This is a genomic window from Streptomyces sp. NPDC051987 (assembly GCF_040680735.1).
Classification (GTDB): domain Bacteria; phylum Actinomycetota; class Actinomycetes; order Streptomycetales; family Streptomycetaceae; genus Streptomyces.
In genome coordinates, this window is record NZ_JBFAXI010000045.1 from 1 (window position 1) to 57,671 (window position 57,671).

Genomic DNA, 57,671 nt, shown 5'->3' on the forward strand with positions numbered 1-57,671 from the left:
CCGTTCGGCCAGGCCGGCCGCGGTCCCCAGGGACGCCTCGTCGGCCAGGAGCAGCCAGCGGCCGGGGCCGACCGGACCACGGCCGTGCGGGCGGGCGCCGGGTCAGCCGGCGCCGGCCACGGCGGGGCACAGGGCCAGCAGGTCGGCCGGCTGACGGAGGGACGCGTCGGGGCCGCTGGCGAGCAGGTCGGCCGCATCGCTCTCGCCCCAGAGCGCGGCCACCGCGTCGACGCCCGCGGCGCGTGCCGCCCCGATGTCGGTGACCGCGTCGCCGATCATCATGGCTTCCTCTGGACGGACCCGGAGCAGTTCCAGCGCGCGCAGCACGATGTCCGGCGCCGGCTTGGCGTGGGCCACCTCGTCGGACCCGAGCACATGGTCGAAGTAGGGCAGCACCCCGAGTGTGTCCAGCAGGTGCCGGGCGCGGTCACCGGCCTTGCCGGTGGCGATCGCGGTACGGAAGCCGCGCTCGCGAAGTTCCCGAAGGAGAGGGGCGACTCCGGGGAAGAGCCTGACCTGGCCGGCGAGCCGGTAGCTCTCCCGGACGAAAGGCCCCTCCATTTCCAGGGGCAGTCCCATGATCCGCATGATGTCGGGGAAATATCGGCCGAGATGGCGTTCGTACTCCTCGAACGGGGCCGCCCCGTCGCCGACGATCTCGGCATAGGCGAGGCTGAAGGCCTCCCGCATGACCGCGAAGCTGTCCACGATCACTCCGTCTAGATCGAAGACGACCGCCCTCTTGGGGTGCGTGAACGGACTGCCGGTCAGGCCGGGAGCGAGGCTGATACCAGAGTGCATGGGGGTCTCCCTGACGTCGGTACGGGCGCACGCCGCAGGTCAGGTGCCGTGCGGGCGGCGCTGCGGTGCAGGCGGTGGGATGCGGTGTCGGCTCAGTGGGCGGCGGCCACCGCCGGCGCACGCCGGGCGCGGCCGGCCGAGTGGTAGAGCCGCTCGATGACGCCGATGGTCCGCCGGGCCTCGGCGACGGCCGTGCCCTGCGCGCCGTCGCGGGCCAGCAGGCCCGGCAGGGCGTCGAGTTGACGGTCGTACTCCGCGCCCACGGGTTCGGGATCGAACGGGACCGGCGTGGACTCGCCGGTCCGAGTGACGAACAGTGCGGGGCTGCGCACGCGGTTGGGGCTGAAGCCGAAGGTGCAGCGCAGTTGTACCGTCGCCGCGCTGCCTTCCACGCGGATGGTGGTGCTGTCGAGCGCCTCGTGCGAGGCCCAGCTGACCCGCAGCGCCACGGAGACCCCGCCGGACGTCACCAGGAGCCCGCGTGCGGTGTCCTCGACGTCACCGGCTCCTGCCGGGGTCGCATCGCCGTCGTGTCGCCAGGAGGTGCCGTGTCCTGCAGCGTTGACGAAGTCGCCGGAGACCGAGCCCAGCACCTGGGTGTACTCGACCGGACCGAGCAGCGGGGCAACCGTGTCCAGCAGGTGCCAGCCCAGGTCGACCAGGGCGCCGCCACCGGAGAGGTCCCCGCGGGTGAACCACCCGCCGGCGTCGGGCACGCCCTTGGCCCGTACCCACGACACATCGACGTGGCGGATCTGGCCGGCCTCCCGGACCACGGTGTCCCGCAGGGCCATGACGTCCGCGCGGTAGCGTGCCGCACTGCCCGCGAGCAGTACCGCACCGGCCGCGCGTTCGGCCGAGGCCAACTGTGCCGCCTCGGCGGAGGTCAGGCAGACGGGCTTCTCCAAGAAGACCGACACGCCCCGGCCGAGCAGCCCGCAAGCGACCGGTGCGTGCAGGTGGTTGGGTACGGCGACCACGGCGAGGTCCACGAGGTCCGGGGTCAGCTCCGTGGCGTCGGCCACGACCCGGACCTCGGGCAGGACACGGGCGGCGGCCTCCCTCGCGGCGGGGGACGCGTCTGCCACTGCGACGACGTCGTACGCCGGATGCCCGGTGAGCCGGGACAGCCAGATCTCCCGGCCCGCCCAGCCGAGCCCCACGACGGCCACGCGTACGGGCTCGCTCACAGCGTCGCCAGCGTCTCGGAGACGATCTCGGCGATCTGGTGCATCTGCTCCTCTGTGCCCAGCAGTGTGCGGTGGTGCAGCCAGATCGTGTCCTGGTACACCGCCTCGGCGTGGGGGCAGCGCGCGGCGATCGACTCCAGGGTCTCCTCCGGCGCGCCGGTCTCCCAGAAGCCGTCGGAGCGGTAGATCACGCGGAAGGCGGCGAAAGCAGGCAGCCCCCGCTCGATGAGCTCGTCCACAAGCTGGTTGCGGTGCTCGGCGCTGAGGCCCGGGACACGGAACATGGCCATGTAGTGGGGGTTGCGTGTGGCCCGCGAGTCGACGGTCTGCGGCTGGACGCCGTCGATCCCCGCCAGCAGGCCGGACAGTACCGGCCAGTTGCGCTCGCGCGTATCGATCTGCCCGGCGAGGCGGTTGAGCTGGGCGCGCAGCACGCTCGCGGAGAACTCGTTCATCCGGAAGTTGGAACCGGAGGTCTTGTGGTAGTAGTACCGGTCGCTGCTCGGGCGGCCGCAGCTGTGCCGCAGGAACGCCTCCTCGCGCTGCTCGGCGTCCACGAACGTGACAAGACCACCCTCACCGGCGGTCATCAGCTTGCCGTTCTGGAAGCTGAACGCGGCGATGCTGCCCAACTCGCCGACCTTCTTGCCGGCCCACTCGGCGCCATGCGCGTGGGCGGCGTCCTGGATCAGCGGTACACCGCTGTCGGCGGACAACTTGCCCAGCGCGTCCATGTCGCACATCTGGCCGGCCATGTGGACCGGCATGATGGCAGCGGTGCGGGGGGTGATGGCGTTCGCGGCGGCCGACGGGTCGATGTTGAGGGTGCCCGGGTCGATGTCCACCGGCACGGCCGTGGCGCCCAGTCGCTGGGCGGCCTGGGAGGAGGAGATGAACGTGAACGCCGGCACGATGACCTCGGTTCCGGGCCCCACGCCCAGAACCTGCAGAGCCAGTTCGAGAGCGTGGGTGCCGTTGGTGACCGCCAGCGCGTGGGAAGTGCCGTGGTACGCGCCGAACTCCTCCTCGAAGGTGTCGACCTCGCTGCCGCCCATGCGCCACCATTGGCCCTGTTCCAAAGCGCGTACAAGACCGGTGCGCTCCTCTTCTCCGAACTGTGGCCACGCCGGAAATTCGGGCTTGGGGCGAGAATTCTGAGCCATTCCCATTTCACCTCTCCGCGGTCAAGATCAGTGCCGTAAACATACCGAGGGCGAAGTGACCCGGTCATCCCCCTACGGCTCCCCTAACTCCCCCTTGTCAAGGGGTTTGGATATGAATTTCGACGGCGGCCGACGGCTCTGCCTTTCAGCGGTGCAATTGCCGGGGAGAGACCTTCGTGCAGCGCGATTGCCGAACGGGGAGAACCCCGGCATGAGCGGGGGACGGCTCGGCAGCGGTCCCGTGAGGAGCGGCGTACGTCCGCGTGCTGCGGCACGCCTGTGCCTCGACCATACTGGGGCGGGCGGAGTTGCTGTCATTTTTCGAACGACAGCTCGCCATGGAACGCAAGGTGAATGAGCGATGGGGCCTGGGAGATGCTGAGAGAGGTAGCCGCAACTCGGTACATTGCACCCCTGCGCTCCGGCGGCTCGGTCCCCGCCGTCGTCGAGGCCGACGACCTCGGCACCTACGTGGTGAAGTTCACCGGTTCCGCGCAGGGGCACAAGGCGCTGGTCGCCGAGGTGATCGTGGGGGAGCTGGCGCGGGCGCTGGGACTGCGCTTCCCCGAGCTGGTGCTGGTCCACTTCGATCCGGCGGTCGCCGACGCCGAGCCGCACCAGGAGGTCCGGGACCTGCACGCGGCCAGCCGCGGCCGCAACCTCGGGATGGACTTCCTGCCGGGGGCGGAGGACTTCACCCCGCAGCTCGCGAAGACCTTCCGGGTGGATCCGCTGGAGGCGGGCCGGATCGTCTGGCTCGACGCCCTGACCGTGAACGTCGACCGCACGGTCCACAGCTCCAACCTGATGGTCTGGCCGACCCTGGGCGTCGCACCCCCTCGGCTGTGGCTGATCGACCACGGCGCGGCCCTCGTCTTCCACCACCGCTGGGACGGGACCGACCCGGCGAAGTCCTACGACTTCAGGCACCACGCCCTCGGCCACTACGGGCCCGACGTGCGGGCGGCCGACGCCGAGCTGGCGCCGAAGGTGTCGCGGGAGCTGCTGCGCGGGATCGTCGCCGAGGTCCCCGACGCCTGGCTCACGGAGGACTTCGCCACGCCCGGCGAGGCGCGCGAGGCGTACGTCGAGTACCTGTACGCACGGGTCCGGGCCTCCGCGGCCTGGCTGCCCACCGACTTCCCCAGCCGGGAGGAACTCGCCGCCGAGGAGGCCCTCCGGGCGGCGCGCACGCAGCAAGGCCGGCCGAAGTGGCTGAAGCGGGTGCCCGACCTGCACGGGAAGCCGGCCGCGGAACAGGATTGGTCGGTACACCTCGGATGAGTGACACCCCGCCGCGTGACACCTTGCCGCGTGACACCTTGCCGCGCGACGCCCGGCCGGGCGACGGCCGGCGCGTCGAGATCGAGTACTGCACCCAGTGCCGCTGGCTGCCGCGGGCGGCCTGGCTGGCGCAGGAGCTGCTGACCACCTTCGAGACCGAGCTGACGGAGCTCGCGCTGAAACCGGGCACGGGCGGCGTCTTCGTCGTGCGGGTCGGGGACGAGACCGTGTGGGACCGGCGCGAGCAGGGCTTCCCCGAGCCCACGGCCGTGAAGCAGGCGGTACGCGACCGAGTGGCCCCGGGCCGGTCCCTGGGTCACTCGGACAAGCCGGCGTCCTGAGGGATCAGCCGCGGAGCTGCTGGTACGCGGGCAGCGTCAGGAAGTCCGCGTAGTCCTCGTCGAGGGCGACGGTGAGCAGCAGGTCGTGGGCCTGCTGCCAGTGGCCGGCCGCGAAGGCCTCCTCGCCGATCTCCGCCCGGATCGCGGCGAGTTCCTCGGCGGCCACCTTGCGGGCCAGCTCCGGAGTGGCCTTCTCGCCGTTCTCGAACTCGACGCCCGCATTGATCCACTGCCAGATCTGCGAGCGGGAGATCTCGGCGGTGGCCGCGTCCTCCATGAGGTTGAAGATGGCCACCGCGCCGAGCCCGCGCAGCCAGGCCTCGATGTAACGGATGCCCACCTGGACGGCGTTGACCAGACCCGGGTAGGTCGGCCTGGCCTCCAGCGAGTCGACCGCGATCAGGTCGGCCGCCTCGACGTGGACGTCCTCGCGCAGCCGGTCCTTCTGGTTCGGCCGGTCGCCGAGGACCCGGTCGAAGCACTCCATGGCGATCGGCACCAGGTCGGGGTGGGCGACCCAGGAGCCGTCGAAACCGTCGTTCGCCTCACGGTCCTTGTCCGCGCGGACCTTCTCGAAGGCGACCTTGTTGACCTCGGCGTCCCGGCGGGACGGGATGAAGGCCGCCATGCCGCCGATGGCGTGCGCGCCGCGCTTGTGGCAGGTGCGGACGAGGAGTTCGGTGTACGCCCGCATGAACGGGGCCGTCATGGTCACCGCATTGCGGTCCGGGAGGACGAACCTGGGCCCGCCGTCACGGAAGTTCTTCACGATGGAGAACAGGTAGTCCCAGCGCCCCGCGTTCAATCCCGAGGCGTGGTCGCGCAGTTCGTAGAGGATCTCCTCCATCTCGTACGCGGCCGTGATCGTCTCGATCAGCACGGTGGCACGGATGGTGCCCTGCGGGATGCCGACGTGGTCCTGCGCGAAGACGAACACGTCGTTCCAGAGCCGGGCTTCGAGGTGCGACTCGGTCTTCGGGAGGTAGAAGTACGGTCCCTTGCCGAGGTCGAGCAGCCGCCGCGCGTTGTGGAAGAAGTAGAGCCCGAAGTCGACGAAGGCGCCGGGCACCTGCTCGCCGTCGACCTCCAGGTGCCGCTCGTTCAGGTGCCAGCCGCGCGGCCGCATGACGACCGTCGCCAGTTCCTCGTTCGGACGCAGGGCGTACGACTTGCCGCTGGCCGGATCCGTGAAGTCGATGTTCCGGGTGTAGGCGTCGATCAGGTTCAGCTGGCCGAGGACGACGTTCTCCCAGGTCGGTGCGGAGGCGTCCTCGAAGTCCGCGAGCCAGACCTTGGCGCCCGAGTTGAGGGCGTTGACGGTCATCTTGCGGTCGGTGGGACCGGTGATCTCCACGCGCCGGTCGTCCAGGGCCGCGGGGGAGGGGGCCACCCGCCAGGAGTCGTCCGCGCGGACTGCGGCGGTCTCCGGGAGGAAGTCCAGGGTCGAGGTGCGGGCGATCTCGGCGCGGCGCTCGGCGCGGCGGGCGAGGAGTTCGCCGCGGCGCGGCGAGAACCGCCGGTGCAGCTCGGCGACGAAGGCGAGCGCTCCGTCGGTGAGCACCTCCTCCTGCCGCGGCAGGGGCTCGGCGTCGACGACGGCCGCCGGAGACGGCGCTGGTGCGGACATGAGCTGTCACTTCCTTCGGCGGTGGCACCAGGTGCCAGGCGTTCCGGGTCGAACGAAGCGCACTCCGTCACCGGGCAAGCGCTTCTGAAAAATGGATACTAGTTTCCTCATCGTGGAAGTTCAATGGTTTGTTGGCGTCGAGATTCTCCGCGTCGAGCCACTGTGGTGCTCGGTCCTGTCCCGTTCACTCCAGGCGGCTCAGGTCCGCCTCCGTGTCGATGTCGTACGGCTCGGCCACGTCTGCGCACTCGACGAGCGTGACCGCGTCCTCGTGGGCCCTGAGATAGGCGCGGGCGCCCCGGTCCCCGCTCGCGCTCGCCGCGATCCCCGCCCAGTGGGCCGAGCCGAACAGGACCGGATGGCCGCGCACCCCGTCGTAGGCGGCCGACACGAGCGAGAACTCGTCCCGGAAACCGTCGACGATCCGGGCGACCGCCGACGCGCCGATCCCCGGCTGATCCACCAGGCACACCAGGGCGGCCCGCACCCCCGCCCCGGCGAGCGACTCCAGCCCCACCCGCAGCGAGGACCCCATGCCCTCGGCCCAGTCCGGGTTCTCCACGACCACACAGCCGCCGAGCCCGGCGCGCTCCCGCACCTCCTCCGCACGGGCCCCGACGACCACGTGGACCGGCCCGCAGCCGCCCGCGCGCAGCGCCTCGGCCGCGTGCTCCACCAGCGGCCGCCCCCGGTGGGTCAGGAGTGCCTTGGGGCGCCCGCCGAGCCGTCTGCCGCCGCCGGCGGCGAGCAGCAGCCCGGCGATCCGGCCGTCCGTGTGTGTCATGGGTCCTGCATACCCGACGCCTGAGCGGACCGCCGGTTCCCAGGGCTGAATTTCGGTCCGCGCTGTAGCGCTCGCCGCACGGGAGGGCGTTTACTGACCCGCGTCCCCGGGCGCCCGGCCACCGTCCTGGGGTGCCCGGCGAGGGGGGAGTGCTGTGTTGCGGAGCTTGGGACAGAGAGCGGTGACCGGCAGAGACGAGGATCCGAGGGTGACGGAACTGCGTACGGCGGTCTCCCGCCTGCGCCGTGAACTGGCCGCGCATCCGGCCGAGTTCCCGGACCGTGCGATAGCCGAGGACGAACTCGCCGCCCTGGCGGCGATGGCCACGGGCGGCCTTCCGGAGATCCCGCGTCTGCGCCGGTCCCTGTTGCTGATCGCGGGCGCGATCGGCTCGGTGAGTGCCCTGTCCCGGAGCCTGACGGACGTCCGTCAGGCGGTGGACCTGTTCGGCGAGACGCCGCGGGCCTGAGCACCCCGAAGGGGGCGCTGGGCCGTGTCGGTGTGCGGCTCCGCCGCGCGGGCGGTACCGGCCGGACGCCACCCGCGGGCGGTACCGGCCGGACGCCACCCGCGGGCGCGACCGCCCGCACGCCGCCCCCGGGCGCCGGCGCTCCGGTCGGCCCCTGTTACCTCAGGATCCTGAACTGACCAGCGCCCGGGACAACTCGACGGCCACCTGCTGCAGCACCGGCACGATCTTCCCGACCGCCGCCTCCGTCACCCGGCCCGCGGGACCCGAGATCGAGATGGCGGCCGCGGTCGGCGAGTCCGGCACGGACACCGCCAGGCACCGCACCCCGACCTCCTGCTCGTTGTCGTCCACGGCGTACCCGAGCCGCCGCACCTCGGCCAGGGCGTCCAGGAACCCTTCCGGCGTGGTGATCGTCTTCTCGGTCGCCGCCGGCATCCCGGTCCGCCCCAGCAGCGCCCGCACCTCGGCGTCCGGCACATGCGCCAGCAGCGCCTTGCCCACCCCGGTGGAATGCGGCAGCACCCGCCGCCCCACCTCGGTGAACATCCTCATCGAGTGCTTCGAGGGCACCTGTGCCACGTACACGATCTCGTCCCCGTCGAGCAGTGCCATGTTCGCCGTCTCCCCGGTCTCCTCGACCAGCCGCGCCAGATACGGCCGTGCCCAGGTGCCGAGCAGCCGGGCCGCCGACTCGCCCAGCCGGATCAGCCGGGGCCCCAGCGCGTACCGCCGGTTGGGCTGCTGCCGCACATAGCCGCAGGCGACGAGCGTGCGCATCAGCCGGTGGATGGTCGGCAGCGGCAGCCCGCTGCTCGCGGACAGCTCGCTGAGCCCCACCTCGCCGCCCGCGTCCGCCATCCGCTCCAGCAGATCGAAGGCGCGCTCCAGGGACTGGACCCCGCCGCCGCTGGGCCTGGCGGAGTCGTTGGTGCTGGCGCTGGACGTCGGCACGGCGCGTTCCTTTCGGGGCGGGCGGAAGGGCAGAAGCCTACCCGGCGGTCGGTTGACTCCCCGGTCCCGCCTGGCTACCTTCTGTTCACCGGAATCATAATTCCGCTCTGTGGAAAGAGCCAGGGCAGGCGCCCGAGAGGGCCCCCGGGAGCAGTGTGCCCTTGACGGCGCGGAGGCGGGAGTGAAGACTCCTTCAACAGAACGTTGAAATCCGTTACGCGGGTGTAAATCCCGTTTCCCCGACGTGAACGGCGGCAGAGAGAGGGGTTCGGGTGCCCGACGCTGAACTGGTGCTGCGCTCGACGCGCGTCATCACCCCGGAAGGGACGCGGGCCGCCTCGGTCGCCGTGTCCGCCGGGACGATCACGGCCGTCCTGCCCCACGACTCTCCCGTCCCGGCGGACGCCCGCCTGGAGGATTTCGGCGACGACGCCCTGCTGCCCGGCCTCGTCGACACCCACGTGCACGTGAACGACCCGGGCCGCACCGAGTGGGAGGGCTTCTGGACCGCCACCCGCGCGGCGGCGGCCGGCGGCATCACCACCCTGGTCGACATGCCCCTCAACTCCCTCCCGCCGACCACGTCCGTCGAGCACCTCCGGGTCAAGCGCGAGGTCGCGGCCGACAAGGCGCACGTCGACGTCGGCTTCTGGGGCGGCGCGCTGCCGGACAACCTCAGGGACCTGCGCCCGCTGCACGAGGCCGGCGTCTTCGGTTTCAAGGCGTTCCTGTCACCCTCCGGCGTGGACGAGTTCCCGCACCTCGACCAGGAGCGGCTGGCCCGGTCGCTGGCGGAGATCGCCTCCTTCGACGGGCTGCTGATCGTGCACGCCGAGGACCCGCACCACCTGGAGGCCGCCCCGCAGCGCGGTGGCCCGAAGTACGCCGACTTCCTCGCCTCCCGCCCGCGCGGCGCGGAGGACACGGCGATCGCCCACCTGATCGACCAGGCGAAACGCCTGCACGCGCGCGTGCACGTCCTGCACCTGTCCTCGTCCGACGCGCTGCCGCTGATCGCGGCCGCCAAGGCGGACGGCGTCCGCCTCACCGTCGAGACCTGCCCGCACTACCTCACCCTCACCGCCGAGGAGGTCCCCGACGGCGCCAGTGAGTTCAAGTGCTGCCCGCCCATCCGGGAGGCCGCCAACCAGGACCTGCTCTGGCAGGCGCTGGCCGACGGCACCGTCGACTGCGTGGTCACCGACCACTCGCCCGCCACGACCGACCTGAAGACCGCCGACTTCGCGACCGCCTGGGGCGGCATCTCCGGCCTCCAGCTCAGCCTCGCCGCCGTGTGGACCGAAGCACGCAGGCGCGGCCACGGGCTTGAGGACGTGGTCCGCTGGATGTCGTCCCGCACGGCCGCGCTCGTCGGCCTCGACGACCGCAAGGGCGCGATCGCGGCCGGCCGGGACGCCGACTTCGCCGTCCTCGCGCCCGACGAGACCTTCACCGTGGACCCGGCCGGCCTCCAGCACCGCAACCCGGTCACCGCCTACGCCGGCAGGACCCTGCACGGCGTCGTGAAGTCCACCTGGCTGCGCGGCGAACGGATAGTCGACGGCGGCGAGTTCACCTCCCCGAGGGGCCGGCTGCTCACCCGCGCCCGCTGACCTCGGCGCCTTCCTCCCACACCCGCAGCGGCCCACCCCGAAAGGAAGACCCTTGACGGCGATCCCGACCTTCACCGGTGACGCGCGCCCCTACTCCGGCGGCGACCCGTACGCCGACTACCGCACCGCCGACTTCCCCTTCGCCCGGTACACCGACCTCGCCGACCGGCGGCTCGGGGCCGGGGTCATCGCCGCCAACGACGAGTTCTTCGCCCAGCGGGAGAACCTGCTGGTGCCGGGACGGGCCGAGTTCGACCCCGAGCACTTCGGCCACAAGGGCAAGATCATGGACGGCTGGGAGACGCGCCGCCGCCGCGGGGCCTCGGCCGGCCATCCGTGGCCCACCGCCGAGGACCACGACTGGGCACTGGTCCGGCTCGGCGCCCCCGGCGTCGTCCACGGGATCGTCGTCGACACGGCCCACTTCCGCGGCAACCACCCGCAGGCAGTCTCGGTCGAGGGCACCTCGGTCGCCGGCTCGCCGTCCCCCGGCGAACTGCTCGGCGACGACGTCAAGTGGACGACCCTCGTCCCGCGCACGCCCGTCGGCGGCCACGCGGCGAACGGCTTCGCGGTCACCGTCGAACAGCGCTTCACCCACCTGCGGGTCAACCAGCACCCCGACGGCGGCATCGCGCGCCTGCGCGTGTACGGCGAGGTGGTGCCCGACCCCGCATGGCTCGCCGTGCTCGGCACCTTCGACGTGGTCGCCCTGGAGAACGGCGGGCGGGTCGAGGACGCGTCCGACCTCTTCTACTCGCCGGCCACCCACACCATCCAGCCGGGCCGCTCCCGCAAGATGGACGACGGCTGGGAGACGCGCCGCCGCCGTGACCGGGGCAACGACTGGATCAGCTACCGGCTGGCCGCCCAGTCCCAGATCCGCGCGATCGAGATCGACACGGCGTACCTGAAGGGCAACAGCGCGGGCTGGGCGTCGGTGTCGGTGCGGGACGGCGACGGCGGCGACTGGCGCGAGGTCCTCCCGCGCACCCGTCTCCAGCCCGACACGAACCACCGCTTCGTCCTGGCTTCCCCCGCCGTCGGCACGCACGCCCGCGTGGACATCTTCCCGGACGGCGGCATCTCGCGTCTGCGGTTGTTCGGGTCGCCGACGGAGGCGGGCGCGGCGGCGCTGGCGACCAGGCACCGCGAACTGTCCTGACCCCTCGGGCGGGTGCGGGGAACCGGTGGGCCACCCGCTACGTTCTTTTCCCGTGACCCTTCAGCAAGAGATCGTCGGCAACGCCATGCAGATGGCGGTCGTCAACCTGCACCCCGGCCAGACCGTCTACTGCGAGGCCGGCAAGTTCCTGTTCAAGACGACGAACGTCACCATGGAGACCCGGCTGAGCGGCCCGTCGGGCAACGGCGGCCAGTCGCAGGGCGGCGGTGGCGGCATGGGCGGCATGCTCCGCCAGGCCATGGGCACCGCCATGCAGGTCGGCCAGCGCATGATCGCGGGCGAGTCGCTGGCGTTCCAGTACTTCACCTCCCAGGGCGGCGAGGGCACCGTCGGCTTCGCGGGCGTGCTACCCGGCGAGATGCGCGCGCTGGAGCTGAGCGGCACGCGCGCCTGGTTCGCGGAGAAGGACGCCTTCGTGGCCGCCGAGTCCACCGTCGAGTTCGGCATCGCCTTCCGGGGCGGCCGTACCGGCATGAGCGGCGGCGAGGGCTTCGTCCTGGAGAAGTTCACCGGTCACGGCACGGTGATCATCGCCGGCGCGGGCAACTTCATCGACCTCAACCCCGCCGACTTCGGCGGTCGGATAGAGGTCGACACGGGCTGCGTCGTCGCCTTCGAGGAGGGCATCCAGTACGGCGTCCAGCGCGTCGGCGGCCTCAACCGCCAGGGCATCATGAACGCGGTCTTCGGCGGCGAGGGCCTCTCCCTGGCCACCCTGGAGGGCAACGGCCGGGTGATCCTGCAGTCCCTCACCATCGAGAGCCTCGCCAACGCCCTGAAGAAGGCCCAGGGCGGCGACAAGCAGGGCCCGACGGGCGGACTGTTCTCGACGAACGCGGGGTGAGCGCGCGCAGGACACCGGCCGACCGATGAGTCGCGGGTCCCGCCGGGTCCGAGCCGACGGCAACCTCACAGGGCGCCGTGCCGACGAGAATCCGGCACGCCGGCGGTCGGCGTACCGAGGGCCGTCCGGCGCACCGGCGGCCGGGTCGCCGTGGCGGGCGTCTCCGTCCGGTCGTACGACGTCGTCGGCAGCCCCGCGTACGGCTCGCACCCCGCCGAGGCCGACGCCTGGCCGTGGGTGCGGTCGCCGTGTCGTCCGGACCGAGCGTGACGAGCTGTAGCAGCCGCGATAGGGTGCAACTCCCGCAAGGGTGGACGACGGCCGGAAGGGTCGGCGCCGCAGAGCCGGGCACCCCCGGCGTGAGCCGCAGGAGGACCGGTCATGGCAGCCCAGGCGCGCACTCCGCGTGAACGGTACCGGGAGCAGACCCGCTCGGAGATCAAGGAAGTCGCCGTGCGCCAGCTCGCCGCCGGCGGCATCGAGGGGGTGGCGCTGCTGCGGATCGCCAAGGAGATCGGGATGTCGGGCCCGGCGCTCTACCGCTACTACGCCAGCCGGGACGACCTGCTGGCGGAGCTGGTCCTGGACGCCTACGCCGCCGCGGCCGAGGCCGTCCAGGCGGTCGACACCGGCGGCGGGGGGCGCGCCGCCCTGTTCGCCCTGACCCGGGCCTACCGGGCGTGGTCGGTGGCGAGTCCGCACCTCTATCTGCTCCTTCAGGGCACCCCGGTGGCGGGCTTCGAGGCGCCGCCGGAGTCGGTGCTGAAGGCCAGGTCGGTCTTCGGGCCGTTCCTGTCCGTGTTCGCCGAAGGCCGACCGCTGGCCGGGCTGGACCCGCTGCTGGCGGAGTTCCAGGCGTGGCTGCGTGACGATCCGGGCGTGACCGAATGGGTCCGGCAGTGGACGGGCCTGTCCGCCGGCGATCCGGCGGCGGCGGTGGCGCTGACCGGTGCCGTCATGACCTGGCCGCAGCTGCACGGCACGGTGGGCCTGGAGGTCGCGGGCCACTTCACGGGGATGGGTCACCGCCCCGCCACGCTGCTCGACGTGCAGACGGCCCTGCTGGCCGACGCCTTCCAGCTCCGCTGACGCCCCTGGGGCGCGCCCAGCTCCCGCAAGTACCTCCAGCCCTGCCGGCGACCGCCGGCAGGGCTGTTTCGCGCGTGCGCCCCCTGTCCTCCCCGAAAGTCGTTCGCATTCTGTTAGACCCTGTCACGGTCGCTTGACCCCATCGCGCGGAGGGTGTCTAATCTCTGTTAGAGCATGTAACTGAAGCGATGGGCGCTAACCCATCCGCATGTCACGGAGGTCGTCATGAGCGCCGAGCAACTCACCCAGGTCGTTCTGCCCGGCAAGGTCGAGCCGGAGGGGCTGCTGATCCGCCACGGGGCGGTCCCGGTCCCCGGTCCCGGCCAGGTCGTGATCCGGATGGAGGCGACCGGTGTCTCCTTCGCGGAACAGCAGATGCGCCGCGGCAGGTACTTCGACCAGCCCCCGTTCCCCTTCTCGCCCGGCTACGACCTGGTGGGCACCGTCCATGCCACGGGCGCGGGCGTCGATCCGGGCCTGGCCGGAACCAGGGTCGCCGCACTGGTCAAGGTCGGCGGCTGGGCCAGTCACCTCGTCGTGGACGCGGCGGACGCGGTGCCGGTGCCGGACGGGGTCGGCGCGGCCGAGGCGGAGACCCTCGTCGTCAGCGGGATCACGGCCTGGCAGATGCTGCACCGCACGGCGCGCGTCCAGGCGGGCCGGACCGTCCTGGTGCACGGCGCCAACGGCGGAGTCGGCTCGGTCCTGGTCCAGCTCGCCCGGCTGGCGGACATGCGGGTCATCGGCACGGCATCCCCGCGCCACCACGCCGCCCTGGAGGAGCGGAGCGTGATCCCGGTCGACTACCGGTCCGACGTCCCCGCCCGCGTGCGCGAGATCGCGCCCGGCGGGGTGGACGCGGTCTTCGACCACGTCGGCGGACGGGGCATCGTCGACTCCTGGCGGCTGCTGGCCCCCGGCGGCACCCTCGTCTCGTACGGCTCCGCCGCCACCCGTGACGCCGAGGGCTCCAGGATGTGGCCGGTGCTCAAGCTGATCGGCCGGGTGGCGCTCTGGAACGCGCTGCCCAACGGCCGGCACGCCCGCTTCTACAACGTGTGGGCCGGGGCCAGGAAGAAGGACCGCTTCCGTGCCCGGCTCCACGCCGACCTCACCGAGGTCTTCGACGCGCTGCGGCGGGGCGACATCGACGCGCCGATCGCCGCCCGGCTGCCGCTGGCCCGGGCAGCGGAGGCGATGCGGCTCGCCGAGTCCGGCACGGTCGCCGGAAAGGTGATCCTCACGCCGTGACGCGCTCCGGTGGGGTTCCTCTCGTGGGTGAGGTTAACTCCCTGAAAATTCATGGGGCTTGACGGGAAATTCTGCAGGCTTGTCATTGACATGCCATCGTCTACGCGCGTCATCATGGGACTCATGAGATTCCCCCCACGCATCACTCGCATCGGCGCCGCGGGCGCCCTCCTGTCCGCCCTGCTCGTGGGCGGCACCGTCTCCGTCACCACGGCGGACGCCGCTGCCGACTCGGTCGGCAGCATCTGCTACAGCGACCTGCCCTCGCAGGCGTACACCACGCTCAGCCTGATCGCGTCGGACGGCCCGTTCCCGTACTCGCAGGACGGGATCGTCTTCCGCAACTCGGAGGGTGTCCTGCCGAGTCAGCCGTCCGGGTACTACCACGAGTACACCGTGAAGACCCCGGGCTCCTCCACGCGTGGTGCGCGCCGGATCGTCACCGGCGAGGAGTACGAGGAGGACTACTACACCTCCGACCACTACGCCACGTTCGACCTCGTCGACTTCGGCTGCTGAGTCGCCCGTCCGGCCGGGCCTCGCGCCCCTCGCTCCCCACGGCGAGGTGCGGGAGGCCCGGCCGCGTCTCTTCGCCGGCTCGTCCGGCCGCACCGGCCGGCCGGTCCGGGCACGCGGTCAGGCCGGCCGGTCCGGGACCTCCGCGAGCGCCACCGGTCTGCGCTCGCGCCGGGAGATCTCGCAGGCCTCGGCGATCCGCAGCGCCTGCAGCGCCTCGCGTCCGTCGCAGGGGTTGGCCAGCTCGCCGCGCACCACCTCGACGAAGGCGCACAGTTCGGCCTCGTAGGCGGGTCCGAACCGCTCCAGGAAACCGGGCCACGGCTTGTCGGCGGGCGGCGGTCCGGTCGGCTCGGTCGAGGCCACCGGCGTGCGGTCGTCCAGGCCGACCACCACGGTGTCCAGCTCGCCGGCCAGCTCCATCCGCACGTCGTACCCGGCGCCGTTCAGCCGGGTCGCCGTCGCCGTGGCCAGCGTGCCGTCGTCCAGGGTGAGCAGCGCCGCGCCCGTGTCGACGTCCCCGGCCTCGCGGAACATCGCGGGTCCCGCGTCCGAGCCGGTCGCGTAGACGTCGACGACCTCGCGGCCGGTCACCCAGCGCAGCGCGTCGAAGTCGTGGATCAGCGTGTCCCGGAACAGCCCGCCGGACAGCGGCAGCCACTCCGGCGGGGGCGGCGACTGGTCGGAGGTCAGCGCCCGGACCGTGTGCAGCCGCCCGAGCCGGCCTGAGCGCACCGCCTCCCGGGCGCCGGCGTACCCCCGGTCGAAACGGCGCTGGAAGCCCATCTGCAGCGTCGTGCCGGCCTTCTCCACCTCCGCCAGGGCGTGCAGCGTGCCCGGCAGGTCGAGGGCGATCGGCTTCTCGCAGAAGACCGGCAGCCCGGAGCGCGCCGCCCGCCCGATCAGGTCGGCGTGGGCGGAGGTGGCGGCGGTGATCACCACCGCGTCCACGCCCCAGGTGAAGATCTCGTCCGTGCCGGGCGCCGCCGTCTCCCCGAGCCGGTGCGCCAGGTCCTGGGCCCGCTGGGGATCGACGTCCGTGAGGATCAGCGATCCGACCTCGCGATTACGGCTGAGCGTGTTCGCGTGAAGGGTGCCGATGCGGCCCGTCCCGATGACCCCGATGCGCATGGGAACAAGGTGCTGGTGCACCCGGCGCGCTGTCAATCCATATGTCCGGACAATCGAACTTCACAACTTCCCGTCAACTCGCCACGGGGATACGCTCGGCCCCGTGCCGAAACCAGATGTGGACCCGACCGTGATGCTCGACCTCCGTGTGGACCGGAGTTCCCCGGTGCCGCTGTACTTCCAGCTCGCCCAGCAGCTGGAGGCGGCCATCGAGCACGGCTCGCTCACCCCCGGCAGCCTGCTGGGGAACGAGATCGAGCTCGCCGCACGGCTCGGCCTGTCCCGGCCGACCGTCCGGCAGGCCATCCAGTCCCTGGTCGACAAGGGCCTCCTCGTCCGCCGCCGGGGCGTCGGCACCCAGGTCGTGCACAGCCAGGTCAAGCGCCCGCTGGAGCTCAGCAGCCTCTACGACGACCTGGAGTCGGCGGGCCAGCGCCCGGCGACCACCGTGCTGGTCAACACCGTCGTCCCGGCGTCCGCCGAGGTCGCCGCCGCGCTCGGGGTCGCCGAGGGCACCGAGGTGCACCGGATCGAACGGCTGCGGCTGGCGCACGGCGAGCCGATGGCGTACCTGACCAACTACCTGCCGCCCGGCCTGCTCGACCTGGACACAGCCCCGCTGGAGGCGACCGGTCTGTACCGCCTCATGCGGGCCGCCGGGATCACCCTGCACAGCGCGCGCCAGTCCATCGGCGCGCGCGGCGCCACGGCCGCCGAGGCCGAGCGGCTCGCCGAGCCGGAAGGCGCCCCGCTGCTCACCATGCAGCGCACCACCTACGACGACACCGGCCGCGCCGTCGAGTTCGGCGACCACATCTACCGCCCGACCCGCTACTCCTTCGAGTTCCAGCTGCTCGTGCGGTCGTGAGGTCGCCGGCGCCCTGAAGCTCATGGCTGGTGCTCATGTCAGGTCAATGTGACCGACCGGGTCGGTCTTCCCGAAGAGGGGCACCGCGACGTCCTCGAAGGAGCGCGGGGCCAGAACATGCGGCTCCGCCGCGTGGGCGCGACCAGCGAGGCCCCACGCACCCGCACCCGGCAACCGCGCCGCGCACCCGGCAACCGCGCCGCACCCCTTCCTTATCTCCCCCGAACGGCACCGCACGCACGCGTACGGCACAATCGAGCCCGATGAGCACCTACCGCGACCTCACCGCCCCCATCGGCTCCCGCCGAGCCCCGGTTCTGCGAACCGTCGGAACCCGGGAGCGCCGGTCCCACCTGACGGCTCCCCGTGTCCCCACCGTCGGCATCGACATCGGCGGCACCAAGGTCATGGCGGGCGTCGTGGACGCCGACGGCAACATCCTGGAGAAGCTCCGCACGGAGACCCCGGACAAGTCCAAGAGCCCGAAGGTCGTCGAGGACACGATCGTCGAACTGGTCCTCGACCTGTCCGACCGGCACGACGTGCACGCCGTCGGCATCGGTGCCGCCGGCTGGGTGGACGCCGATCGCAACCGCGTGCTGTTCGCCCCCCACCTGTCCTGGCGCAACGAACCGCTGCGCGACCGCCTCTCCGGCCGGCTCTCGGTCCCCGTCCTCGTCGACAACGACGCCAACACGGCCGCCTGGGCGGAGTGGCGCTTCGGCGCCGGCCGCGGCGAGGACCACCTGGTCATGATCACGCTCGGTACCGGCATCGGCGGCGCGATCCTGGAGGACGGCCAGGTCAAGCGCGGCAAGTACGGCGTCGCCGGCGAGTTCGGTCACATGCAGGTGGTGCCCGGCGGCCACCGCTGCCCGTGCGGCAACCGCGGCTGCTGGGAGCAGTACAGCTCGGGCAACGCACTGGTCCGCGAGGCCAGGGAGCTGGCCGCCGCCGACTCCCCGGTGGCGTACGGGATCATCGAGCACGTCAAGGGCAACATCAACGAGATCACCGGCCCGATGATCACCGAGCTGGCCCGTGAGGGCGACGCGATGTGCGTCGAACTGCTCCAGGACATCGGCCAGTGGCTCGGCGTCGGCATCGCCAACCTCGCCGCCGCCCTCGACCCGTCCTGCTTCGTGATCGGCGGTGGCGTCAGCGCCGCCGACGACCTGCTCATCGGACCCGCGCGGGACGCGTTCAAGCGCCAGCTGACCGGCCGCGGCTACCGCCCGGAGGCCCGGATCGCGCGCGCCCAGCTCGGCCCCGAGGCCGGCATGGTCGGGGCCGCGGACCTCGCCCGCCTGGTCGCCCGCCGGTTCCGGCGCGCCAAGCGGCGCCGGGTCGAGCGGTACGAGCGCTACGAGCGGTTCGCGGAGGCCCGCCGCACCCGGGACACCGCATGACCGCTGCGCTGCCCCGCCAGGCCGCGTCCCCGGAGGAACCGCACCGCCCGCCGGAGACCCCGCGGCACAAGGCCAGGCGCCGGGCGCTCACGCTGCTGATCATCGGGCTGCTCATCGGGGTGCCGGCCGGCTATCTGGTGATCTCCGCCGCCCAGAGCCGCGACAGCGGCAAGGACAAGGAGTCCAAGTACTCGGCGACCGGCCTCACCGCCGGCTGGCCGTCGAAGGTCCAGCGGCGCCTCTACCAGGTGCCGGTGCCGCACCCGGCCGACCGGATCGCGTACTACGAGACCAACAACTGGAAGACCAGCCGGCTCTACGTCCAGTTCCGCACCAACAGCGCCGGGCTGGACAGCTTCCTGGAGGGCATGGGCCTCAACCGGGACGCCCTCAGGAAGAACGACATCAGCATCAGCTCCCGCGACCAGAAGATCTCCGGCTGGAAGTTCACCGGCCCCGGACCCTGGTCGGGCCTGACCCACCATCAGAAGAACCCCGCACCCACCCAGGACGTGGTGGTGAACACGGCCGACCCGAACTTCCCGATGATCTACGTCGTCTCGCGCACCGTCCCGTAGGCCGCTGCCCTGGCCGGTCGCCGGGGCCGATTGTCAGACCCCGCCCGTACAGTCGAAGACGTCTGATCCGACAGGCGGGCGGGAGGTGGCAGAACGTATGAGCGGCACCACGGCCGAGGCCGACACCGGCGTACCGGTGCGCCTCGCGGCGGTCTACCTGCCCGCCGACCTCCCCCGACAGGGCCGGATGGCCTTCTGGGACCCCGAGGGGGACCCGCTCCCCGGCCCCGCGACCGAGGAACTGACGGTCGTCCGGCGGCACGGCGCCACCGGCGCCCGCCGCCGACAGGTGCCCGCGCTCACCCTGTCGCTCGCCGAGGCCCTCCCGCTGCTCGTCCGGGCCCGCCGCGACGCCGCCGCCCATCCTGCCACCGCCTGCTGGGGCGCGGCCGCCCTGCACGCGCTGCGGCTCGCCGCCCGCGGCCGGCTGCTGCCCGGCCTCACCCCTGCCGGACACGACGCCTGGCGGGCCGGCCCCCTGGAGCCCGCCGACATCGCCCACCTGCGCGCGGTGGCCGTCGCCCTGCCCGCCGAGGGCCACGCCGTCCCGCTGCCCGGCCCCGGCCCCCTGCTGCTGCCCCAGCCGGAAGCGCTGATCCGCTCCTTCCTGGACGCCGTCGCCGACACCCTGCCCCGCACCCCGGCCGCCCCGCACACCACCGGCCGGCCCTTCGCCGCCCGGGAACCCCAGCGGCTGCCCGACGCCCACGAGTGGGCCGCGGAGGTCGCCGCCGGCATGGACGCGGGCGTGCGGATCTCGCTGCGCCTGGACCTGTCGGCGTACGACCTGTTCGACGACGGCGAGGGCGCGCAGCGCGCGGGGGCCGCGATCGTGCAGGTGCACAGCCTGGCCGACCCCACCCTGGTGACCGACGCGGCGGCGCTGTGGGCGGGGGCGTCCGACGCCGCCTTCGGCCCCCGCGCCCGCGTGGACGCGGCGCTGGCCGTGCGCCGGGCCGCGCGGGTGTGGCCCCCGCTGGACCGCCTGGCCGAGCGGGACGTGCCGGACGTGCTCGCGCTCTCGGAGGAGGAGCTCGGGCAGCTGCTCGGCGCGGCGGCAACCAGGCTCGCGGCGGCCGGGGTCGCCGTGCACTGGCCCCGGGACCTGGCCCAGGACCTGACCGCCGCGGCCGTGGTCCGGCCCGCCCCCGGCTCGGCCACCGACGGCACCGGCTTCTTCGAGAGCGAGGAACTCCTCCAGTTCCGCTGGCAGCTCGCGCTCGGCGGCGATCCGCTCAGCGACTCCGAGATGGACGCCCTCGCCGAGGCCCACCGCCCCGTCGTACGGCTGCGGGACCGCTGGGTGCTCGTCGACCCGGCCCTCGTCCGCAAGGCCCGCAGACGCGAGCTGGGCCTGCTCGACCCGGTCGACGCACTCTCCGTGGCGCTCACCGGCGAGGCCGAGGTGGACGGTGAGCGGGTCGAGGCGGTGCCCGTCGGCGTCCTCGCCGCCCTGCGCGACCGCCTCACCGCCGGGGTCCGGCCCGCCGAGCCGCCCGCCGGTCTGCACGCCACCCTGCGCGACTACCAGCTGCGGGGCCTGGCCTGGCTCGACCTGATGACCGCCCTCGGCCTCGGCGGCTGCCTGGCTGACGACATGGGCCTCGGCAAGACGATCACCCTCATCGCCCTGCACCTGAAGCGGGCCCGCACCGAGCCCACCCTGGTGGTCTGCCCGGCCTCGCTGCTCGGCAACTGGCAGCGGGAGATCGCCCGGTTCGCACCCGGCGTGCCGGTCCGCCGCTTCCACGGCCCCGACCGCACCCTGGACGGCCTCGCCGGGGGCTTCGTCCTCACCACGTACGGCACCATGCGCGCCGCCGCGGCCACCCTCGCCGACCAGACCTGGGGCATGGTCGTGGCCGACGAGGCACAGCACGTCAAGAACCCCTACTCGGCCACCGCGAAGGCCCTGCGCACCATCCCCACCCCCGCGCGCGTGGCCCTCACCGGCACCCCCGTGGAGAACAACCTCTCCGAGCTCTGGGCCCTCCTCGACTGGACCACCCCCGGCCTCCTCGGCCCCCTGAAGTCCTTCCGCGCCCGCCACGCGCGCGCCGTGGAGAACGGCGAGGACGACGAGGCCGTGGCGCGCCTGGCCCGCCTCGTCCGCCCCTTCCTGCTGCGCCGCAGGAAGTCCGACCCCGGCATCGTCCCCGAACTCCCGCCCAAGACGGAGACCGACCATCCGGTCCCGCTCACCCGCGAGCAGGCCGCGCTGTACGAGGCGGTGGTGCGCGAGTCGTTGCTCGCCATCGAGACGGCCGACGGCATCGCGCGCCGCGGCCTGGTGCTCAAGCTGCTCGGCGCGCTGAAGCAGATCTGCGACCACCCCGCGCTGTACCTCAAGGAGGAGTCCCGGGTCGAGGGACTGGCCGCGCGCTCCGGCAAGCTCACCCTGCTCGACGAGCTGCTCGACACCGTGCTCGCCGAGGACGGCTCGGCGCTGGTCTTCACGCAGTACGTCGGCATGGCCCGCATGATCACCGCGCACCTGAGGGGCCGCGCGGTCCCGGTCGACCTCCTGCACGGCGGTACGCCGGTGCCGGAGCGGGAGCGCATGGTCGACCGTTTCCAGAGCGGCGCGACCCCGGTCCTGGTCCTCTCCCTGAAGGCCGCGGGCACCGGTCTCAACCTCACCCGGGCCGGCCATGTCGTCCACTTCGACCGCTGGTGGAACCCGGCGGTGGAGGAGCAGGCCACCGACCGCGCGTACCGCATCGGCCAGACCCAGCCGGTCCAGGTGCACCGACTGGTCACCGAGGGCACCGTCGAGGACCGCATCGCCGAGATGCTGGAGTCGAAGCGGGCCCTCGCCGACGCGATCCTCGGGTCCGGCGAGGCCGCCCTGACCGAACTGACGGACCGCGAGCTGTCCGACCTGGTGTCGGTGCGGAGGACGTCATGAGCGGCGAGGGCGAGCAGCGGCCGGCGGACGCGGCACGGCGGGCGCTGCGCGCGGCCCGGGACCACGCCGCGGAGAGCGGGGGCGACGGGGCGGCTCCGGGGGAGGAGGCGAGGACCCGCGCGGGGCGGGCACCGAGGCCGGGGGACGCCGCACGCCTGGCGCTGCGCGCGGCTGCCACCGCGCAGGAGGCGGGGCGGAGGGAGGGCGAGACCGACTCCGAGCACGGTCCCGAGGCCCCGTCCGGAGCGGACCGGGAGGACCGGGCCGACACCGGCGCCCCCGCCGCCGTCCGGCCCGGCAGACGCCCCGGTGACGTCGCGCGACAGGCGCTGCGGGCGGCGCGCGCGGAGGCGAAGAGGGCCGAGGAGGCGGCCGCGGCGCAGGCCGCGGACCACCCCCCGGCCCGCCCGGCCAGGCGACCGCCCCCGCCCTCCCCGGCCCCCGCGGCCGCGGCTCGCGGGCGCACCGCCCACGACCTGCGCCAGTTCCTGGCGACCGCGTTCCAGATGCCGAGAGACGAACCCGAGCCGAGCCCTGCCGAGCGGAACGCTGTCGCGGCGAGTGCCGGTGGGCCGGTGTCCGGGCGGAACGTGGTCGGGCCGCACGCCGCTGAGCCGAACGCGGCCGAGCCGGTGTCCGGGGCGGGTGCTGCCGAGCCGGACCCTGCCGAGCGGGAGTCGGAGCGGGACGCGGTCGGGACGGAGGGCGAGGTCGAGCCGGACCCGGTCGAGTCCGGGCCCCGGCCCGCCGCGGACCGTCCGGCGCCGGCTGCCCCTGACCCCGCGCTCTCCGCCGCCCCCCGGCTCCCGCGCACCATGGGTACGCCCCACCGCGACAGCGAACTCCGTCGCACGTTCGCCGCTCGCCCCGCCCTGACGCGGGGCGAGCCCGCGGCGTCCCCCGGGTTCGCCGAGACCTGGTGGGGCAACGCGTGGGTGCGGGCGCTGGAAGAAGGCGCGCTGGACGTCAAGCGGCTGGTGCGGGGGCGGGACTACGCCGCGCGCGGGCACGTGGACGCCATCACGGTGACCCCCGGACTGGTCCTGGCCTACGTGCAGGGCAGCCGGCCCCGGCCCTACCGCGTACAGGTACGGCTGCGGCCCTTCGGCGAGGACGAGTGGGAGCGGCTGCTGGAGACCGCCGCCGACCGGCCCGCCGACATCGCCGCGCTGCTCGACAAGGAGCTGCCGCAGTCCCTCGCCGAGTGCGGGGTGTCCCTGCTGCCGGGTCCCGGCGAGCTGGAACCCCGGTGCAGCTGTCCGGACTTCGGCCACCCCTGCAAGCACGCGGCCGCCCTCTGCTACCAGACCGCGCGGCTGTTGGACGCCGACCCGTTCGTGCTGCTCCTGCTGCGCGGCCGCGGGGAGCGCGAGGTGCTCGACGCGCTGTCCCGGCGCAACGCCGCCCGCGCGGCCCGGGAGCGGCAGCCGGCCTCCCTGCCGGGTGTCCGGGCCACCGAGGCCCTGGCACCGCGGCAGCGTCCGCCGCTGCCGCCCCCGATGCCCGTCCCGCCCCACCCCGAGCAGCCGCCGGTCTATCCGGGGGTGCCCGGCGGCCCGGACCCGTTCGCGCTGGACCAGCTGGCCACCGACGCGGCGGCCCGCGCCCACGCCCTGCTCACCACCGGGCGCGACCCGGTCGGCGACCTGACCCTCTGGCAGGACGCGGTACGGCTCGCCGCCGGCCGCCCCGGTTCCGGTCTCACCGCGTCCACCCGCGCCCTCTACGCCACGCTCGCCGACGCCGTGGGCCGCACCCCGGGCGACCTGGCGTGCGCCGTCGCCGCCTGGCGCCAGGGCGGACCGGAGGGGCTGGCGGTGCTGGAGGAACCCTGGGACCCGCCGGCCGGCCGCTTCGACCGGGCCCGGCCGCTGCTGCTCGCCGCCGACCTCCCTGCCTTCCGGCCGTGGCGCAACCACCTCACCCACCCCGGCGGCCATCTCCAGCTCCGCTTCGGCCGGGACGGCCTGTGGTACGCCTACGAGTCGGAGCCGGGCCACGACGACTGGTGGCCCAGAGGCACCCCCGACCTGGACCCGGTCGGTGCGCTCACCGGCCTCGGCGGCTCGGACGACCTCCCTGCCTAGGCCGTCTTCCTCAGCTTCCCGATGTCGTCGTGCCGGGCCACGAACCGGGCCCTGCCGTGCTCGACGCGGTAGAGGAACCAGCCACCGTCCTGACCGGTCTCCAGGTACTGGTTCTGGCTCTCGTAGCTGTACCGGCGGGTGATGCCCTGCCAGGGCTCGCGCAGCAGCTCCGCGCGCAGCGACTCGCGTTCGTCGCCGCTGGGCGCCGCGAGGCCGTGGGCGGCGTAGCCGACGGCGTCGTAGGCCTCGGCCGCCCACGGCGGCGGAGCCGTGCGATGGCGGGCGCGGTAGGCGGCGGCGAAGGCCCGGGTCCGCGGATCGGCCGCCGCGTCGCAGTACCCGGTGCTGATCCACCAGCCCTCGCCCGCCGTCAGGAACGGCGTGCCCAGGAGGTGTTCGTCGCCGCCGCTGAACCCGCGGTGCCCCGCGGCGGTCAGGGCCTGGGCGCAGGCGGCGGCGCGGGCCGGGAGACCGCCCGCGAAGAGGACGGCGGTGTCCGGGTGGCCGGCGAGGCCGCGGGCCACGTCGGTGAAGCCGGCGCCCTTGCCGACCTCGGCCACTTCGACGGTGCCCACCTCCAGCTTCTGGTAGACGGTGACCATCCGGACGGCGGGCTCGCCCTCGTCGGCGTCGGTGAGGTCGTGCACGACGAGGGTCCGGGCCGGTCGGTCCACCAGGTTGAGGTAGGTCACGACGGCACCGGGCCCCGCGGTGCGGGTGCTGCGCAGGACCAGGGAGCTGGTCGTGCTGGTGCCGTCCAGGGCGTCGGTGTCGGCGCGGGTGATGAGCAGGCACACCCCGGCCTCGGAGCACACCGGCACGGCGGCGGGCACGGCCGTGTCGGTGCCGGCGCCGATCACCGCGTACACCTCGCGGGCGGCCACCAGCCGGGCGGCCGCGGCGGCCGACCCGGCCGCGGTGCCCCGGTCGTCGGCGGTGCGCAGGGCCAGGTCGAAGGTGCGGTCCGCGCGGGCGTTGTGCGCGTCGACCGCCAGCCGTGCCCCGCGCGCCTGGGCCTGGACGGCGGCGGTGGACAGGTCGCCGAGCAGCGCGATCGTACGGGTCGGCAGCGGGCCGTTGCCCGACCCCGCTCGCCCGGACCGCGCCCACCGCCACCAGGCTCCGCCACCGCCCACCGCGCTGACGCCGACAGCCGCCGACGCGATCAGCAACCGCCGCCTGGACGGGGCGGGCGGGGCGTCGGCGAGGGGCGCCTCGGAGAGGGCGGTGGGTTCCGGCACCGGCAGGTCGAGGACGCGCGCGGCCCGGTCCGCGACCAGCGCCGGCAGGCCGGCCGGCAGCCAGGACTCCGCGGTGAACGCACCCAGGGACGAGCGCAGCCGGGGGACCGTGGGGCGGTCGTCCGGGTCCTTCGCCAGGCAGGCGCGCAGCACCGGGGCGAGGTCGTCGGGGACGCCCTCCAGGTCCGGGTCCTCGCGTACGGTCCGGTACAGCACGGCCGCGGCGCCTCCGGTGCCGAACGGCGGTCGTCCCGTCGCCGCGTGGGCGAGCACGCAGCCCAGGGAGAAGACGTCGCTGGGTGGTCCCACGGTCCTGCCGCGGGCCTGTTCCGGCGACAGGTAGCCGGGCGAGCCGACGACCGAACCGTCCGTGGTGAGGGCCGTCGCGCCCACGGCACGAGCGATGCCGAAGTCGATCAGGCGGGGTCCGTCGGCGGCGAGCAGGACGTTCGCCGGTTTCACGTCGCGGTGCACCAGCCCGGCCCGGTGCACGTCGTCCAGAGCCGCGGCGAGGGCGGCGCCCAGGGTCCTGAGCTGCGCGGGCGGCCACGGGCCGTGCAGGGCGAGGGCCTCGGACAGCGGCAGTCCGGGCACGTAGGCGGTGGCCAGCCAGGGCGCGCGGGCGTCCGCGTCGGCCGCGAGCACGGGCACCGTCCACCGGCTGGTGAGCCGGGAGCCCAGCTCCGTCTCGCGGCGGAACCGGGCCCGGAAGCCGGTGTCTCCGGCGTACTCCTCGCGGATCACCTTCAGCGCGACCCAGGCACCGTGGGGTGACCGCGCCAGATAGACCACGCCCATGCCGCCGGCCCCGAGCCGCCCCACCAGCCGGTGGCCGCCCACCGAGGACGGGTCGGCGGGCCGCAGCCGGTCCACCTCGGCTACCCCTTCGTCCGTCCGGCCAGGACCGGCCCGATCTGCTCGAACCGTCCGTCGTGCACCCGGTGGATGTAGGTACTGCCGGCCATGGTCTGCACGGCGGCGTCGAACTGGTTGTACTGGTTGAAGGTGTAGGTGCGCGCGATGCCCTGGTAGCGGGCTCTGTGCAGCCGCAGGGCGAGGGCGAGCCGGTCGGGGCGGCCACCGCCGGACGGTACGGTCCGGGCGAACTCGCGCAGCACCATCCGGACACTGTCGTACGCCTCGGCGCCGTACGGGTCCGGGTCGCCGCCGTACCGCTTCCGCCAGGCCGCCGTGAACCGCTCGGCCGCGCTGGTCCTGAGGGCGCTCGCGTCGACGACGGGCGTCACCACGAACCAGCCCTCGCCCGCCGCGCCCGCAAGCCTCGGGAAGTCCGAGCCGTAGAGGAGGTGGGACATCCAGCGCGGTCCCGTGAAGCCGGCCGCGGACAGCTGCCGGGCCGCCCGCACGGTCGCGTCCAGCGGGCCCAGGTAGACGAAGTCGCGGACCTTGCGGGACAGCACGCGGCCGACGGCGGCCGGGGCGTCGTCGGTGTCCTCGGCGACGACCTCCGGGACCACCTGGGCGTGGAGCGCGTCCCGCCACTGGTTGACCAGGATGCCGCCCTGGTCGAACTCGGCGGAGCCCCCCGAGCGGTCGATGACGACGCCCACGGGGGCGGCCAGGCCGGTCAGCAGCGCCTGCAGGGCGATCGCGGTGCCCGCCGACTGCTGGCCGACCCCGGTCTGGAAGGTGACGGTCGGCGACCAGACGTAGTAGTCGTTCTGCCCGGTGGTGCTGCTGACATGGGTGAGCTTCGCCGAGGCGTAGACAAGGGAGGCGGCCCGCAGCGTCAGCTCGGTGACCGGGCCGAGCACGGCCACGACCGAGCGGTCCGCGGCCAGTTCGTGGGCGACCGCGGTGGCCCCCTCGACGGTCCCGTGGTCGTCGAGGACCCGCACGCCCAGGTCGAAGGCGCGGCCCGCGGTCGCGTCGTACTCGGCGACGGCCAGCCGCGCGGCTCGTTCACAGGCCCGCGTCAGGGGCGCCGCAGCCCCGCTCCTCGTCACCTGCACCCCGAGCACGTACGACGGCCGGGCCGTCGTCCTCTTCCCCGGGCCGTCGTCACGTCCCGTCGCCCAGAGCGCCGCCCCGGCACCCCCGCCCGCCACCAGCAGCGCGCCCCCGGCCAGCAGCAGGCGCCGCCGGGCGGGGCGGCCCCGCCCGGTACCGGGGTCGTCCACCACGGTGGGCTCGATGTCCGGCAGGGCGAGGCTCTCCGCCGCCCGCGCCGCCACCGTGCGGGCGACCGCGTCCGGCAGCCAGGCCGACGGCGACCGCGGCGCGTCGGCGGCGGGCGGCCGCAGCCGGAAGTCCTCGGCGAGCCGCAGCCGCAGGTCCGCGGCGGCCGGCCGTTCCCCGGGCTCCTTGGCGAGGCAGGCGGCCAGTGTCCCGCGGAGCACGCCGGTGATGCCCGCCAGGTCGGGCTCGTCGTGCACCGTCCGGTAGAGCAGCGCGTCCGGCGCGCCGGTGCCGAACGGCGGGCGGCCCGTGCTCGCGTACGCCAGCACGCAGCCCAGCGCGAAGACGTCGCTCGCTGCTCCGGCCGGCTCGCCGCGCGCCTGCTCGGGGGCGAGGAAGCCGGGGGTGCCGACCACCATGCCGGCGGCGGTCAGGGAGGTGTCGTCGGCGGACCGCGCGATGCCGAAGTCGATCAACCGAGGGCCGTCGACCGCGAGCAGCACATTGCCCGGCTTCACGTCCCGGTGCACCAGCCCCGCCGCGTGGACGGCGGCCAGCGCGGCACCGAGCAACGAGCCCAGCACGCGGACGGCCGACGTCGGCAGGGGGCCGTGCTCGCCCACCGCCTCGGCGAGCGAGGGCCCCGCGACGAACCCGGTCGCCAGCCACGGCTCGCCGGCCGTGGCGTCCGCGCCGAGCACCGGCACCACCCAAGGGCTGTCGGCCCGGGCCGCCAGCTCCGCCTCCCGCGCGAACCGGGCCCGGAAGCCGTCGTCGGCGGCGCTCTGCGCCCGGATCACCTTGACGGCGGCCAGCGCGCCCGCCTCGGAACGGCCCAGGTAGACCACGCCCATGCCGCCGGCGCCGAGCCGCCGCAGCAGCCGGAAGCCGCCGACCGACGACGGGTCGGACGGCCGCAGCGCCTCACTCATCACCCGCTCCCTTCACCGCGGTGGACGGAGCCGCGGACGCGGAGGCGGCCCGGTCCCGGCCGTAGTTGTCGACGTTCGCCGTCACATAGCCGACGCCGGCCAGCGCGGCCGAGGTGACGGCCGACTGCTCCGTCTCGCTCTCACCGGCGGCGTGCCGCACGGTCGCGGCGACGGTCACCGGGCCGAGGCGGTGCTTGAACCAGTCGAAGCGGCGCGGCTTCGCGTCGCCGTCGACGACGTACCGGCCGAACTCGGTGAGGTCGTCGTCGGTGGAGGCGTTGCGCTGTTCGTCGAAGGGGTCGCCGCGCGAGGCCATGCCCTCGACGGTGTCGGTCGCGTTGAGCCGCTCCCGCGGGCAGCGCAGCGGCTCGTCCAGTGAGGACGCCATGTCCCGGCGGGCCTGGCGGACCGAGGCGTGCACGGTGACGGTGAGGGACACGTACACCTCGCCCCTGCCGTCGGCGCCCGGTCCGACGAACGATCTGGTCAGGCTGGCCAGCACGGTGGACGGGACCGGCTCGCGCCGCCACAGGCAGTCCGCGCCGAGCACGGCCCAGCTGGTCGGCCCCAGTTCGTAGGGGTCCCGCCTGCGGAACCCGGTGCCGAAGTAGTCGGGCTGCACGGTGAGCCCGCGCAGGAACGCGACGGCCGCGGCCCGTGTCCTCGGCGCGGCGGACTCGGCCAGTGTGTACGGCCGGCTCGACGCGGTGGCAGAGGAGTGCGAGGCCGACGGGGAGGCTGTCGCGCCCGCCGGCTCCGTGGGAGGCCTCGCGCTGTCGCCGCCGTGTCCGCTGTTCGTGCAGCCCACCGCGAGCAGCAGCGCCAGCGCCGCGGTGGATCGGACCGCTCCCCGTCCCATCACGCTCACCCCCCAGGGCCCTCCCCTGGGGGCCCTGGTCGAACGGTAGCGCCATCCTGTGTCAACTGGCCCCAAAGGTAGGCGAGTTGAGTGGAACGGTGACCGCATGGCCATCAGCCGGTGACAGTCCGCGCCGGGGACTCACGCTCGGCGAAGTCCAGCGGCCGTCTCCGCGCACCGCCTCACGCCTCCCGGGCCGTCTCCGCGCACCGCCTCACGCCTCCTCGACCGACACGGCGACCGGGGTCCCCGCCTCGACCGTGCGGCTGACCGTGCACAGCCGGTCGTGGGAGACGGCGACCGCCCGGGGCAGGATCGCGCGGGCCCGGTCGCCGGCCGCGCCCTCGGGGAAGGCGACGGAGAAGGCGACCGTGAGGTCCGTCAACCGGTTGCCGTCCTCCTCGCTCACCTTGTTGCCGCTGACGGTCACGGTGAAGGCGGTCGGTTCCACGTGCCGGCTCGTGGACACGTCCACGTCCGCAGCCGTGCAGCCCCCGAGCGCGGCGAGCAGCAGCTCGACCGGGGTGAACGCGGTGCCGTCGCCGGTGCCGAAGGCGACCGTGCCGCCGCGGGCGTTCGTCGCGGTGAAGTGGCCGGTGCCGGTGCGCTCGACCGTGACCAGACGCAGGGAGTCCTCTTCGCTCATACCGGCGAACCTAAGGCAGCCCGGCCGTCAGCGCAGGATGTTGACGGCCCGCGCGACCACCAGGACCACCGTCACCAGGGAGACCGAGGACTGCAGCATCATCAGCATCTTGGCCCAGCGCGACAGCGGCATCACGTCCGTCGGGCTGAACGCGGTGGAGTTGGTGAAGGACAGGTACAGGTAGTCGAGGAAGCCCGGCTCCCAGTCGGGCGGCGCGGTCTGAGGGCTCTGCATCTGCACGAAGAGGAAGTCCGCGAACTGGTTCCGGCCGAGGACCCGCGCCATCGGTCCGCCGCGGTCCCACTCCCAGTACCAGAGGGCGAACACGATGACGTTCGTCAGCCAGATGCCGCCGCCGGTCAGCAGCAGCGGCCCGGCGTCCATGCCTTCGGTGCCGCGCACCAGCCCCGCCACCAGCCGGACCGCCGCCCAGCCGTTGGCCAGGCTGATCACCCCCGTCAGCACCAGTCCCAGCCCCCGCAGCCACCGCGTGCGGGGCTCCACCCGCCGGGGGTTCCCGGCGACGAGGCCGGCCAGCAGCACCACCTCCAGGACGGGCAGGGCCCAGTACGGCTGGAGGGCGAGCCGGTGCGGCAGCATCAGCTGGAGGACGACGGCCACGAGGATCACGGCGGTCACCGCCCACCGCGGCTCGCCCCGCGTCGCCCGGCGCCACGCGGGCACCACGTCGCGCTCGCCGCTCTCCAGCAGCCCCTCGATCCTGGCCAGTCGGTTCTCGGCGTCGGACATTCGGTCGTTCATGGCCACGATTGTCACGCGGCGCCCGGAAATCGCCGGGGCCGGGGGCCCGGCCGAGTGCGCGTGACACACTCGGGTCAGCGCGTCACAGGTGGTGGCGGCGGGAGGTGGCACCTTGCTGACTCTGGATCTGCATCCGATCTTCCGGAACAACCGCGACATCGAACTCGCGCTGCGCCAGGTCGTCTTCCAGGCGAAACGCACGGGGGAGCCCGTCGTGCAGATCATTCACGGAAAGGGCTCCGGGCAGCTCAGGGGGCGCGTCCTCGCGTTCCTCGGCCAGAAGCACATCAGGAAGCTCTACGACCGGGTGGAGATCGACACGGTCAACACCGGCCGGGTCCTGGTCCACTTCGCGCCCCTGCCCTGAGCCGCGGTCGCCCTCGTCAGGGTGCCCTAGTCCCCCGCCGGCGGTCCTCCGCCCGCAGCTCGAACCACATGGTCTTGCCGGTGGCGGTCCGGACACTGCCCCAGGCGTCCGCGAGCAGGTCGACAAGCTCGATGCCCCGGCCGTTCTCCGCGTCCGGGTCGGCCACGGCGCGTGCGGGGCCGGCGGACTCGGTGTCCTCGACCTCGCACAGCAGACGGGAGTCGCGCAGCCGCAGATTGAGCCGGAGCGGTCCGCGGGTGTGCCGCAGGGCGTTGGTGACCAGTTCGCTGACCAGCAGCTCGGCGGTGTCGGCGAGATCGTCCACCGCCCACTCGCCCAGCTGTGCCGTCACCAGTCGCCGGGCCCGGCGCGCGGAGACCAGCTCCCGCCGCAGGGGCCAGGAGGCGTCCCAGGCGGTGGCGCAGCCGCGCGGTGCGTCCAGCGGTCGCAGCGGCGCGAGCAGGCGGGACCACAGCGCCCACTGCAGGGCCAGCCAGGACGGCGCGTCGGCGTCGGAGGACCCCCCTCCCCGCCGGACGGCGATGCGGTTGCCGATGACCTGGGAGGCCATGGGGATCAGTCCCTTCGCGGACGACCGGGGGGTCAGCCGGTGAGTGTGCCCGGCGTGCGCCGGGCCCTTGCGCGTAGCGGTCGCTACATACCAAATATAGCTGTAGCTGGCGCTACAGTAAATACCTCACTAAAAGGTAATAAAGGACAGCGGGACTGCCTTGCCCGCGTGCACCCGGGAGCCCTCATGCCCCGACCACCCGACCCCGCCAAGCGGCGCGACCTGCTCGACCGGGTCCGCGCCTACCTGATGCGCAACGGCGTCGCGGACCTGTCCCTGCGTCCCCTGGCCAAGGCCCTGGGGACGAGTGACCGGATGCTCCTGTACTACTTCGGCACCAAGGAACGCATGGTCGCCGAGGCCCTGGACCTCTACGAGCGCCGGCCCCTCCTGCGCACCCGCGAACTCCTCGCGGCCGTGGGCGCCCCCGCGAGCCCCGCCGACCTGCGCCGCTTCATGGAGGAGGTGTGGCGGCAGTTCAGCGATCCCGAGGTGCGCGCCGCGCTCCCGCTCTACTTCGAGATCATGAGTGCCAGCGTGCTGCACCCCGACCGCTACGGGCCCGTCATGCGCGACATCATCGCCGAGTGGACCCGCCTGTTCACCTCGGTCTTCCATGGCCTCGGCATGCCGCCCGACCGGGCGCGCACCCAGGCCACCCTCCTGGCCGACGCCTCCCTCGGCCTGCTGACCGCCCCGCTGGCGGACGGTCACTGGGACCAGGCCCGCGAGGCCTTCCAGGCCCTCCTCGACGGCCTGGAACCCGGCTGGCGGACCATGACCACGGGGTGACCGGCCGCATCGCGTCCCCGACGGTCACGGCGTCGCGCGGTCCCAGGACTCCGGCCGACGGGTCGACGCGCTGCGGGGCGTCCCCTGCTTCGACGGGGCCGGCGTCGTCGAGCCGGTCCTCGTGCTGTGCGCGTGGTTGGCCGCTCGGTGAATGTCCCGATGTGAGGCTGATGTGGCATAGAGGCCTGTACGGCCGCTTCCGCTCCCGGAACTAGCGTCGTCAAGGCGACGCGGTCGCACCGCCTGGTCTGTCGCACGGGTGCCGGGCCAGGAGCCGGGGGACCGCGCCGGGACCGTACGGCCTCACACAGGGAAGAAGGCGTTCCGCGCCATGGCCTCTCAATCGGACACTGCCCGAACGGTGATGCACGGGCTGGACTTCGGACTCAACGCATGGGTGGTGGACGAGCAGCGCCGGCGCTACCTGCACGACCCCGGGTCCGTCGAGGAGACGTGGCGGGAGTTCTTCGCCGCCTCGGGCACAGCAGCGGGCCCGCCGGCGCGCGCCCGCTCCGGCCCGGACGACCGGGACCACGACGAGGCGGCGGGCCGGGCCGTCCGGGTCGCCGCTCTCATCCACGCCTACCGGGTGCGCGGCCACCTGATGGCCGGCACGAACCCCCTCGCGCCGCAGCCCGCCGCTCATCCGGAGCTGGGCCTCGGCGCCTTCGGACTCGACGACGCGGACCGGGACCGGAGCACCGTGGTGGACGGGTTCGCCGGGCGCGCCACCATGACGCTCGACGAAGTGCTGGGCGCGCTGCGGGAGTTCTACTGCCGCAGCGTGGGTTTCGAGTACATGCACATCCAGGACTCCCGCGAACGCCGCTGGATCCAGGAGCGCGTCGAGACCGCGCAGCGCCGGCCGGACCGCGCCCGGCAGCTGCGGATCCTCTACCGGCTGGGGGCGGCCGAGGCCTTCGAGACCTTCCTGGGCACCAAGTACGTGGGCCACAAGCGGTATTCGCTCGAAGGCGGCGAGTCGGCCGTCGTGCTGCTCGACGCCCTGCTGCACAGCGCCATCGAGGACGGGGTCGCGGAAGCCGTCATCGGGATGGCGCACCGCGGCCGGCTCAACGTCCTGGCCAACATCGTCGGCAAGTCGTACGCCCAGATCTTCGGCGAGTTCGAGGACGCGGCGGACCTCGGGTCCGTGCAGGGGTCGGGAGACGTGAAGTACCACCTCGGTGCCAAGGGCGCCTATCGCGCCCTGGACGGCCGCGCGGTGGCCGTCTCGGTGGTGGCGAACCCGTCGCACCTGGAGATCGTGGGCCCGGTCGCCCAGGGAGTGGTGCGCGCCAGGCAGGACCTGGCCGCGGAACACGACGGGCCCGCGGACGTGCTGCCGATCGTGGTCCACGGAGACGCTGCCTTCGCCGGCCAGGGCGTGGTCGCGGAGACCTTCAACATGTCGCAGCTGCCGGGCTACCGCACGGGCGGGACGGTCCACATCGTCGTCAACAACCAGGTCGGATTCACCACCGCGCCCGCGAGCGGGCGCTCCGGCACCTACGCCACCGGCGTGGCACGCATGGTGGAGGCGCCGATCCTCCACGTCAACGGCGACGACCCGGAGGCCGTGGACCGCATCGCGCGGCTCGCCTTCGACTACCGCCGGACGTTCCGGAAGGACATCGTGGTCGACCTGGTCTGCTATCGGCGCCACGGACACAGCGAGGTGGACGACCCCTCCATCACGCAGCCGCTCATGTACGACCGTATCGACGCCAGGGCCTCGGTGCGCACGCTGTACGCCGAAGCCCTGGTGGCCCGCGGGGATCTCGGCGAACGGCAGGTGGCGGGCGCCCGCCGCGATTACCAGGACCACCTGGAGCGGGCCTTCGCCGAGACCCGTGCGCTGCCCGCCGCCGGGACCGGCCACGACGTTCCCGGCACCGGCACGGCCCGGCCGACCGCCCCGCACGCGGCCGGCCGGACGGTGACCGCCGCCGACGAGGCCACCCTGCGCCGGGTCATCGCCGCGGGGACCGACCTGCCCCAGGGCTTCACCGTGCATCCGCGCGTCCTGCCGCAACTGCGCCGGCGCGCGGCGTCGCTGGAGACCGGCGCGGTCGACTGGGCCACCGCGGAGACGCTGGCCATCGGTTCACTGCTGCTGCAGGGCGTCCCGGTGCGGCTCGCCGGACAGGACTCGCGGCGCGGCACCTTCGGGCAGCGGCACGCCGTCCTCACCGACCGGCACACCGGCGCGGAACACACGCCGCTGCGCGCCCTCGGCCCGAGGGCCGCGGCTTTCACGCCGTACGACTCGATGCTGTCCGAACTGGCGGCGCTGGCCTTCGAGTACGGCTACGCGCTGGCCCGCCCGGACGCCCTGGTGCTGTGGGAGGCCCAGTTCGGGGACTTCACCAACGGCGCCCAGACGGTCGTCGACGAGTACATCGCCTCCTCCGAACAGAAGTGGGGCCAGCGCTCCGCGCTGACCCTGCTGCTGCCCCACGGCCTGGAGGGCCAGGGCCCGGACCACTCCTCGGCCTTCCGGTGAGCACCGGCGGGGGGTACACGGACGGAGCGCAGCGGAACGCGCCGGCCGCCCGGCCGGCCGCCCCCCCGCCGGCAGGCCCCCCGCCCACCGGCACCCGGCCCCCGTCATCGGCGGGCACGCGGACGCCGCCGGGTGGTCGCGTGACGCAGGGAGTACCAGGCGACCACCGCCCAGGCCGCGACGAGCAGGACGTACAGGGCGACGGCGGTCCAGACGAACAGCTGCGAGCCGGTACGGGCGGCGAGCGCGCCGGTGCCGGTCACGCAGGCGCCGAGGGGGAAGATGAAGGACCACCAGGTGGGTGCGAAGGGCAGACCCCGGCGGACCTCCCGTACGGTCAGCGCGGTGGCCAGCACCAGCCACAGCAGGGCGAAGCCCCAGATCCCGAGCCCGCCCAGCAGCGCCGCGACCGCGGTGCCGCGCGCGTACGGGGCCGGCAGCGCGGTCGGTGCCGCCGTGGCCAGCGCCCCCAGCGCGGTCACTGCCTGGTCCAGTGCCCCCACGCCGATCCACACGGTGGGCACCACCGCACCGCTGGGCGCGTCGTGGTGCACCAGGCGGCTGTACACCATCGCCAGCACCAGCAGGACCGCGACCAGACCGAGCCCGAGCATCGCGTAGCAGCCCAGCAGCAGAGCCAGCCGCACCTGTCCGTCCCGCGCCCGGGGAACGAGCAGCGCCCCGGTCGCCGCGGAGACGATCGGCGGGACCACCGGCAGCAGCCAGCCGCCGAACGCCGCGTCCGGCTCGAACCGGTGCCGCGTGACCATCAGGTACGGAACCGTGCAGGCGGTGGCCAGGCCCAGCGCCGTACCTGCCGACCACAGCACCCAGTCCGCGTCCACCGCCGCACGCTCGCCGATCAGACGCCGGCCCAGCAGCAGCGTTCCGGCCCCCACGGTCAGCAGCGCTATCGGGGGCGCCCCGAAGAACTGGGCGAGCACCGGATCGCCGGCGTGCGTCCGCAGCATCCGCTGGCGGGCGTAGGCACAGGCCAGCAGGGCCAGCAGCAGCGCGGTTCCGGCCCAGACGACGGTGGCGGCCGCGGTGAGCCCGGGGAAGCCGCGCGGCAGGGTGGCGGCCCCTACGGCCACGATCCCGCTGCCCATGACCGCGGCGAACCAGCCGGGACCGAGTGGCCCCCGCCCGCTGCCGTCGGCTCCGGCCGGTCGGTCACGGGTACGGGGGGACGGGCTCGCAACGGCGGGGCGTCGGGACGGGATCGCTCGGTCGGTACCGGAATGGGGTGCCACGGGGCGGTGCGCCTACTCTTCTCGTGTCGGATGCGTCACCGCCCGGGTTCGGCGTCGGTGACCGGCGCCGTCGACGCTACGGAGCGGCGCGGCCCGCAGCACAGGGCAGCACGTGCCATGACACCCTCACACCGGGACATCGGAGGTCGCGCGGGTCCGTGGACAGGAAGCCGCTGCTGGTGACGCCTGCCTACCGGGCCCGCTTCCGCACCACGAACGGCCCTGAGTTCGGCCCCCGTTGACGACACTCGCGGTCAGTGCGGCCGGGGCGCGGAGCGGTGGCTCCCGGTCGGCCGGGGCGCGGCAGGCCGGGCCGGCGAGGAACCAGAACAGCGGGCGGTGCGTGTTGACGGTGAGTCCGCCCCGGGGGGTGCCGTCGGTCGGCCGGGACAGCAGTGCCCGGCCGAGCCCGATGCCGGCGCCGCCGCGCAGTCGCTCGTCGTCCCAGGCGCAGCCGTCCCGCAGTGCCACGTGGACGCCCTCGTCGGCGTAGTAGTGCTCCCGGTCGGCGATGCAGGCGGGCAGTTCCTCGTTCAGCCCCCGCCAGGCGTACGCGAGACGTGGTCAGTACATGCTCATGCCGCCGTTGACCGCTGCTGTCGTGCCGGTCATGAACGTGTTGTCCTCGTCGGCGAAGAAGGCGACGGCTCGGGCGACGTCGGCCGGCCGGGCGAGGCGGCCCAGGGGAGTGGCGGCCACCTGCCGCTGCCTCGTCGCGTCGTCGAAGACGGTGTCGGCGGTCCGGGACTCCACCGGTCCGGGCGAGACGATGTTGACCGTGATGCCCCGCGGGCCGAGTTCCTGGGCGAGGTACCGGGCGAACTCCTCCAGCGCGGCCTTGGCCGTGCCCAGTGCGATCATGCCCTGCCGCGGCCTGCGGCTGAGGTCGGTGCCGAGGAAGACGACGCGTCCCCGGCCCTGTGCGGTCATGTGGGGGAGCACCGCCTTGGTGACCGCGAAGGCCGCGTGCATCTCGGCGTCGAGCTTGCCGCCCAGCTCCTCCCACGTCATGTCCTGGAACGACTTGACGGCGTACGGGATGAGCGCGTTGTGCACGAGCACGTCCACGCCGCCCCAGGCCGCCCGCACCTGCTCGACCATGGTCCCGACGGCCGTCCCCTCGCGGACGTCGGCCTGTACGGCCATGGCCTGGCCGCCGGCCGCCGTGATGTCGGCCACGATCTCCTCGGCGGCCCTGGTGTTGCTGAGGTAGTTGACCACCACGCGCATGTCCCGTTCGGCCAGGAGCCGTGCGGTGGCCGCACCGATTCCGCTGCTGGCCCCGGTCACCAGGGCCACCCGGCCGGCTGTCCCGGTCATGGGCTCACCTCCGTGTCGTCGTCGCGGGCCGCCGGAATGACCGCCCCGAGCGGTTCGGCTTCGCTCTCCGCGCGGGTGCGGACCGCCCCGTGGAGCACGGTGTCGACGGTGGCCCGCAGCAGGTCGGCAGCGCTCCAGTCCAGTTCGTGCGGCAGCCGGGAGGTGAGCAGCCGTTCGAGCGCGCCGCGGGTGATCTCGCCGAGCAGTTCGGGAGGGGTCTGGAGCAGCCCCTGCCGGTGCCCGTCCCGGAACAGTTCGTCGACGCGCCGGTAGATCACCGTGTCCACGCGCCGCTCCACGTACTGCCGCAGCATCGCGTCGCCGCCGCGTCCGGTGCTCAGCTGCGCCGCGCCGATCCGCCCGAGTTCGGTGCCCGCGGCGATCAGGAACCGCTGGACCCGCACGTCGAACGGCTGTCCCTCCGCGCTCTCGGCCGCTGCCGCCAGCGTCTCCTCGACGGCCGCGAACCGCCGGTCCAGCACCGCGGTCAGCAGGCTGCGCTTGTCGGGGAAGTGGCGGTAGATCGTCTTCTTGCTCATCCCGAGCGCACGAGCGAGTTCGTCCATGCTGACGGGCGCGGCGCCCGGCGCGAGGAACAGCCGGCCGGCCGCCTCGACGATCACCTCGGCACGCCGCTTGTCCGCGGTGGAAACGGGAGAAACCGCAGAAGTTTCCATGGTTTCCATCGTGCGTCGGCGCCACCGCGCTGTCAAACGTCTCCCTGGCGACGTCGCCCGGCTGCGGCGCCGTCGTAGCTGGTCGCGCAGTTCCCGCGGCCCTTCGGGGCTCCGGAGGACGCGGCGGCACCCCAGGGCGTCACCGCGGATTCCATGGACGGATAGTCTTCGAACAGATAATCTGCTCGCAGAGCATTTCTGCACCGGGGAGGCCACTGATGTGGACGTATGAGCACAGCATCGAGACCGATGCCACGCCCGAGGCGATCTGGGGGCTGTGGACCGACGTCGCCCACTGGGGCGTCTGGAACGCGGACATCGCGAGCATCCGGATCAGCGGGCCGTTCGAGACGGGCGCCGAGATCGTGATGACCCCGGCCGGGCAGGACCCCGTGCACCTGCTCGTCGCCGAGACGGCCGTCAACGAACTGTTCGTGGACGAGGCCCGGTTCGACGGGCTCCTCCTGCGCACCGTGCACCGGCTCGGCCGGGGCGACCGAGGCCGCACCCGGGTGACCTACCGGATGGAGATCACGGGCCCCGGCGCCGACCGGCTCGGCCCGCAGATCGGCCCGGCCGTCACCGGGGACTGGCCGCAGACCATGGCCGCCCTGGTGAAACTGGCGCAGGACCGATGACCCACCACCCCGGCGACAGCCCCGGCTTCCTGCTCTGGCACGCCACGCTGCGCTGGCAGCGCGACGTCGTGGCGGCTCTCGCTCCCCTGGACCTCACCCATGTCCAGTTCGTGCTGCTCGCCTGCGCCTGGTGGCTGAACACCCACGGCGAACACCCCAACCAGCTGGCCCTGGCCCGCCAGGCCGGCACGGACGTCAAGATGACCTCGCAGGTCCTGCGCGCCCTGGAGGCCAAGGGTCTGATCGAACGCGAGGTCGACCCCGCCGACACCCGTGCCAAACGGCTGCGCGTCACCGGCGCGGGCGCCGCACTGGCCCCCCGGGCGATCGCCGTCGTGGAGGAGGTCGACGCCCGCTTCTTCCAGCCGGTGGCCCACCATGACGCCGTGACCCTGCTCGGCCGCCTGGCGAACCCCGGTCCTGACGCCCGGGGCCGTGCGGGGGAGCCGACCGGGAACCGGTCCCGTCGGCGGAACGTCACACGTCCGACAGCCGCGCCTCCTCCAGGTCCAGCCACCGCTGCAGCCTCCGGCGGGTCGTGTCGCTGATGGCGTGGGCGTCGTAGAGGCGCTGCAGTTCCGTGGTCTCGACCGTGATCAGGTCCCGGCGCAGCTGGCGGTAGACCAGGTCGGCCGACTCGGTCGCGGCCGTGGTGCCGTGCTGCTCGGTCAGGCGGTCGCGGGCGTCGTCGAGGCGGGCGGTGAGGCCACGGCGGAGGCGGTCGAGGACGACGTCCGGTACGACCTCCAGCTCCGCGAGCTCCTCCAGCCGGGCCAGGCCGGCGTGCGCGAGACGGGAGCGGGCCTGGGCCTCCTCGCGGGCGGTGTGGGCGGGCTCCAGGGCGATGCCGGACGCGCGGACGACCGGGGCGAGGGTGAAGCCCTGCACGACCAGGGTGACCACCACCACCGAGGTGGTCAGCACCAGGACCAGCGGCCGGTCGGCGAGCGGGGTGCCGTTCTTCATGATCTCGGGGATGGACAGGGCGGCGGCCAGTGGCATGACCCCGCGGGTGCCCGCCCAGGTCAGCACCATCGGCACCCGCCAGTTCACCCGGCCGATGCCCCCCTTGCGCTGGACCACCGCCGACAGCGGCGCGAGCCACAGCAGCCGTACGGCGACGAGCGTGGCGGCGACCGCGAGGGCGTACAGCGGCCAGGCCTGGTCGCCGTCGGCCAGCGCCCGCACCTGGGCGGGCAGGGCCAGCCCGATCAGGCTGAAGACGACGCTCTCCAGCAGGAAGACCACCGTGCCGTACACGGCGTGCAGCTGAAGGCGGATGCGGGCGTTGGTGAGCCGGTCGCCCCGGCCGCCGAGGATCACACCGGCCACCACGCACGAGGTCACCCCGGAGGTGTGCGCGGCTTCCGCCAGCAGATAGGCGGCGTACGGGGTGACCAGGGCGATGACCGTCTCCAGCACCGGGTCCTCGGTGCGGCGGCGGATCACGGTGATCACACCGGCCACCGCGGCGCCGATCAGCGTGCCGCCGCCCGCCAGCACCAGGAACTCGCCGCCCGCCGCCCCCCAGTTCGCGGCGGCGGAGGCCACGGCGATGCCGGCCGCCACCCGCACCAGCACCAGCGAGGTGGCGTCGTTGAACAGGCTCTCGGCCTGCACGAGGACCTGGACCCGGGGCGGCAGCGCGAGCCGGCGGCCGAGCGCGGTCACCGCGACCGGATCGGTACTGGCCAGGACCGCGCCCAGTACGAACGCCATCTGCCAGGACAGCGGAGTCACCAGGGCCGCCACCACGCCGACGGCCGCCGCCGAGGCGAGCACCAGTCCGATGGCGAGGATGCCGACCGGCTTCCACACCGCGTGCAGCTCACGCCAGGGCATCTCCTCGGCGGAGGCGTACAGCAGCGGCGGGAGCACGACGAGGCCGATGACGTTCGGGCTGATCTCGATCTGCGGGGTGCCCGGCAGCAGCGCCACCGCGAGACCGGCGACCACCAGCAGGGAGGGGGCCGGGATACGCCAGCGGCGCGCGAAGGTGGCGACCACCGTGGCCAGGACCACGAGGGCGAGAACCGTACCGACGCCGCGCATGCCGTCCCCCTGGGGCCTCTACGGGAACCACCATGACTCCCGGCCGACCAGACTTCCCGGCACACCTGCGGCCACCCTATCGGGCCAGGGCACGTCAAGACAGTGTCAAGGTCCGCGGGGCGGCGCCAAGGAGCGCTGACAACCGCGCCGAGCGATCCGCGGAGCGGCTTCCTTGAGCAGAGGGACCCCTGCCCGCGGGGGAGTGGGACAGCGAGCGGAGCGCGTCGGCGGCGATGAGTGACGTACGGCCCGCCCCGGGCGGCTCCGTAAGGGTTGCGTCAAAGGCGCGTGGGGCGCCGTAAGAGAGCCGTCAACGGGTGGCCGGAACCGGTCGGAGAGGCGTTTTCCTCTAAGCGTCCGTTTCGCCTCACTCCAGGAGTTCGCGATGGCCGATCTGGCCTTCGTCATCGCCACGGTCGCGGCCCTTGCGCTGGTGGCTCTCGTCGCCAAGGGGGTGACGAAGCTGTGACCGCCGAGAACGTCGTCGGCCTGGTCGTGGCCGTCGCCCTGCTGGGCTATCTCGTCCTCGCCCTGATCTTCCCGGAGAGGTTCTGACTGTGACATCAGCTGCCTCCGCAGCGGGCGACATGGGTCCCGTACTCGCAGGCGTGCTCCAGCTGCTCGCCCTCATAGGCGCGCTGGGGCTCGCCTACATCCCCCTCGGCACCTACATGGCCGGGGTCTACTCCTCCGACAAGCACTGGCGGGTCGAGAAGTGGATCTACAAGGGCATCGGTGCCAACCCCGACACCGAGATGCGCTGGCCCGCATATCTGCGCGGGGTCCTGGCCTTCTCCGGGGTCAGCGTGCTCTTTCTCTACCTGCTGCAGCGGCTCCAGGGGGTCCTGCCCGGCTCGATGGACTTCTCCTCGGTCAACCCCGCGCAGTCGTTCAACACGGCCGTCTCCTTCGTGACGAACACGAACTGGCAGTCGTACTACGGCGAGCAGACCATGGGGCACGTCGTGCAGACCGCCGGTCTGGCCGTGCAGAACTTCGTCTCCGCGGCCGTCGGCATCGCGGTGGCCGTGGCTCTCGTGCGGGGGTTCGCGCGCTCGCGCACCGGTGAGCTCGGCAACTTCTGGGCCGACCTGGTGCGCGGCACGCTGCGGATCCTGGTGCCGGGCGCGGCGATCGCGGCCGTCGTCCTGGTGGCGTGCGGAGCGATCCAGAACTTCTCCGGCATCCACGAGGTCGGTCAGTTCATGGGCGGCTCGCAGCAGTGGAACGGCGGCGCGGTCGCCTCGCAGGAGGCCATCAAGGAGTTCGGGACGAACGGCGGCGGCTACTTCAACGCCAACTCCGCCCACCCCTTCGAGAACCCGACCCCGTTCACCAACCTGTTCGAGATCTTCCTGCTGCTGGTCATCCCGTTCTCGCTGACCCGGACCTTCGGCGTGATGGTCGGTTCGGTCAGGCAGGGATACGCCATCCTCGCCACGATGGGCACCATCTGGGTGGGCTTCGTCGCCCTGATGATGTGGACCGAGTTCGCCCACCACGGCCCGGCGCTGCAGCTCGCGGGCGGGGCGATGGAGGGCAAGGAGGTGCGCTTCGGCGTCGGCTCCTCGTCGATCTTCGCGGTGTCCACGACCTTGACCTCGACGGGGGCGGTGGACTCCTTCCACTCCTCGTTCACCGGACTGGGCGGCGGCATCGCCATCCTGAGCATGCAGCTGGGCGAGATCGCACCCGGCGGTACCGGCTCCGGCCTGTACGGCATCCTGATCATGGCGGTCATCGCGGTGTTCATCGCCGGTCTGATGGTCGGCCGTACGCCCGAGTACCTGGGCAAGAAGATCGGTGCCCGCGAGATCAAGCTGGCCGCCTGCTACATCCTGATCACCCCGGCGCTGGTCCTGATCTTCACCGCGGTGTCCATGGCGCTGCCCACCCCGCCGCACTCGATGCTCAACTCCGGGGCGCACGGCTTCTCGGAGGTCCTGTACGCCTTCAGCTCGGCGGCGAACAACAACGGCTCGGCCTTCGCGGGGCTGAACGCGAACACCGACTGGTACAACACCATGACCGGACTCGCGATGCTGCTGGGCCGCTTCCTGCCGATGGTGTTCGTGCTGGCGCTGGCCGGCTCGCTCGCCGAGCAGAAGCCCGTCCCGGCCACGGCCGGCACCCTGCGCACCGAGAAGCCGCTGTTCACCGGCCTGCTGGTCGGCGCGATCCTGATCATCACCGGTCTGACCTACTTCCCGGCCCTGGCGCTGGGGCCGCTGGCCGAGGGGCTGGCGTCATGACCACCCGAACGGAAGCCCACGAGGACACGATGTCCACTCCCACCCTTGCGCCTCACCAGGACGCGCCCACCGGGCACAAGTCCGCCGAGGGCCGCGTCGGCGCGGGTCTCTTCGACCCCAAGCAGTTGCTCAGGTCGCTGCCCGAGGCCTGCCGGAAGCTGGACCCGCGGGTGATGGTCAAGTCGCCCGTGATGTTCGTGGTGTGGGTCGGCTCGGTCCTGACCACGGTCTTCTCCTTCAAGGACCCGGGTGACTGGTTCGGCTGGACCATCAGCGCCTGGCTGTGGCTGACCGTGATCTTCGCCAACCTGGCGGAGGCGGTCGCCGAGGGCCGCGGCAAGGCCCAGGCGGACACCCTGCGCAAGGCCAAGACCGACACGGTGGCCCGCCGGCTGGCCGGGGACACCGAGGAGCAGGTGCCCGGCACCGAGCTGCGGATCGGTGACCTGGTCGTCTGCGAGGCCGGTGACATCATCCCCGGCGACGGCGACGTGATCGAGGGCGTCGCCTCGGTCGACGAGTCGGCGATCACCGGTGAGTCCGCCCCGGTCATCCGCGAGTCCGGCGGGGACCGCTCCGCGGTGACCGGCGGGACGAAGGTGCTGTCCGACCGGATCGTCATCAAGATCACGACGAAGCCGGGCGAGACCTTCATCGACCGGATGATCAGCCTGGTCGAGGGCGCGGCCCGGCAGAAGACGCCGAACGAGATCGCGCTCAACATCCTGCTCGCCTCGCTGACCATCGTCTTCCTGCTGGCCGTGGCCACCCTGCCGCCGTTCGCCGACTACGCGGGCACCCACCTGACGATGGTCGTGCTGGTCGCCCTGCTGGTCTGCCTGATCCCGACCACCATCGGCGCGCTGCTGTCCGCGATCGGCATCGCGGGCATGGACCGGCTGGTGCAGCGCAACGTGCTGGCGATGTCCGGCCGCGCCGTCGAGGCCGCGGGCGACGTCTCCACGCTGCTGCTCGACAAGACCGGCACCATCACCCTCGGCAACCGGCAGGCGTCGGAGTTCGTGCCGGTGCGCGGGACGACGGAGGCCGAGGTCGCCGACGCCGCCCAGCTGTCGTCGCTGGCCGACGAGACCCCCGAGGGCCGCTCGATCGTCGTCCTGGCCAAGGAGAGGTACGGGCTGCGTGAGCGGCACCAGGGCGAGCTGTCCGGTGCCGAGTGGATCGCCTTCACCGCGCAGACCCGGATGTCGGGTGTGGACGTGGACGGCCGGAAGATCCGCAAGGGCGCGAGCGGTTCCGTCGTCGCCTGGGTCCGTGCCGAGGGCGGCACCGTCGCGGACGACGCGGACACCCTCTCCAGCGCCATCTCGCAGGCCGGCGGCACCCCGCTGCTGGTCGCCGTCAAGGACGACCGGGGCGCCCGGGTGCTGGGCGTCATCCACCTCAAGGACGTGGTCAAGGAGGGCATGCGCGAGCGGTTCGACGAACTGCGCCGCATGGGCATCAAGACCGTCATGATCACGGGTGACAACCCGCTGACCGCCAGGGCGATCGCCGAGGAGGCGGGCGTCGACGACTTCCTCGCCGAGGCCACCCCCGAGGACAAGATGGCCCTCATCAAGCGGGAGCAGGCGGGCGGCAAGCTGGTCGCGATGACCGGTGACGGCACCAACGACGCCCCGGCGCTCGCCCAGGCCGACGTGGGCGTGGCGATGAACACGGGCACGTCGGCCGCCAAGGAGGCCGGCAACATGGTCGACCTCGACTCCAACCCGACCAAGCTCATCGAGATCGTCGAGATCGGCAAGCAGCTGCTCATCACCCGCGGCGCGCTGACCACCTTCTCCATCGCCAACGACGTCGCGAAGTACTTCGCGATCATCCCGGCGCTGTTCGCCGCCGTCTACCCCGGGCTGGACAAGCTCAACATCATGGGCCTGTCCTCGCCCGACTCCGCGATCCTGTCCGCGGTCATCTTCAACGCGCTGATCATCATCGCGCTGGTGCCGCTGTCCCTGAAGGGCGTCCAGTACCGGCCGGTCAGCGCCGACCGGATGCTGCGCCGCAACCTGACGATCTACGGCATCGGCGGGCTGATCGCCCCCTTCATCGGCATCAAGATCATCGACCTGCTCATCTCCCTGATCCCCGGAATCGGTTGAGGGCCATGAACAACTCCGTTACCAACACCGCCCGGTTGCTCTGGGCGGCCCTGCGGGCCCTGCTCGTGCTGACCCTGGTGACCGGTGTCGTCTATCCGCTGGTGGTCACCGGCATCGCCCAGGCCGCGTTCCACGACAAGGCGAACGGCTCCGAGGTCAGGGCGGACGGCAAGGTCGTCGGATCCTCCCTGATCGGTCAGTCGTACGACCTCCCGCTGAAGAAGGGTCAGCAGACGCCGGACGCGGACCTCAAGTGGTTCCAGGGCCGCCCGGCCAACGGCCTCGGCAGCAACAGCGTCAACACCCGGTACAAGCTGATCCTTTCGGGAGCGACCAACCTGTCCGCCGACAGCAAGGTGCTGATCCAGCAGGTGAAGGACGCCAAGGCGGCCGTCATCAAGGACAACTCGGTCCCCGGCTACACGGTCACGGCGAACGAGGTACCGGCCGACGCGGTGACGTCCTCCGGCTCCGGCCTGGACCCGGACATCTCCCCGGCCTACGCCGAACTCCAGGTGCACCGGGTCGCCGCGCAGAACGGCCTGCCGGTCGCCCAGGTGGAGAAGCTGGTCGAGGACCACACCGAGGGGCGCACCCTCGGCTTCATCGGGGAGCCCCGGGTGAACGTCCTCCAACTCAACATCGCGCTCAAGGACCTTGTGGCGCGCCACTGACGGGACGACCCGACACGAGCGGGAGCCGGCGGCCGGGACGCGTCCCGATGCGGCCGGCTCCCGTGGCCATGACGTCGCTCGGCTCACGTCCGGCGCCCCCCGGCCCGGCGTACGACAGGAAGGGCACACAGCCATGACGCGGGTGCTCGTGGTGGAGGACGACCCGCAGCTCGTACGGGCTCTCGTCATCAACCTGCAGGCACGTCACTACGGAGTGGACGCCGCCCCGGACGGTGCCACGGCGCTCCGGCTGGCCGCCGCACGCCGGCCGGACGTCGTGCTGCTCGACCTCGGACTGCCCGACATGGACGGCGTCGACGTCATCCAGGCCCTGCGCGGCTGGACCAGGGTGCCGGTCCTGGTGCTGTCCGCCCGGCAGGCCTCCGACGAGAAGGTGGCCGCGCTGGACGCGGGCGCGGACGACTACATCACCAAGCCGTTCAGCATGGACGAACTGCTGGCCCGGCTGCGGGCGGCCGTCCGCCGTACCGAGGACGTGGCGCTGGTCCCGGAGGCCACCCGGGTCGAGACGGACGGTTTCAGCATCGACCTGCTCGCGAAGAAGGTCGTCCGGGACGGGCGGGACGTGCGGCTCACCCCGACCGAGTGGCACCTGCTGGAGATCCTGGTGACCAACCCGGGCCGGCTGATCACACAGAAGCACCTTCTCCAGGAGGTCTGGGGCGTCACCCAGTCCAACAGGACCAACTACCTGCGCGTCTACATGGCCCAGCTGCGTCGCAAACTGGAGACCGACCCGGCGCACCCCCGCTATCTGATCACCGAGCCCGGCATGGGCTACCGCTTCGAGGGATGACATGGCACGCGGCAAGCTCCGGATCTACCTCGGCGCGGCACCCGGCGTCGGCAAGACGTACGCGATGCTGTCGGAGGCACACCGCCGTATCGAGCGGGGCACCGACTGCGTGGTCGCCTTCGTCGAACACCATCACCGGCCGCGCACGGAGGTGATGCTGCACGGCCTGGAACAGGTGACCCGCAAGGAACTGGAGTACCGGGGCGCGACCTTCACCGAGATGGACGTGGACGCCGTCCTGCGGCGCGCTCCGGCGGTCGCCCTGGTGGACGAACTCGCCCACACCAACGTCCCCGGCTCCCGCAACACCAAGCGCTGGCAGGACGTGGAGGAACTGCTCGCGGCCGGCATCGACGTGGTCTCCACCGTCAACATCCAGCACCTGGAGTCGCTGGGGGACGTGGTCGAGTCGATCACCGGGGTGCGGCAGCGCGAGACCGTGCCGGACGAGGTGGTGCGGCGCGCCGACCAGATCGAGCTGGTCGACATGTCCCCGGAGGCGCTGCGCCGCCGCATGGCGCACGGCAACATCTACAAGCCGGACAAGGTCGACGCGGCCCTGTCCAACTACTTCCGGCCCGGCAACCTCACCGCCCTGCGCGAACTCGCCCTGCTCTGGGTCGCGGACCGGGTCGACGCCTACCTCACCGAGTACCGCAGTGCGCACCAGGTCTCGACGATCTGGGGTTCACGGGAGCGGATCGTGGTCGGGCTGACCGGCGGCCCGGAGGGGCGCACTCTCATCCGCCGGGCCGCCCGCCTGGCCGAGAAGGGCGCCGGCGGTGAGGTGCTGGCGGTCTACATCTCGCGCAGTGACGGGCTCACCTCCGCCTCCCCGAAGGAACTGGCCGTCCAGCGCACCCTGGTGGAGGACCTCGGCGGCACCTTCCACCAGGTCGTCGGCGACGACATCCCGGCCGCCCTGCTCGACTTCTCCCGGGGGGTGAACGCCACCCAGATCGTCCTCGGCGTCTCCCGGCGCAGGAGCTGGCAGTACGTCTTCGGACCGGGCGTCGGCGCCACCGTGGCCCGCGAGTCGGGCCCCGACCTCGACGTCCACCTCATCACCCACGACGAGGCCGGCAAGGGCCGCGGACTGCCCGTGGCGCGCGGAGCACGCCTGGGACGCGCCCGGGTCGCCTGGGGCTGGCTCGTCGGCGTGCTCGGTCCCGTCCTCCTCACCTGGCTGCTCACCGGGATCGCTCCGGCCGTCGGCCTCGCCAACGACATGCTGCTGTTCCTCAGCCTGACGGTGGCGGCGGCCCTCGTGGGCGGCCTCTTCCCCGCGCTGGCCTCCGCGGTGGTCGGCTCGCTGCTGCTCAACTGGTTCTTCACCCCGCCCGTCCACACCTTCACCATCGCCGACCCCGAGAACATCGTCGCCATAGCGATCTTCGTCGGGGTGGCCCTGTCGGTGGCCTCGGTGGTGGACCTGGCGGCCCGGCGCACCCACCAGGCGGCCCGGCTGCGCGCCGAGTCGGAGATCCTCTCCTTCCTCGCCGGGAACATCCTGCGCGGCGAGACCACGCTGGAGGCGCTGCTGGAACGGGTCCGCGAGACCTTCGGCATGGAGTCGGCGGCCCTGCTGGAGCGGGCCGACGACACGACCCCGTGGACCTGCGCCGGCAGCGTGGGCCCCCGGCCGGCCGGGATACCGGAGGACGCGGACGTGGACGTACCGGTCGGCGACCACATGGCGCTGTCCCTGCGCGGCCGGGTGCTGCCCGCCGCCGACCGCCGGGTGCTGGCCGCGTTCGCCGCGCAGGCCGCCGTCGTCCTGGACCGCCAGCGTCTGCGGAGCGAGGCCGGCCGGGCCAGGGAACTGGCCGAGGGCAACCGCATCCGCACCGCCCTGCTCGCCGCCGTCAGCCACGACCTGCGCACCCCGCTGGCCGGGATCAAGGCGGCCGTCACCTCCCTGCGTTCCGAGGACGTCGAGTGGTCCGAACAGGACCGGGCCGAGCTGCTGGCGGCCATAGAGGAGGGCGCCGACCGTCTCGACCACCTCGTCGGCAACCTCCTGGACATGTCCCGCCTGCAGACCGGCACCGTCGCTCCCCTCATCCGGGAGACCGACCTGGACGAGGTCGTGCCCATGGCGCTCGGCGGGGTGCCGGAGGACAGCGTGGAGCTGGACATCCCGGAGACCCTGCCCATGGTCCACGTCGACCGGGGACTGCTGGAGCGGGCCGTGGCCAACGTCGTCGAGAACGCCGTCAAGTACAGCCCGCCGGGCGAGAAGGTCCTGGTCTCCGCGAGCGCCCTCGCCGACCGGGTCGAGGTGCGCGTCGTCGACCGCGGCCCCGGTGTCCCGGACGAGGCCAAGGAACGCATCTTCGAACCCTTCCAGCGCTACGGCGACTCGCCCCGCGGTGTCGGCGTCGGCCTCGGGCTGGCCGTGGCCCGGGGCTTCGCCGAGGCCATCGACGGCACCCTCGACGCCGAGGACACCCCCGGCGGCGGCCTCACCATGGTGCTGGCGATACCGACGGCACCGGAACGCGCCCGATCCGAGGAACCGGACCTGCCGACGGCGACGAGTTCCTGAGGGACGCGGGCGGGGGCGAGTTGGTGGGGGCGTCCACGGCAGCGGATTGCTGAGGGACGCGGACGGGACCCGCGAACAGCGAGTCCGTCGCCTTCCGGCGCATCTCCGACGGCCCCTTCAACTGGCTGCTGACGGCCTCCGTCCTCACCCTGGTCTTCGCCTTCCACAGCTCCGCCGCAGTCGCCTTCGCCTTCGCCTTCGCCTTCGCCTTCGGCATGGCGGTCACCGGCACCATCACCATCACCACCCTGCTGTTCTTCTACGTCGCCCGCGCGAAGTGGGGCACCCCGAAGCGGCTGATCGGCATCGGCGCGACCGTCCTGCTCTTCGTGGACCTGCTGTTCGTGGCGGCCAACATGACCAAGCTCGTGCACGGCGCCTGGCTGCCGTTGCTGATCGGCCTGACCGCGTTCACTGTCATGACGACCTGGCAGCGCGGCCGCCAACTCGTCACCGCCGAACGGGCCCGCGGGGAGGGGCTGTTGCGGGAGTTCGTCGACGGCCTGCGCAGCGGTGAGCTGCCGGTGCCCCGCGTCCCGGCCGACCGGCGGCTCGCCGTCGACGGCCTCGGCTACGCCGACGATGGTCCACGTCACCGCCACCTACGGCTACATGGAGACCCCGGACGTGCCCGCCGCCCTGGCGATGCTCGACCCGGCCGAGACCGAGGGACCCCTGCAACTCGACCAGGCGTCCTGCTTCCTGTCGAAGATCGAGCTGCGCCGCGGGCAGGCGCCCACGATGGCTCCCTGGCGCAAGCGGCTGTTCATCGCCACGTCCTGCATCACGGCCGACGCGGCCGAGTACTTCGGCCTCCCGCGCGACCGCACGGTCATCATGGGCTCGCACATCGAGGTGTAGCCGGCGCCGGCGGCTCCGCATCCCGGTGCGGACCGAGCCGCCGATCTCATGGGCCAAGAGATTAGAAGAACGTCTAATCGAGACGGCTCCGCGTTGATCGACGCGAGATACGTCTGCGAATCTGCGTCTGGTAACGGGCGGATCGACAATCGGTCGGCCCGGCTCAGGCGTCAGCCTGAGCCGCTCCGTTCAAGGAATTGAGACACCTTGGTGAAACTGAGCTTCAAGAGATTCGCGGCGACGGCAGCCCTGGCCACCGCGCTCGCCACCGTCGTCACCATTCCCGCGTCTGCCACGGACAAGGTGGACTGCGGAGACCGCACGGACTTCGTCCGTATCACGGAGAATTTCCGGACGGACCACTGCTTCGCCAACAGCGGGTCCTACGACTTCCGTCGGGACAGCTTCTGGGCCAGCAAGATCAGCAGTGGCAACAACGACATCACCTGGGTGGCCGACGGGTACTACCACGACCTGCCGCGCTGGAACGCCATCGTCTGGCCCACGGTCGGCACCGTGCATCTGCAAACGATCATCATCAAGTAAGTACCCCGGCTTGTCGCTCCGCTTTCCTTCCTTCCTTCCTTCCTTCCCCCAGAGGAGATCTTCCATGAAAACGCGAATCAAACGTGTGGTTCTGTCCTCGCTGACGACTTTCGCGGCGGTGGCCTCACTCGCTGTCGCCACGACGCCGCAGGCGTTCGCCATCAACCCGGCCGACTGCGGCCGCGACGACTTCCTGAAGATCGACCTCCACGACTCCACCGACAGTGGCCAAGCGGTGAATTTCCGCACGTTGTGTTTCGCCAATGCCGGGGACGTGGCGATAACACCGGCCGCTTACTGGGATGTCTGGATCACGCGTATCTCGACCGGCAACAACCGTGTCCAGTGGCACGGGGACGGAAGGTGGCAGCCCAGCGCCCCGATCGAGAAGAACACGGTCATGACCTGGCCGAACAACCCCGGTGGAGTCGACATCGACAGGATCAGGATCCTCTGAGCCACCAGTGGCCGGGGACGGCGGTCCCGTCCGATCGCCGTCCCCGGGGCGACCGCGCCCCCGTTCTCGGCTCCCGGCAGCCGGTGAGCCGCCAGGAGCCCGGCTCAGTCCTTGTCCGGCGGGTCGGAGCCGGCCGGAGCGGAGGCGGCGCCGGGCCGGGTGAGGGTGCCGTGGAGCCAGGCGGCGGCGAGTTCCGCCCGGGAGCGCGTGCCGGTCTGCTGGAACAGCCGGGTCAGGCGCTGTTCGACGGTCTTGTGGCTGCAGGCGAGTTCCGTGGCGATCTGCCGATTGGTCGCGCCGCCGCTGACCATGCGTACCAGTGCGATGTCCTGCGCGGTCAGGTTCCCGTGCGCCTGGCGGAGTCTCGGGACCGGGATGCCGCGCCGTCGCGCGGCGCGGGCGACGGCGGCGCGGAACGGACGGCCGAGGCCGAGGCGATGGGCGTCGCGTACCGCCTCGGCCAGCCAGGTGCGGGGGTCGTCGGCGACGTCCGTCAGGCACAGGCCGACCATGACGCTCAGGTGCGCGTCTGAGCGGCGGCCGATCAGGCGGTGGGCCCTGAGCAGGCTCGCGGTGTCGCGGTGGGCCACGCCCCGGCCGACGAGGAGGGCCTCGTGGGTCAGGGGCGTGGCGGCCTCCTCGTGCAGGGTCTCCAGTTCCTCCAGGGCCTGCTGAACCGTGTGCGGCCGGTCCTTCCGGGCGGCGAGCGACAAGATGTGCAGCAGCAGCCGTTCCACACCGGCGAGCCGGCCGTCCTTGCGCGCGTGCCGCACATCGCGCCAGGCCCCTTCCAGCGCCTCCCGTGTCCGGCCGGACCTGTGCCGCACAGCCAGGCGGGCGCGGGCCGCCAGCGGATGACGGAGGGTGTCCGGGACCAGGTCGAGCCAGGCGCGGGCGTACGCGAAGTCTCCGCGGGCGCAGTGGATCTCCGCGGCCAGCGCCCGCGGCAGGTGGGGGACGCCCGCCGTGGCGTGGGTCCGGGCGCGTACCTCGATGCGGCGGGCCGCAGTCAGCGCGGCGTCCCAGTTCCCCGTCAGGTAGTCGCGCACCATGCCCCGGTACTGGACGGCGATGCCGTCGGGGGCCGCGACGTACCGGTCGCCGAGGACGGCGGCGAGGGCACCGGCGAGGTCCGCGTGGGCGGCGGCCTGGCGCAGCCGGTCCAGAGCGCGGTCGTCGACGGCGTCGGGCGGCAGATCGCGCCGCGCGCGGCTCAGTTCGGTGCGGCCGCCCACTGCGGCGGCCACCAGCCGTAGTTCGGCGGGTGAGGGCAACGGTGTGCGCCGCTGTCCGGGGGCGGTGTCCGGGGTGGGGCAGCCAGTGGTCGCCGGCCGGGACGTCAGGGTGCCGATGCCGTACAGACCGCCGAGTGCCGCCAGCCCCGCCGCCACGGCAAACCCGTCGGCCGCCCCGCCGGAGGGGGCAGGGAGGATGTCCGTGCGCGGGGCCCGGTGTTCGTGAACTGCCCCCCATACCCATGCGGCTACGACGCCGGACAGACCCACTGGGCCCCCGGCGGCCCCGGTGTCCTCGGCGTCTCCGGCGGCCTCGGTGTGTTCGGGGTGCGGTGGTGTGTCCAGGAGGGTGAGCAGCGGCTTGCCGAGAGTCAGCAGTCCCTCGTGGTCGCCGTGTCGCAGACTCAGCCCGCTCGCCTCGCGCAGCACGTCGGGGGTGCGGGGGTCGCGCGGTGCGAGCCGGTCGAGCGCGGCCGCGTACGCGCGGGCCGAGCGGGGCCAGTTGGTCCTGGCCTCTTCGCGGGCCGCGGCCAGCAGCAGCGGCACGGCGAGGGCATCGTCCAGGAGCGGGCCGGAGGCCGCGACGCGGTCGGCCAGGCGTGGGAAACCGCGGCCGGTGGCTTCGGCACCGAGCTCGTTCGCCACCCGTGTCACGAAGCGCGCGGAGTTGCCCTGCAGGTCGCGGTCGACGGGCAGCCTGCGTAAGGCGGCCGCGAGCGCCGGGACGGCGAACGACAGACGGCCCTGCGGGTCCGGGGTGAGAATCCGGTCCGTGACCAGGCGGTCCAGCGTGTGCTCCAGGGCTTGGGCGCCAGTCGACGGCGTCGGCCTGAACACGTCGTCGACGTGTACGTCGGCATGGTCCAGCACGCGGGCGGTGACGATCGCCGCTTCGAGGGTCTCGGGGTACGGGAGCGTGTACGGCCGGCCGAAACCGAGGACGAAGGCGTCTTCGGCGGTCAGCCGCAGATGCTTCTCCGCAAGCGTGAGGCACATCCGGCCGTCGAGTTCCAGCAGGTCCTGCTCGTCCAGCGCGTCGAGCACCGACAGCACGGCTTGCGGGTTGCCTGCCAGCGTGCCCAGCGCCCGCGACACGGCGTCGGCCAGCGCGGGCTCGGCCGGACGGCCGAACCGCCTGGTGACACAGGCATCGACGAGCGCGGCGACGTCCGCCGGTGGCAGGGGTGGCAGTTCGAGGACCTGGTCCGCCGCGGCCGGCAGCTGCGCCCGGCCCGGGTCCGTCGCGGGCCGCGGCCGGCCGGCCATCACCACGGGGACGCCGTGGGGACGGAAGGCGCGCAGCAGCAGCCCCAGGGCGTCGGCGCTGCGCCGTGGCATCCGCTCGACGCCGTCGACGACCAGGGCGACCGGGGCCCGGCGGGCCGCTGCGGCCAGCGCCTCGGACAACGCGGACAGTGCGGTCACCCCGCCGTCCCCGGTCACCCCGCCGTCCCCGCTCTCCCGGCCCTCCCGTGCAGTGGCCCGCGACCGTGCCCCGCGGCTGACGGGAAAGGGAGGCAGGACGCCGCCGTGGTCGGCGACGACCAGACCGCAGTCGTCCGCGAGCACCGCGTCGGTGCTGTCCTCGGCCGCCTCGTCCCGTGGGCCGAGCCGCACCACCACGGCACCGTGCCGGGCCGCCACCTGCCGTGCCTGCTCCAGCACCGTGGTCTTCCCCGTCCCCGCGGCCGCGACGATCAGCAGGACACGCGCCGACGCTCCGGTCCCACAGAGGACCTCCGCCACCTCTCGGACCACGCCGTCCCGACCGATGACCGCTCCACGCCGATCCTCCACGGTGCCACCTCGCCTGCTCTCCTTTACCTGAATGAGAGATGGCGCCTGGCATCTTTCCGTTCCCTTTGCCTGGGCGGCGGCGAACTGCGCCCCTCATAATGTGCAGCGCACACACGCACGAGGGGGCGCCGGCCCACACGGAGGGGCGGCCGTGTCCGCAACCGGCCGGCCTGTCCGGGAACAAGGGATGTACTGCACGGTGGCTGCGCGCTCGCACATCAACGACATGCTCGTCAACACCAGCGAGCTTGTCCCCTGGGGTACGCCCGCCCGCATGCACCGCGGCGACGGCCGCCTGCTCGGCCGTCGGCGGGAGTCGGATCAGATCCACAGGTTCCTGACCGACCCGGACGGTCCCCGGCTCGTCCTCGTACGAGGCGAACGCGGCGCGGGCCGAACGGCGTTCCTGACAGCGGTCGGCGAACGGCTGCGCGCCCACGGAACTGCCGTACGCGCGGTCGACTGCGTGCTCGGCGACGGCGAACGGCCCCTGCTGCTGGCGCTGAGACTGGTCATGGCACTGGAAGAGCACCACTCACCCGGCCGCCCGCACCGACCTGCCTCAGAACTGGTCTCCCGGGCGCTTTCCGCCGTCGACCGGTGCGACCGTACGGCGATGGACGCGGTGCTGCGCGCCGCTCTCGCCAGGCCGTCGCCGGTGGCCGTCATGGTCGACGACGCCCAGCATGCCGACACGGGCTCCCTGGCCGTGCTCAGCGGCATCGACTGGCCGCGGCTCGCGACCGGCGCCCGTCTGGTGGTCGGCGCCGTGCGGCACGGCGCCCCGAGCACGTCAGGCCCGTGTGCGACCGCCCCGGCCGCCACCGGCACAGGCCACGGCAGCACGCCCCCTGGTGCACTGCTCGAAAGGGACCGGGCGGCAGCCAGGGACGGCATGGCGGCGGCCGTGGAACAGCTGTCCGGCGCCGAGGGTGTCCGCACCGTGCTCCTGGCCCCGCTGGGACCGCAGGACACCACCGCGCTGGCAGCGCAGTGGTTGACGGCGCAGCCCGACACCGTCCTGGCCCGGCGGGTCGGCGAGTTGACCCGCGGCATCCCGGGAGCGGTCGACGCCCTGCTCACCGCCTGGACCCGGCGCGACGAGATCCGCACAGCCGACCGTCGCGCCTTCCTCCACGCCACGACGCCGGTGCCGGTCCTGCCGGACGACGACCGGTTCGTCACGGCAGTGGACGTGCTCGGCGAGCCGTATCGCGCGGTGGCCGCGGCGCTGAGCGTCCTCGGGCCGCTCGGCCCAGCAGCCCTCCCCCTGGCCGCGGAGTGGGCCGGACTGTCCGCCAGTGCCGCCGGCACGGCGGTACGCCACCTGGTGGCGGAGGGCGTCCTCGACGAACTGCCCGCACCGGACGGCGCCGGCGTACGGGGCTGGACCTTCCGCCTCCCGCTGACGGCGCACACCGTCCGGGAGCGGCTGCGACCGAGGGAACGCAGCCGGTTGTCCGCCACGGCCGTGCGGGTGCTCTGGGCAGACGCGGAGGCGGGGCGCGGCGCACCGGCCTCCCCGGTGTCCCTCCTGCTCGACGGGCAGGACGCACGTGCCTACCGGGCCGACCGGATCGCGGACGCGGGAATCCTGGTCGACCGGGAGCGCGCGGCGGCCGAACTGGCGTCCGCTGCCCAGCAGTCACCGCCCGGGACCGATGACCGTGCGGTGCTGCGATGGCTACGGGCCGCCGCCGGCCTGACCGAGCGGCACTCCGACCGTGACGCCTTCCTGCAGCAGTGCGGCACAGCCGCCTACCGGGCGGGCGACTACCCCGCGGGCCGGGCCGTCGCGGAGACACTCCTGCGCGATCCAGGAGAGTCACTGCCGGCGCCGGCACTGCAGGAGATCGCCAGCATGTTCACGGCGCTGACGGCCAATCAGCGGGACTGGCGGCAGCTGTCCAGGCTGGCGACGGCACACTGGTGGGACGACCTGCCGGTACCCGCCCTCGCCAAGGTGACCGGCCAGGCCCTGGCCCTGTGCCGCCTGGCCAGATGGCAGGAAGCGGCGGAGCTGCTCTCCCGTACGGAAGCCGACTGGAACACCGACCCGCGCGCCCGCGCCGCGCCCGGGTGCTTCAAAGCCGTGGCCGAACTCGCGCTGGGTCGGCCGGAGGCGTTCCGGCACGGACTGACCATGCCGGACGCGCCAGAGCTGCCTCCCGGCAAGGTGTACGTGCTGGCCGACGCGATGTTCGTCGAACTCGCCGTCGGCCACGACCTGAAGGCGGCCGAAGCCCTGCTCCAGGCCCGCGCGCTGACCGTGGAGATGCTGCCCCCGATCAGCCGGTTCCTGCACCACCACCTTGCCGGCCGATGGGATCAGGCACTGGAAGCCGGCCGCCGACTGCTCGCCGCCGGCGAGGTCCAGACCCCCGGCTCGGACAGCTGTCTGCTTCCCGCGCGGACCGCGGCCATCCTCCTCGCCCGGGGCCGCGTCACCAGCGCCCTGAATCTGGTGGTGAGCAGGCCGGGCCCTGCTGCGGGACCACCCCAGTGGTCCCTGAGCGCCGCCGAGGCGGAGGTGCTCACGACCCTCGGTGACCTGGAAGGCGCCGAGCAGGCACTGCGTCGTGGGCTGGACGCGGCACAGGCCCGCGCCCAGCTGCACGGCTCCGCCGAGCTGTGGGCCGCGCTCGCCGAGGTCACGGCCGAGACAGGACGCACCGGCGAGGCGGCAACCCACCTGCGCCACCTGAGGCGGATCGTGAGCCGGACGGGCGACGACCGGACGCGCCTGCGCTACCTGCTGGCCGCGGCCCGCACCCTGGCCCACCACGACCCCGACAGTGTCCACGGCCACCTGCGCGAGGCCATGGAACTCGCCCGCCATCGGGGCCTGCCGTTCGAAACGGCGACCACCCTGGTCGCCACCGCCACCATGGGTGCGGGGCCGGCCACGCTGTTGCACGAGGCGTACGACCTGTTCGGCATGACCGGCGCCACCTTGTGGCGCTCCCGGACCAGGACCGCGATGCGCGACGCCGGACTCACCGTCCCCGGCCGCGGACAGACCACCGCCGAGAACGACCACCTCCTGGCCACCCTCGTCGCGGAACAGCTCACCAACCGACAGATCGCCACCGTCCTCCGGCTCAACGAGGACGCGGTCGCCCGGCGCCTGTCCCGGTTGTTCACCCGCACCGGACAACACTCCCGCACCGAACTCGCCACCGCCGTCCTCACCGGCTCCCTCTGACCGTCCGCCACCGCAGGCGCCGACCGGCCCGGGTGCCGCGGCGGCAACTCGCGTCAGGTTTCCCCGTACTTAGCCGGCACAGCCGAAACGGCGGATCACGTCTGCCAGCATCGTGATCAGCAGCAGCCAGTGAGAGAGAACAGAGGAGCCGGTCGTGATACGCGCACAGAAGAAGAACATCGAAGGCGCCGACATGGCACAACGCACCGCATGTCTCCCCTGAAAGGGGAAAAGGGAATCCGAATGAATCGGGGATCCAGGCGGACATCTCGTACCGGTGACGGCATGCGCGCCGGCCGACCCCACGG

General features: G+C 73.0%; 48 protein-coding genes and 2 pseudogenes (1 of these 50 running past the window's edge). 31 read left to right on the plus strand and 19 right to left on the minus strand.

What is annotated here, in order from left to right; translation table 11 throughout:
• Positions 1-102 precede the first annotated feature (102 nt).
• The 3 genes from AB0M11_RS23700 to AB0M11_RS23710 form a co-directional block, all read right to left on the minus strand.
• Positions 103-801, minus strand: coding sequence for an HAD-IA family hydrolase (locus AB0M11_RS23700; RefSeq protein WP_365708577.1), 699 nt, complete (start codon positions 799-801; stop codon positions 103-105).
• 92 nt (positions 802-893) lie between these two features.
• Positions 894-1,991, minus strand: coding sequence for a Gfo/Idh/MocA family oxidoreductase (locus AB0M11_RS23705; RefSeq protein WP_365708579.1), 1,098 nt, complete (start codon positions 1,989-1,991; stop codon positions 894-896).
• Positions 1,988-3,154 (minus strand): DegT/DnrJ/EryC1/StrS family aminotransferase, encoded by a 1,167-nt coding sequence (locus AB0M11_RS23710; RefSeq protein WP_365708581.1) that lies wholly within the window; start codon positions 3,152-3,154, stop codon positions 1,988-1,990. The genes AB0M11_RS23705 and AB0M11_RS23710 overlap by 4 nt, the downstream gene beginning before the upstream one ends.
• Before the next feature lie 375 nt (positions 3,155-3,529).
• Between AB0M11_RS23710 and AB0M11_RS23715 the strand changes: the two genes are divergently transcribed.
• Together AB0M11_RS23715 and AB0M11_RS23720 are read left to right on the plus strand one after the other, a co-directional pair.
• Positions 3,530-4,438 (plus strand): HipA family kinase, encoded by a 909-nt coding sequence (locus AB0M11_RS23715; RefSeq protein WP_365708682.1) that lies wholly within the window; start codon positions 3,530-3,532, stop codon positions 4,436-4,438.
• Positions 4,435-4,779 (plus strand): SelT/SelW/SelH family protein, encoded by a 345-nt coding sequence (locus tag AB0M11_RS23720; RefSeq protein WP_365708583.1) that lies wholly within the window; start codon positions 4,435-4,437, stop codon positions 4,777-4,779. Before AB0M11_RS23715 ends, AB0M11_RS23720 begins: the two co-directional genes overlap by 4 nt.
• A gap of 4 nt (positions 4,780-4,783) precedes the next feature.
• Here the strand turns inward: AB0M11_RS23720 and aceB are convergent, their stop codons facing one another.
• Positions 4,784-6,406, minus strand: a complete 1,623-nt coding sequence (aceB, locus tag AB0M11_RS23725) for a malate synthase A (protein ID WP_365708585.1) — start codon at positions 6,404-6,406, stop codon at positions 4,784-4,786.
• Positions 6,407-6,590: 184 nt separating this feature from the next.
• A complete protein-coding gene (locus tag AB0M11_RS23730) occupies positions 6,591-7,190 on the minus strand; it encodes a nucleotidyltransferase family protein (protein WP_365708587.1) in 600 nt (199 codons plus the stop codon).
• 154 nt (positions 7,191-7,344) lie between these two features.
• Between AB0M11_RS23730 and AB0M11_RS23735 the strand changes: the two genes are divergently transcribed.
• Positions 7,345-7,659: a DUF5955 family protein gene (locus AB0M11_RS23735; protein ID WP_365708589.1), complete on the plus strand. Its 315-nt coding sequence runs from the start codon at positions 7,345-7,347 to the stop codon at positions 7,657-7,659.
• Positions 7,660-7,821: 162 nt separating this feature from the next.
• Here AB0M11_RS23735 and AB0M11_RS23740 read toward each other — a convergent pair whose 3' ends face one another.
• Positions 7,822-8,613, minus strand: coding sequence for an IclR family transcriptional regulator (locus tag AB0M11_RS23740; protein WP_365708591.1), 792 nt, complete (start codon positions 8,611-8,613; stop codon positions 7,822-7,824).
• A gap of 272 nt (positions 8,614-8,885) precedes the next feature.
• On the opposite strand from AB0M11_RS23740, the gene allB reads away from it, so the two are divergent.
• The 6 genes from allB to AB0M11_RS23770 all read left to right on the plus strand — a co-directional run bounded on the left by allB (position 8,886) and on the right by AB0M11_RS23770 (position 15,115).
• Entirely contained in the window at positions 8,886-10,226 is a 1,341-nt protein-coding gene (gene allB / locus AB0M11_RS23745; protein WP_365708593.1) for an allantoinase AllB, read from the plus strand.
• A gap of 52 nt (positions 10,227-10,278) precedes the next feature.
• Complete coding sequence (gene alc, locus AB0M11_RS23750) at positions 10,279-11,391, plus strand: allantoicase (RefSeq protein WP_365708595.1); 1,113 nt, start codon at positions 10,279-10,281, stop codon at positions 11,389-11,391.
• A gap of 52 nt (positions 11,392-11,443) precedes the next feature.
• Positions 11,444-12,256 carry an AIM24 family protein gene (locus tag AB0M11_RS23755; RefSeq protein ID WP_365708597.1) on the plus strand — a complete coding sequence of 271 codons (813 nt, stop codon included), beginning with the start codon at positions 11,444-11,446 and terminating at the stop codon, positions 12,254-12,256.
• Positions 12,257-12,637: 381 nt separating this feature from the next.
• The gene (locus AB0M11_RS23760; RefSeq protein ID WP_365708599.1) at positions 12,638-13,345 is read left to right on the plus strand and encodes a TetR/AcrR family transcriptional regulator; all 708 of its coding nucleotides are present in this window, start codon (positions 12,638-12,640) and stop codon (positions 13,343-13,345) included.
• A 225-nt stretch (positions 13,346-13,570) separates the two neighbouring features.
• Entirely contained in the window at positions 13,571-14,596 is a 1,026-nt protein-coding gene (locus AB0M11_RS23765) for a medium chain dehydrogenase/reductase family protein (RefSeq protein ID WP_365708601.1), read from the plus strand.
• Between the two features lie 123 nt (positions 14,597-14,719).
• Complete coding sequence (locus AB0M11_RS23770) at positions 14,720-15,115, plus strand: ribonuclease domain-containing protein (protein ID WP_365708603.1); 396 nt, start codon at positions 14,720-14,722, stop codon at positions 15,113-15,115.
• A gap of 117 nt (positions 15,116-15,232) precedes the next feature.
• Here AB0M11_RS23770 and AB0M11_RS23775 read toward each other — a convergent pair whose 3' ends face one another.
• Positions 15,233-16,243: a Gfo/Idh/MocA family oxidoreductase gene (locus tag AB0M11_RS23775; protein WP_365708605.1), complete on the minus strand. Its 1,011-nt coding sequence runs from the start codon at positions 16,241-16,243 to the stop codon at positions 15,233-15,235.
• A gap of 130 nt (positions 16,244-16,373) precedes the next feature.
• On the opposite strand from AB0M11_RS23775, the gene AB0M11_RS23780 reads away from it, so the two are divergent.
• The 5 genes from AB0M11_RS23780 (at position 16,374) to AB0M11_RS23800 (ending at position 24,093) form a co-directional block, all read left to right on the plus strand.
• Entirely contained in the window at positions 16,374-17,111 is a 738-nt protein-coding gene (locus AB0M11_RS23780) for a GntR family transcriptional regulator (RefSeq protein WP_365708684.1), read from the plus strand.
• A 263-nt stretch (positions 17,112-17,374) separates the two neighbouring features.
• Complete coding sequence (locus tag AB0M11_RS23785) at positions 17,375-18,520, plus strand: ROK family glucokinase (RefSeq protein ID WP_365708608.1); 1,146 nt, start codon at positions 17,375-17,377, stop codon at positions 18,518-18,520.
• Positions 18,517-19,098 (plus strand): sugar kinase, encoded by a 582-nt coding sequence (locus AB0M11_RS23790; protein WP_365708610.1) that lies wholly within the window; start codon positions 18,517-18,519, stop codon positions 19,096-19,098. Before AB0M11_RS23785 ends, AB0M11_RS23790 begins: the two co-directional genes overlap by 4 nt.
• Positions 19,099-19,195: 97 nt before the next feature.
• Positions 19,196-22,006 carry a DEAD/DEAH box helicase gene (locus tag AB0M11_RS23795; RefSeq protein WP_365708612.1) on the plus strand — a complete coding sequence of 937 codons (2,811 nt, stop codon included), beginning with the start codon at positions 19,196-19,198 and terminating at the stop codon, positions 22,004-22,006.
• Entirely contained in the window at positions 22,003-24,093 is a 2,091-nt protein-coding gene (locus tag AB0M11_RS23800) for an SWIM zinc finger family protein (protein ID WP_365708614.1), read from the plus strand. Before AB0M11_RS23795 ends, AB0M11_RS23800 begins: the two co-directional genes overlap by 4 nt.
• On the opposite strand, the gene AB0M11_RS23805 is transcribed toward AB0M11_RS23800, so the two are convergent.
• The 5 genes from AB0M11_RS23805 to AB0M11_RS23825 all read right to left on the minus strand — a co-directional run bounded on the left by AB0M11_RS23805 (position 24,090) and on the right by AB0M11_RS23825 (position 30,672).
• Positions 24,090-26,207: a bifunctional serine/threonine-protein kinase/ABC transporter substrate-binding protein gene (locus AB0M11_RS23805; protein WP_365708616.1), complete on the minus strand. Its 2,118-nt coding sequence runs from the start codon at positions 26,205-26,207 to the stop codon at positions 24,090-24,092. The two genes, AB0M11_RS23800 and AB0M11_RS23805, sit on opposite strands and share 4 nt — an antisense overlap.
• A 5-nt stretch (positions 26,208-26,212) precedes the next feature.
• The gene (locus AB0M11_RS23810) at positions 26,213-28,405 is read right to left on the minus strand and encodes a bifunctional serine/threonine-protein kinase/ABC transporter substrate-binding protein (RefSeq protein ID WP_365708618.1); all 2,193 of its coding nucleotides are present in this window, start codon (positions 28,403-28,405) and stop codon (positions 26,213-26,215) included.
• Entirely contained in the window at positions 28,398-29,264 is an 867-nt protein-coding gene (locus AB0M11_RS23815; protein ID WP_365708686.1) for a hypothetical protein, read from the minus strand. Before AB0M11_RS23815 ends, AB0M11_RS23810 begins: the two co-directional genes overlap by 8 nt.
• Positions 29,265-29,478: 214 nt before the next feature.
• A complete protein-coding gene (locus tag AB0M11_RS23820) occupies positions 29,479-29,910 on the minus strand; it encodes an OsmC family protein (protein ID WP_365708620.1) in 432 nt (143 codons plus the stop codon).
• 27 nt (positions 29,911-29,937) lie between these two features.
• Complete coding sequence (locus AB0M11_RS23825; protein ID WP_365708622.1) at positions 29,938-30,672, minus strand: hypothetical protein; 735 nt, start codon at positions 30,670-30,672, stop codon at positions 29,938-29,940.
• A 112-nt stretch (positions 30,673-30,784) separates the two neighbouring features.
• Between AB0M11_RS23825 and AB0M11_RS23830 the strand changes: the two genes are divergently transcribed.
• On the plus strand, positions 30,785-31,039 hold the full coding sequence (locus AB0M11_RS23830; RefSeq protein ID WP_365708624.1) for a Smr/MutS family protein: 255 nt from the start codon (positions 30,785-30,787) through the stop codon (positions 31,037-31,039).
• Between the two features lie 16 nt (positions 31,040-31,055).
• Here AB0M11_RS23830 and AB0M11_RS23835 read toward each other — a convergent pair whose 3' ends face one another.
• On the minus strand, positions 31,056-31,610 hold the full coding sequence (locus AB0M11_RS23835; protein ID WP_365708626.1) for an ATP-binding protein: 555 nt from the start codon (positions 31,608-31,610) through the stop codon (positions 31,056-31,058).
• Between the two features lie 186 nt (positions 31,611-31,796).
• Between AB0M11_RS23835 and AB0M11_RS23840 the strand changes: the two genes are divergently transcribed.
• Positions 31,797-32,402, plus strand: coding sequence for a TetR/AcrR family transcriptional regulator (locus AB0M11_RS23840; RefSeq protein WP_365708628.1), 606 nt, complete (start codon positions 31,797-31,799; stop codon positions 32,400-32,402).
• Between the two features lie 364 nt (positions 32,403-32,766).
• Positions 32,767-34,899: pseudogene (locus AB0M11_RS23845) on the plus strand (multifunctional oxoglutarate decarboxylase/oxoglutarate dehydrogenase thiamine pyrophosphate-binding subunit/dihydrolipoyllysine-residue succinyltransferase subunit); the annotation flags it as partial.
• A 113-nt stretch (positions 34,900-35,012) separates the two neighbouring features.
• Here AB0M11_RS23845 and AB0M11_RS23850 read toward each other — a convergent pair.
• From AB0M11_RS23850 to AB0M11_RS23865, 4 genes are all read right to left on the minus strand, one after another.
• Positions 35,013-36,161, minus strand: coding sequence for a TDT family transporter (locus tag AB0M11_RS23850; protein ID WP_365708630.1), 1,149 nt, complete (start codon positions 36,159-36,161; stop codon positions 35,013-35,015).
• A 126-nt stretch (positions 36,162-36,287) separates the two neighbouring features.
• A complete protein-coding gene (locus AB0M11_RS23855) occupies positions 36,288-36,632 on the minus strand; it encodes a hypothetical protein (RefSeq protein ID WP_365708632.1) in 345 nt (114 codons plus the stop codon).
• 93 nt (positions 36,633-36,725) lie between these two features.
• Complete coding sequence (locus tag AB0M11_RS23860; protein WP_365708634.1) at positions 36,726-37,481, minus strand: SDR family oxidoreductase; 756 nt, start codon at positions 37,479-37,481, stop codon at positions 36,726-36,728.
• Complete coding sequence (locus AB0M11_RS23865) at positions 37,478-38,158, minus strand: TetR/AcrR family transcriptional regulator (RefSeq protein ID WP_365708636.1); 681 nt, start codon at positions 38,156-38,158, stop codon at positions 37,478-37,480. Before AB0M11_RS23865 ends, AB0M11_RS23860 begins: the two co-directional genes overlap by 4 nt.
• 218 nt (positions 38,159-38,376) lie before the next feature.
• Here AB0M11_RS23865 and AB0M11_RS23870 point away from each other — a divergent pair, with 218 nt between their 5' ends.
• Positions 38,377-38,796: a polyketide cyclase gene (locus AB0M11_RS23870; RefSeq protein WP_365708638.1), complete on the plus strand. Its 420-nt coding sequence runs from the start codon at positions 38,377-38,379 to the stop codon at positions 38,794-38,796.
• Positions 38,793-39,344 (plus strand): MarR family transcriptional regulator, encoded by a 552-nt coding sequence (locus AB0M11_RS23875; protein WP_365708640.1) that lies wholly within the window; start codon positions 38,793-38,795, stop codon positions 39,342-39,344. The genes AB0M11_RS23870 and AB0M11_RS23875 overlap by 4 nt, the downstream gene beginning before the upstream one ends.
• Here the strand turns inward: AB0M11_RS23875 and AB0M11_RS23880 are convergent.
• Positions 39,274-40,848 (minus strand): Na+/H+ antiporter, encoded by a 1,575-nt coding sequence (locus tag AB0M11_RS23880; RefSeq protein WP_365708642.1) that lies wholly within the window; start codon positions 40,846-40,848, stop codon positions 39,274-39,276. The genes AB0M11_RS23875 and AB0M11_RS23880 overlap by 71 nt on opposite strands.
• Positions 40,849-41,313: 465 nt before the next feature.
• On the opposite strand from AB0M11_RS23880, the gene kdpF reads away from it, so the two are divergent.
• The 10 genes and pseudogenes from kdpF (at position 41,314) to AB0M11_RS23930 (ending at position 51,126) form a co-directional block, all read left to right on the plus strand.
• A complete protein-coding gene (gene kdpF / locus AB0M11_RS23885) occupies positions 41,314-41,403 on the plus strand; it encodes a K(+)-transporting ATPase subunit F (protein WP_009326374.1) in 90 nt (29 codons plus the stop codon).
• Between the two features lie 32 nt (positions 41,404-41,435).
• Entirely contained in the window at positions 41,436-43,100 is a 1,665-nt protein-coding gene (kdpA, locus tag AB0M11_RS23890; RefSeq protein WP_365708688.1) for a potassium-transporting ATPase subunit KdpA, read from the plus strand.
• Positions 43,097-45,223: a potassium-transporting ATPase subunit KdpB gene (gene kdpB, locus AB0M11_RS23895; RefSeq protein WP_365708644.1), complete on the plus strand. Its 2,127-nt coding sequence runs from the start codon at positions 43,097-43,099 to the stop codon at positions 45,221-45,223. The genes kdpA and kdpB overlap by 4 nt, the downstream gene beginning before the upstream one ends.
• A 5-nt stretch (positions 45,224-45,228) precedes the next feature.
• Entirely contained in the window at positions 45,229-45,897 is a 669-nt protein-coding gene (locus AB0M11_RS23900; protein ID WP_365708646.1) for a potassium-transporting ATPase subunit C, read from the plus strand.
• A gap of 133 nt (positions 45,898-46,030) precedes the next feature.
• Positions 46,031-46,714: a response regulator transcription factor gene (locus AB0M11_RS23905; RefSeq protein WP_365708648.1), complete on the plus strand. Its 684-nt coding sequence runs from the start codon at positions 46,031-46,033 to the stop codon at positions 46,712-46,714.
• A gap of 1 nt (position 46,715) precedes the next feature.
• Positions 46,716-49,262 (plus strand): sensor histidine kinase KdpD, encoded by a 2,547-nt coding sequence (locus AB0M11_RS23910; RefSeq protein WP_365708650.1) that lies wholly within the window; start codon positions 46,716-46,718, stop codon positions 49,260-49,262.
• A 149-nt stretch (positions 49,263-49,411) separates the two neighbouring features.
• Positions 49,412-49,714: pseudogene (locus AB0M11_RS23915) on the plus strand (KUP/HAK/KT family potassium transporter); the annotation flags it as partial.
• Between the two features lie 130 nt (positions 49,715-49,844).
• The gene (locus AB0M11_RS23920) at positions 49,845-50,123 is read left to right on the plus strand and encodes a hypothetical protein (RefSeq protein WP_365708652.1); all 279 of its coding nucleotides are present in this window, start codon (positions 49,845-49,847) and stop codon (positions 50,121-50,123) included.
• A gap of 210 nt (positions 50,124-50,333) precedes the next feature.
• Positions 50,334-50,669: a beta/gamma crystallin domain-containing protein gene (locus AB0M11_RS23925; protein ID WP_365708690.1), complete on the plus strand. Its 336-nt coding sequence runs from the start codon at positions 50,334-50,336 to the stop codon at positions 50,667-50,669.
• Positions 50,670-50,733: 64 nt separating this feature from the next.
• A complete protein-coding gene (locus AB0M11_RS23930) occupies positions 50,734-51,126 on the plus strand; it encodes a beta/gamma crystallin domain-containing protein (RefSeq protein WP_365708654.1) in 393 nt (130 codons plus the stop codon).
• 104 nt (positions 51,127-51,230) lie between these two features.
• On the opposite strand, the gene AB0M11_RS23935 is transcribed toward AB0M11_RS23930, so the two are convergent.
• Positions 51,231-54,158 (minus strand): AAA family ATPase, encoded by a 2,928-nt coding sequence (locus AB0M11_RS23935; RefSeq protein WP_365708656.1) that lies wholly within the window; start codon positions 54,156-54,158, stop codon positions 51,231-51,233.
• A gap of 199 nt (positions 54,159-54,357) precedes the next feature.
• Here AB0M11_RS23935 and AB0M11_RS23940 point away from each other — a divergent pair, with 199 nt between their 5' ends.
• Positions 54,358-57,363 carry an AAA family ATPase gene (locus AB0M11_RS23940; protein WP_365708658.1) on the plus strand — a complete coding sequence of 1,002 codons (3,006 nt, stop codon included), beginning with the start codon at positions 54,358-54,360 and terminating at the stop codon, positions 57,361-57,363.
• A gap of 285 nt (positions 57,364-57,648) precedes the next feature.
• Positions 57,649-57,671, plus strand: the start of a protein-coding gene (locus tag AB0M11_RS23945; RefSeq protein WP_365708660.1) for a LuxR C-terminal-related transcriptional regulator. The gene runs 646 nt beyond the window's last position; only the first 23 of its 669 coding nucleotides appear in the window; it begins with the start codon at positions 57,649-57,651; the stop codon falls past the right edge of the window.

Bases quoted from the DNA above. Each gene is read 5' to 3' on its own strand.
- AB0M11_RS23700 (WP_365708577.1), bottom strand. From the start codon at position 801: ATGCACTCTGGTATCAGCCTCGCTCCCGGCCTGACCGGCAGTCCGTTC.
- AB0M11_RS23800 (WP_365708614.1), top strand. From the start codon at position 22,003: ATGAGCGGCGAGGGCGAGCAGCGGCCGGCGGACGCGGCACGGCGGGCG.
- AB0M11_RS23905 (WP_365708648.1), top strand. From the start codon at position 46,031: ATGACGCGGGTGCTCGTGGTGGAGGACGACCCGCAGCTCGTACGGGCT.
- AB0M11_RS23795 (WP_365708612.1), top strand. From the start codon at position 19,196: ATGAGCGGCACCACGGCCGAGGCCGACACCGGCGTACCGGTGCGCCTC.
- AB0M11_RS23920 (WP_365708652.1), top strand. From the start codon at position 49,845: ATGGTCCACGTCACCGCCACCTACGGCTACATGGAGACCCCGGACGTG.
- AB0M11_RS23720 (WP_365708583.1), top strand. From the start codon at position 4,435: ATGAGTGACACCCCGCCGCGTGACACCTTGCCGCGTGACACCTTGCCG.
- AB0M11_RS23785 (WP_365708608.1), top strand. From the start codon at position 17,375: ATGAGCACCTACCGCGACCTCACCGCCCCCATCGGCTCCCGCCGAGCC.
- AB0M11_RS23875 (WP_365708640.1), top strand. From the start codon at position 38,793: ATGACCCACCACCCCGGCGACAGCCCCGGCTTCCTGCTCTGGCACGCC.
- AB0M11_RS23910 (WP_365708650.1), top strand. From the start codon at position 46,716: ATGGCACGCGGCAAGCTCCGGATCTACCTCGGCGCGGCACCCGGCGTC.
- AB0M11_RS23760 (WP_365708599.1), top strand. From the start codon at position 12,638: ATGGCAGCCCAGGCGCGCACTCCGCGTGAACGGTACCGGGAGCAGACC.
- AB0M11_RS23825 (WP_365708622.1), bottom strand. From the start codon at position 30,672: ATGAACGACCGAATGTCCGACGCCGAGAACCGACTGGCCAGGATCGAG.
- AB0M11_RS23835 (WP_365708626.1), bottom strand. From the start codon at position 31,610: ATGGCCTCCCAGGTCATCGGCAACCGCATCGCCGTCCGGCGGGGAGGG.
- AB0M11_RS23810 (WP_365708618.1), bottom strand. From the start codon at position 28,405: ATGAGTGAGGCGCTGCGGCCGTCCGACCCGTCGTCGGTCGGCGGCTTC.
- AB0M11_RS23880 (WP_365708642.1), bottom strand. From the start codon at position 40,848: ATGCGCGGCGTCGGTACGGTTCTCGCCCTCGTGGTCCTGGCCACGGTG.
- AB0M11_RS23870 (WP_365708638.1), top strand. From the start codon at position 38,377: ATGTGGACGTATGAGCACAGCATCGAGACCGATGCCACGCCCGAGGCG.
- AB0M11_RS23730 (WP_365708587.1), bottom strand. From the start codon at position 7,190: ATGACACACACGGACGGCCGGATCGCCGGGCTGCTGCTCGCCGCCGGC.
- AB0M11_RS23775 (WP_365708605.1), bottom strand. From the start codon at position 16,243: ATGCGCATCGGGGTCATCGGGACGGGCCGCATCGGCACCCTTCACGCG.
- kdpA (WP_365708688.1), top strand. From the start codon at position 41,436: ATGGGTCCCGTACTCGCAGGCGTGCTCCAGCTGCTCGCCCTCATAGGC.
- aceB (WP_365708585.1), bottom strand. From the start codon at position 6,406: ATGTCCGCACCAGCGCCGTCTCCGGCGGCCGTCGTCGACGCCGAGCCC.
- AB0M11_RS23715 (WP_365708682.1), top strand. From the start codon at position 3,530: ATGCTGAGAGAGGTAGCCGCAACTCGGTACATTGCACCCCTGCGCTCC.
- AB0M11_RS23790 (WP_365708610.1), top strand. From the start codon at position 18,517: ATGACCGCTGCGCTGCCCCGCCAGGCCGCGTCCCCGGAGGAACCGCAC.
- AB0M11_RS23860 (WP_365708634.1), bottom strand. From the start codon at position 37,481: ATGACCGGGACAGCCGGCCGGGTGGCCCTGGTGACCGGGGCCAGCAGC.
- AB0M11_RS23900 (WP_365708646.1), top strand. From the start codon at position 45,229: ATGAACAACTCCGTTACCAACACCGCCCGGTTGCTCTGGGCGGCCCTG.
- AB0M11_RS23840 (WP_365708628.1), top strand. From the start codon at position 31,797: ATGCCCCGACCACCCGACCCCGCCAAGCGGCGCGACCTGCTCGACCGG.
- AB0M11_RS23770 (WP_365708603.1), top strand. From the start codon at position 14,720: ATGAGATTCCCCCCACGCATCACTCGCATCGGCGCCGCGGGCGCCCTC.
- AB0M11_RS23710 (WP_365708581.1), bottom strand. From the start codon at position 3,154: ATGGCTCAGAATTCTCGCCCCAAGCCCGAATTTCCGGCGTGGCCACAG.
- kdpB (WP_365708644.1), top strand. From the start codon at position 43,097: ATGACCACCCGAACGGAAGCCCACGAGGACACGATGTCCACTCCCACC.
- AB0M11_RS23765 (WP_365708601.1), top strand. From the start codon at position 13,571: ATGAGCGCCGAGCAACTCACCCAGGTCGTTCTGCCCGGCAAGGTCGAG.
- AB0M11_RS23820 (WP_365708620.1), bottom strand. From the start codon at position 29,910: ATGAGCGAAGAGGACTCCCTGCGTCTGGTCACGGTCGAGCGCACCGGC.
- AB0M11_RS23930 (WP_365708654.1), top strand. From the start codon at position 50,734: ATGAAAACGCGAATCAAACGTGTGGTTCTGTCCTCGCTGACGACTTTC.
- AB0M11_RS23815 (WP_365708686.1), bottom strand. From the start codon at position 29,264: ATGGGACGGGGAGCGGTCCGATCCACCGCGGCGCTGGCGCTGCTGCTC.
- AB0M11_RS23865 (WP_365708636.1), bottom strand. From the start codon at position 38,158: ATGGAAACTTCTGCGGTTTCTCCCGTTTCCACCGCGGACAAGCGGCGT.